Source organism: Cohnella sp. (assembly GCF_041641335.1).
Classification (GTDB): domain Bacteria; phylum Bacillota; class Bacilli; order Paenibacillales; family Paenibacillaceae; genus Cohnella.
Genome location: NZ_JBEPYQ010000003.1, coordinates 57,672 through 112,077, shown reverse-complemented (window position 1 = coordinate 112,077; position 54,406 = coordinate 57,672). Strand labels below are relative to the sequence as shown.

The 54,406-nt window shown below is 56.2% G+C and carries 63 protein-coding genes, 1 pseudogene and 2 riboswitches (2 of these 66 only partly in view); of the genes and pseudogenes, 25 read left to right on the top strand and 39 right to left on the bottom strand.

The features are described 5' to 3' along the window. Both ACESLM_RS01880 and ACESLM_RS01875 read left to right on the top strand, forming a co-directional pair. Window positions 1-1,532: the 3' portion of a sensor histidine kinase gene (locus ACESLM_RS01880; RefSeq protein ID WP_372629452.1), read on the top strand. It extends 778 nt beyond the left edge of the window; only the last 1,532 of its 2,310 coding nucleotides appear in the window; the start codon falls outside the window, past its left edge; it ends in the stop codon at window positions 1,530-1,532. Then, window positions 1,529-2,152, top strand: coding sequence for a response regulator (locus ACESLM_RS01875; RefSeq protein WP_372629450.1), 624 nt, complete (start codon window positions 1,529-1,531; stop codon window positions 2,150-2,152). The genes ACESLM_RS01880 and ACESLM_RS01875 overlap by 4 nt, the downstream gene beginning before the upstream one ends. Window positions 2,153-2,231: 79 nt before the next feature. Here the strand turns inward: ACESLM_RS01875 and ACESLM_RS01870 are convergent, their stop codons facing one another. From ACESLM_RS01870 to ACESLM_RS01860, 3 genes are read right to left on the bottom strand one after another with little or no spacing between them, the layout of a single operon-like run. Next, complete coding sequence (locus ACESLM_RS01870) at window positions 2,232-3,230, bottom strand: PAS domain-containing sensor histidine kinase (protein WP_372629482.1); 999 nt, start codon at window positions 3,228-3,230, stop codon at window positions 2,232-2,234. Window positions 3,231-3,273: 43 nt separating this feature from the next. After that, a complete protein-coding gene (locus ACESLM_RS01865; protein ID WP_372629449.1) occupies window positions 3,274-3,933 on the bottom strand; it encodes a response regulator in 660 nt (219 codons plus the stop codon). Between the two features lie 30 nt (window positions 3,934-3,963). Continuing rightward, the gene (locus ACESLM_RS01860) at window positions 3,964-4,392 is read right to left on the bottom strand and encodes a GAF domain-containing protein (RefSeq protein ID WP_372629447.1); all 429 of its coding nucleotides are present in this window, start codon (window positions 4,390-4,392) and stop codon (window positions 3,964-3,966) included. 301 nt (window positions 4,393-4,693) lie between these two features. Here ACESLM_RS01860 and ACESLM_RS01855 point away from each other — a divergent pair, with 301 nt between their 5' ends. Further along, entirely contained in the window at window positions 4,694-5,467 is a 774-nt protein-coding gene (locus ACESLM_RS01855) for a Crp/Fnr family transcriptional regulator (RefSeq protein ID WP_372629445.1), read from the top strand. A gap of 252 nt (window positions 5,468-5,719) precedes the next feature. On the opposite strand, the gene ACESLM_RS01850 is transcribed toward ACESLM_RS01855, so the two are convergent. Next, entirely contained in the window at window positions 5,720-6,436 is a 717-nt protein-coding gene (locus ACESLM_RS01850; RefSeq protein WP_372629443.1) for a 3-ketoacyl-ACP reductase, read from the bottom strand. Between the two features lie 129 nt (window positions 6,437-6,565). On the opposite strand from ACESLM_RS01850, the pseudogene ACESLM_RS01845 reads away from it, so the two are divergent. Beyond that, window positions 6,566-6,712 (top strand): annotated as a pseudogene (locus ACESLM_RS01845) (winged helix-turn-helix transcriptional regulator); the annotation flags it as partial. A gap of 126 nt (window positions 6,713-6,838) precedes the next feature. Further along, on the top strand, window positions 6,839-7,750 hold the full coding sequence (locus tag ACESLM_RS01840) for a helix-turn-helix transcriptional regulator (RefSeq protein ID WP_372629442.1): 912 nt from the start codon (window positions 6,839-6,841) through the stop codon (window positions 7,748-7,750). A 76-nt stretch (window positions 7,751-7,826) separates the two neighbouring features. Here the strand turns inward: ACESLM_RS01840 and ACESLM_RS01835 are convergent, their stop codons facing one another. After that, window positions 7,827-8,810 (bottom strand): helix-turn-helix transcriptional regulator, encoded by a 984-nt coding sequence (locus ACESLM_RS01835; protein WP_372629440.1) that lies wholly within the window; start codon window positions 8,808-8,810, stop codon window positions 7,827-7,829. Between the two features lie 115 nt (window positions 8,811-8,925). Here ACESLM_RS01835 and ACESLM_RS01830 point away from each other — a divergent pair, with 115 nt between their 5' ends. After that, window positions 8,926-9,405: a hypothetical protein gene (locus ACESLM_RS01830; RefSeq protein ID WP_372629438.1), complete on the top strand. Its 480-nt coding sequence runs from the start codon at window positions 8,926-8,928 to the stop codon at window positions 9,403-9,405. A gap of 22 nt (window positions 9,406-9,427) precedes the next feature. Next, window positions 9,428-9,904, top strand: a complete 477-nt coding sequence (locus tag ACESLM_RS01825; RefSeq protein ID WP_372629435.1) for a GyrI-like domain-containing protein — start codon at window positions 9,428-9,430, stop codon at window positions 9,902-9,904. A gap of 157 nt (window positions 9,905-10,061) precedes the next feature. Here ACESLM_RS01825 and ACESLM_RS01820 read toward each other — a convergent pair whose 3' ends face one another. After that, window positions 10,062-10,664, bottom strand: a complete 603-nt coding sequence (locus tag ACESLM_RS01820) for a TetR/AcrR family transcriptional regulator (protein ID WP_372629433.1) — start codon at window positions 10,662-10,664, stop codon at window positions 10,062-10,064. A 168-nt stretch (window positions 10,665-10,832) separates the two neighbouring features. On the opposite strand from ACESLM_RS01820, the gene ACESLM_RS01815 reads away from it, so the two are divergent. Beyond that, window positions 10,833-11,402, top strand: coding sequence for a hypothetical protein (locus ACESLM_RS01815; RefSeq protein ID WP_372629431.1), 570 nt, complete (start codon window positions 10,833-10,835; stop codon window positions 11,400-11,402). 14 nt (window positions 11,403-11,416) lie between these two features. Next, window positions 11,417-12,043 (top strand): GNAT family N-acetyltransferase, encoded by a 627-nt coding sequence (locus ACESLM_RS01810; RefSeq protein ID WP_372629430.1) that lies wholly within the window; start codon window positions 11,417-11,419, stop codon window positions 12,041-12,043. 128 nt (window positions 12,044-12,171) lie between these two features. Here ACESLM_RS01810 and ACESLM_RS01805 read toward each other — a convergent pair whose 3' ends face one another. Both ACESLM_RS01805 and ACESLM_RS01800 read right to left on the bottom strand, forming a co-directional pair. Further along, on the bottom strand, window positions 12,172-12,630 hold the full coding sequence (locus tag ACESLM_RS01805) for a hypothetical protein (RefSeq protein ID WP_372629428.1): 459 nt from the start codon (window positions 12,628-12,630) through the stop codon (window positions 12,172-12,174). Window positions 12,631-12,887: 257 nt separating this feature from the next. Beyond that, window positions 12,888-13,745, bottom strand: a complete 858-nt coding sequence (locus tag ACESLM_RS01800; RefSeq protein WP_372629426.1) for an SDR family oxidoreductase — start codon at window positions 13,743-13,745, stop codon at window positions 12,888-12,890. A gap of 217 nt (window positions 13,746-13,962) precedes the next feature. Here ACESLM_RS01800 and ACESLM_RS01795 point away from each other — a divergent pair, with 217 nt between their 5' ends. After that, window positions 13,963-14,364: a hypothetical protein gene (locus ACESLM_RS01795; RefSeq protein ID WP_372629424.1), complete on the top strand. Its 402-nt coding sequence runs from the start codon at window positions 13,963-13,965 to the stop codon at window positions 14,362-14,364. A 484-nt stretch (window positions 14,365-14,848) separates the two neighbouring features. Here ACESLM_RS01795 and ACESLM_RS01790 read toward each other — a convergent pair whose 3' ends face one another. From ACESLM_RS01790 to melA, 3 genes are all read right to left on the bottom strand, one after another. After that, on the bottom strand, window positions 14,849-15,406 hold the full coding sequence (locus ACESLM_RS01790) for a VUT family protein (protein WP_372629422.1): 558 nt from the start codon (window positions 15,404-15,406) through the stop codon (window positions 14,849-14,851). After that, window positions 15,403-15,894, bottom strand: coding sequence for a preQ(1) synthase (gene queF / locus ACESLM_RS01785; RefSeq protein ID WP_372629420.1), 492 nt, complete (start codon window positions 15,892-15,894; stop codon window positions 15,403-15,405). The genes ACESLM_RS01790 and queF overlap by 4 nt, the downstream gene beginning before the upstream one ends. 217 nt (window positions 15,895-16,111) lie before the next feature. Then, window positions 16,112-16,155, bottom strand: a riboswitch (PreQ1 riboswitch). A gap of 56 nt (window positions 16,156-16,211) precedes the next feature. Continuing rightward, window positions 16,212-17,519: an alpha-glucosidase/alpha-galactosidase gene (gene melA, locus ACESLM_RS01780; protein ID WP_372629418.1), complete on the bottom strand. Its 1,308-nt coding sequence runs from the start codon at window positions 17,517-17,519 to the stop codon at window positions 16,212-16,214. A 148-nt stretch (window positions 17,520-17,667) separates the two neighbouring features. On the opposite strand from melA, the gene ACESLM_RS01775 reads away from it, so the two are divergent. Further along, window positions 17,668-18,564 carry an AraC family transcriptional regulator gene (locus tag ACESLM_RS01775; protein ID WP_372629480.1) on the top strand — a complete coding sequence of 299 codons (897 nt, stop codon included), beginning with the start codon at window positions 17,668-17,670 and terminating at the stop codon, window positions 18,562-18,564. A gap of 10 nt (window positions 18,565-18,574) precedes the next feature. Here the strand turns inward: ACESLM_RS01775 and ACESLM_RS01770 are convergent, their stop codons facing one another. After that, window positions 18,575-18,859, bottom strand: coding sequence for a hypothetical protein (locus tag ACESLM_RS01770; protein WP_372629416.1), 285 nt, complete (start codon window positions 18,857-18,859; stop codon window positions 18,575-18,577). Between the two features lie 182 nt (window positions 18,860-19,041). Then, window positions 19,042-19,183, top strand: a riboswitch (cyclic di-AMP (ydaO/yuaA leader). Window positions 19,184-19,308: 125 nt separating this feature from the next. Between ACESLM_RS01770 and ACESLM_RS01765 the strand changes: the two genes are divergently transcribed. The 4 genes from ACESLM_RS01765 to ACESLM_RS01750 all read left to right on the top strand — a co-directional run bounded on the left by ACESLM_RS01765 (window position 19,309) and on the right by ACESLM_RS01750 (window position 23,686). Continuing rightward, window positions 19,309-19,971 carry an HAD family hydrolase gene (locus tag ACESLM_RS01765; RefSeq protein WP_372629414.1) on the top strand — a complete coding sequence of 221 codons (663 nt, stop codon included), beginning with the start codon at window positions 19,309-19,311 and terminating at the stop codon, window positions 19,969-19,971. 506 nt (window positions 19,972-20,477) lie between these two features. Next, window positions 20,478-21,653, top strand: coding sequence for a mannitol-1-phosphate 5-dehydrogenase (locus ACESLM_RS01760; RefSeq protein ID WP_372629412.1), 1,176 nt, complete (start codon window positions 20,478-20,480; stop codon window positions 21,651-21,653). Between the two features lie 117 nt (window positions 21,654-21,770). After that, entirely contained in the window at window positions 21,771-22,145 is a 375-nt protein-coding gene (locus tag ACESLM_RS01755; protein WP_372629410.1) for a BlaI/MecI/CopY family transcriptional regulator, read from the top strand. Window positions 22,146-22,147: 2 nt separating this feature from the next. Further along, on the top strand, window positions 22,148-23,686 hold the full coding sequence (locus ACESLM_RS01750; RefSeq protein ID WP_372629408.1) for a M56 family metallopeptidase: 1,539 nt from the start codon (window positions 22,148-22,150) through the stop codon (window positions 23,684-23,686). A 19-nt stretch (window positions 23,687-23,705) separates the two neighbouring features. On the opposite strand, the gene ACESLM_RS01745 is transcribed toward ACESLM_RS01750, so the two are convergent. From ACESLM_RS01745 to ACESLM_RS01730, 4 genes are all read right to left on the bottom strand, one after another. Beyond that, window positions 23,706-24,647: a DMT family transporter gene (locus ACESLM_RS01745; RefSeq protein WP_372629406.1), complete on the bottom strand. Its 942-nt coding sequence runs from the start codon at window positions 24,645-24,647 to the stop codon at window positions 23,706-23,708. 117 nt (window positions 24,648-24,764) lie between these two features. After that, entirely contained in the window at window positions 24,765-25,865 is a 1,101-nt protein-coding gene (locus ACESLM_RS01740; RefSeq protein WP_372629404.1) for a Gfo/Idh/MocA family protein, read from the bottom strand. 22 nt (window positions 25,866-25,887) lie between these two features. Beyond that, window positions 25,888-26,607, bottom strand: a complete 720-nt coding sequence (locus ACESLM_RS01735; protein WP_372629402.1) for a ThuA domain-containing protein — start codon at window positions 26,605-26,607, stop codon at window positions 25,888-25,890. Window positions 26,608-26,626: 19 nt separating this feature from the next. Then, complete coding sequence (locus tag ACESLM_RS01730) at window positions 26,627-27,664, bottom strand: LacI family DNA-binding transcriptional regulator (protein WP_372629401.1); 1,038 nt, start codon at window positions 27,662-27,664, stop codon at window positions 26,627-26,629. Window positions 27,665-27,838: 174 nt separating this feature from the next. On the opposite strand from ACESLM_RS01730, the gene ACESLM_RS01725 reads away from it, so the two are divergent. From ACESLM_RS01725 to ACESLM_RS01710, 4 genes are all read left to right on the top strand, one after another. Continuing rightward, window positions 27,839-29,173, top strand: a complete 1,335-nt coding sequence (locus tag ACESLM_RS01725; protein ID WP_372629399.1) for an LLM class flavin-dependent oxidoreductase — start codon at window positions 27,839-27,841, stop codon at window positions 29,171-29,173. A gap of 180 nt (window positions 29,174-29,353) precedes the next feature. Beyond that, window positions 29,354-29,767 (top strand): DUF5360 family protein, encoded by a 414-nt coding sequence (locus tag ACESLM_RS01720; protein WP_372629397.1) that lies wholly within the window; start codon window positions 29,354-29,356, stop codon window positions 29,765-29,767. Beyond that, on the top strand, window positions 29,764-30,342 hold the full coding sequence (locus tag ACESLM_RS01715) for a TetR/AcrR family transcriptional regulator (RefSeq protein ID WP_372629395.1): 579 nt from the start codon (window positions 29,764-29,766) through the stop codon (window positions 30,340-30,342). The genes ACESLM_RS01720 and ACESLM_RS01715 overlap by 4 nt, the downstream gene beginning before the upstream one ends. After that, window positions 30,339-30,671 carry a DMT family transporter gene (locus ACESLM_RS01710; RefSeq protein ID WP_372629393.1) on the top strand — a complete coding sequence of 111 codons (333 nt, stop codon included), beginning with the start codon at window positions 30,339-30,341 and terminating at the stop codon, window positions 30,669-30,671. The genes ACESLM_RS01715 and ACESLM_RS01710 overlap by 4 nt, the downstream gene beginning before the upstream one ends. A gap of 7 nt (window positions 30,672-30,678) precedes the next feature. Here the strand turns inward: ACESLM_RS01710 and ACESLM_RS01705 are convergent, their stop codons facing one another. The 4 genes from ACESLM_RS01705 to ACESLM_RS01690 form a co-directional block, all read right to left on the bottom strand. Beyond that, entirely contained in the window at window positions 30,679-31,713 is a 1,035-nt protein-coding gene (locus ACESLM_RS01705) for an LLM class flavin-dependent oxidoreductase (RefSeq protein ID WP_372629391.1), read from the bottom strand. Window positions 31,714-31,890: 177 nt separating this feature from the next. Beyond that, window positions 31,891-32,415, bottom strand: a complete 525-nt coding sequence (locus ACESLM_RS01700; RefSeq protein ID WP_372629389.1) for a hypothetical protein — start codon at window positions 32,413-32,415, stop codon at window positions 31,891-31,893. Window positions 32,416-32,500: 85 nt separating this feature from the next. Beyond that, a complete protein-coding gene (locus tag ACESLM_RS01695; protein ID WP_372629387.1) occupies window positions 32,501-33,550 on the bottom strand; it encodes an ABC transporter substrate-binding protein in 1,050 nt (349 codons plus the stop codon). Between the two features lie 99 nt (window positions 33,551-33,649). Beyond that, complete coding sequence (locus ACESLM_RS01690) at window positions 33,650-34,987, bottom strand: O-acetylhomoserine aminocarboxypropyltransferase/cysteine synthase family protein (RefSeq protein ID WP_372629386.1); 1,338 nt, start codon at window positions 34,985-34,987, stop codon at window positions 33,650-33,652. Window positions 34,988-35,269: 282 nt separating this feature from the next. On the opposite strand from ACESLM_RS01690, the gene ACESLM_RS01685 reads away from it, so the two are divergent. Continuing rightward, on the top strand, window positions 35,270-35,881 hold the full coding sequence (locus tag ACESLM_RS01685; RefSeq protein ID WP_372629384.1) for a TlpA family protein disulfide reductase: 612 nt from the start codon (window positions 35,270-35,272) through the stop codon (window positions 35,879-35,881). On the opposite strand, the gene ACESLM_RS01680 is transcribed toward ACESLM_RS01685, so the two are convergent. The 5 genes from ACESLM_RS01680 to clpP all read right to left on the bottom strand — a co-directional run bounded on the left by ACESLM_RS01680 (window position 35,846) and on the right by clpP (window position 39,215). Beyond that, a complete protein-coding gene (locus ACESLM_RS01680) occupies window positions 35,846-36,175 on the bottom strand; it encodes a hypothetical protein (protein WP_372629382.1) in 330 nt (109 codons plus the stop codon). The two genes, ACESLM_RS01685 and ACESLM_RS01680, sit on opposite strands and share 36 nt — an antisense overlap. A gap of 18 nt (window positions 36,176-36,193) precedes the next feature. Then, window positions 36,194-36,604 (bottom strand): FixH family protein, encoded by a 411-nt coding sequence (locus ACESLM_RS01675; protein ID WP_372629380.1) that lies wholly within the window; start codon window positions 36,602-36,604, stop codon window positions 36,194-36,196. A gap of 18 nt (window positions 36,605-36,622) precedes the next feature. Continuing rightward, on the bottom strand, window positions 36,623-37,423 hold the full coding sequence (locus ACESLM_RS01670; protein WP_372629377.1) for an ABC transporter ATP-binding protein: 801 nt from the start codon (window positions 37,421-37,423) through the stop codon (window positions 36,623-36,625). Continuing rightward, entirely contained in the window at window positions 37,417-38,421 is a 1,005-nt protein-coding gene (locus ACESLM_RS01665) for an ABC transporter permease (protein ID WP_372629375.1), read from the bottom strand. The genes ACESLM_RS01670 and ACESLM_RS01665 overlap by 7 nt, the downstream gene beginning before the upstream one ends. A 161-nt stretch (window positions 38,422-38,582) precedes the next feature. Next, complete coding sequence (gene clpP / locus ACESLM_RS01660; RefSeq protein ID WP_372629478.1) at window positions 38,583-39,215, bottom strand: ATP-dependent Clp endopeptidase proteolytic subunit ClpP; 633 nt, start codon at window positions 39,213-39,215, stop codon at window positions 38,583-38,585. A 206-nt stretch (window positions 39,216-39,421) separates the two neighbouring features. On the opposite strand from clpP, the gene ACESLM_RS01655 reads away from it, so the two are divergent. The 4 genes from ACESLM_RS01655 (at window position 39,422) to ACESLM_RS01640 (ending at window position 42,477) form a co-directional block, all read left to right on the top strand. Next, on the top strand, window positions 39,422-40,165 hold the full coding sequence (locus tag ACESLM_RS01655; protein WP_372629373.1) for an RNA polymerase sigma factor: 744 nt from the start codon (window positions 39,422-39,424) through the stop codon (window positions 40,163-40,165). Between the two features lie 57 nt (window positions 40,166-40,222). Further along, the gene (cysC, locus tag ACESLM_RS01650; RefSeq protein WP_372629371.1) at window positions 40,223-40,768 is read left to right on the top strand and encodes an adenylyl-sulfate kinase; all 546 of its coding nucleotides are present in this window, start codon (window positions 40,223-40,225) and stop codon (window positions 40,766-40,768) included. Next, complete coding sequence (locus ACESLM_RS01645; RefSeq protein ID WP_372629369.1) at window positions 40,765-41,517, top strand: sulfotransferase family protein; 753 nt, start codon at window positions 40,765-40,767, stop codon at window positions 41,515-41,517. The genes cysC and ACESLM_RS01645 overlap by 4 nt, the downstream gene beginning before the upstream one ends. A 90-nt stretch (window positions 41,518-41,607) precedes the next feature. Further along, window positions 41,608-42,477: a helix-turn-helix domain-containing protein gene (locus tag ACESLM_RS01640; RefSeq protein ID WP_372629367.1), complete on the top strand. Its 870-nt coding sequence runs from the start codon at window positions 41,608-41,610 to the stop codon at window positions 42,475-42,477. Window positions 42,478-42,494: 17 nt separating this feature from the next. Here ACESLM_RS01640 and ACESLM_RS01635 read toward each other — a convergent pair whose 3' ends face one another. The 4 genes from ACESLM_RS01635 to ACESLM_RS01620 form a co-directional block, all read right to left on the bottom strand. Beyond that, window positions 42,495-42,902, bottom strand: coding sequence for a phytanoyl-CoA dioxygenase family protein (locus ACESLM_RS01635; protein ID WP_372629365.1), 408 nt, complete (start codon window positions 42,900-42,902; stop codon window positions 42,495-42,497). A 219-nt stretch (window positions 42,903-43,121) separates the two neighbouring features. Then, window positions 43,122-43,667, bottom strand: coding sequence for a helix-turn-helix domain-containing protein (locus ACESLM_RS01630; protein ID WP_372629363.1), 546 nt, complete (start codon window positions 43,665-43,667; stop codon window positions 43,122-43,124). 48 nt (window positions 43,668-43,715) lie between these two features. Beyond that, window positions 43,716-44,558 (bottom strand): phytanoyl-CoA dioxygenase family protein, encoded by an 843-nt coding sequence (locus ACESLM_RS01625; RefSeq protein ID WP_372629361.1) that lies wholly within the window; start codon window positions 44,556-44,558, stop codon window positions 43,716-43,718. A gap of 122 nt (window positions 44,559-44,680) precedes the next feature. Further along, on the bottom strand, window positions 44,681-45,457 hold the full coding sequence (locus ACESLM_RS01620) for a phytanoyl-CoA dioxygenase family protein (protein ID WP_372629359.1): 777 nt from the start codon (window positions 45,455-45,457) through the stop codon (window positions 44,681-44,683). A gap of 144 nt (window positions 45,458-45,601) precedes the next feature. Between ACESLM_RS01620 and ACESLM_RS01615 the strand changes: the two genes are divergently transcribed. Further along, window positions 45,602-46,486 (top strand): helix-turn-helix domain-containing protein, encoded by an 885-nt coding sequence (locus tag ACESLM_RS01615; protein ID WP_372629357.1) that lies wholly within the window; start codon window positions 45,602-45,604, stop codon window positions 46,484-46,486. Between the two features lie 48 nt (window positions 46,487-46,534). On the opposite strand, the gene rnz is transcribed toward ACESLM_RS01615, so the two are convergent. The 10 genes from rnz to ACESLM_RS01565 all read right to left on the bottom strand — a co-directional run. After that, window positions 46,535-47,494: a ribonuclease Z gene (rnz, locus tag ACESLM_RS01610; protein ID WP_372629355.1), complete on the bottom strand. Its 960-nt coding sequence runs from the start codon at window positions 47,492-47,494 to the stop codon at window positions 46,535-46,537. A gap of 198 nt (window positions 47,495-47,692) precedes the next feature. Then, window positions 47,693-48,271, bottom strand: a complete 579-nt coding sequence (locus ACESLM_RS01605; protein WP_372629352.1) for a DoxX family membrane protein — start codon at window positions 48,269-48,271, stop codon at window positions 47,693-47,695. Window positions 48,272-48,507: 236 nt separating this feature from the next. Then, window positions 48,508-48,768, bottom strand: coding sequence for a hypothetical protein (locus ACESLM_RS01600; RefSeq protein ID WP_372629350.1), 261 nt, complete (start codon window positions 48,766-48,768; stop codon window positions 48,508-48,510). Between the two features lie 178 nt (window positions 48,769-48,946). Then, window positions 48,947-49,585: a ThuA domain-containing protein gene (locus ACESLM_RS01595; protein WP_372629348.1), complete on the bottom strand. Its 639-nt coding sequence runs from the start codon at window positions 49,583-49,585 to the stop codon at window positions 48,947-48,949. Window positions 49,586-49,629: 44 nt separating this feature from the next. After that, complete coding sequence (locus tag ACESLM_RS01590; RefSeq protein ID WP_372629346.1) at window positions 49,630-50,253, bottom strand: hypothetical protein; 624 nt, start codon at window positions 50,251-50,253, stop codon at window positions 49,630-49,632. Then, window positions 50,250-51,107, bottom strand: coding sequence for a hypothetical protein (locus tag ACESLM_RS01585; protein ID WP_372629344.1), 858 nt, complete (start codon window positions 51,105-51,107; stop codon window positions 50,250-50,252). Before ACESLM_RS01585 ends, ACESLM_RS01590 begins: the two co-directional genes overlap by 4 nt. A gap of 141 nt (window positions 51,108-51,248) precedes the next feature. Then, complete coding sequence (locus ACESLM_RS01580; RefSeq protein WP_372629342.1) at window positions 51,249-52,343, bottom strand: GerAB/ArcD/ProY family transporter; 1,095 nt, start codon at window positions 52,341-52,343, stop codon at window positions 51,249-51,251. 24 nt (window positions 52,344-52,367) lie between these two features. Continuing rightward, a complete protein-coding gene (locus ACESLM_RS01575) occupies window positions 52,368-52,622 on the bottom strand; it encodes a hypothetical protein (RefSeq protein WP_372629341.1) in 255 nt (84 codons plus the stop codon). 22 nt (window positions 52,623-52,644) lie between these two features. Continuing rightward, on the bottom strand, window positions 52,645-53,820 hold the full coding sequence (locus tag ACESLM_RS01570; RefSeq protein ID WP_372629339.1) for a Ger(x)C family spore germination protein: 1,176 nt from the start codon (window positions 53,818-53,820) through the stop codon (window positions 52,645-52,647). 43 nt (window positions 53,821-53,863) lie between these two features. Continuing rightward, window positions 53,864-54,406 carry the 3' portion of a spore germination protein gene (locus tag ACESLM_RS01565; RefSeq protein WP_372629476.1) on the bottom strand. Its footprint extends 927 nt past the window's final position, so only the last 543 of its 1,470 coding nucleotides appear in the window; the start codon falls outside the window, past its right edge — the gene reads right to left on this strand; the stop codon is at window positions 53,864-53,866.

Here is a 54,406-nt window from a genome sequence, read left to right as displayed (position 1 = left end):
TTTACTGGAAAAGATTCGACCGGATCGAGAAAAATCACGTGCTCGTCCTCGTGAGCGGAACGATCGCGGGGGTGCTTCCTTACCTGCTGCTGTACGCCTACCCCTTCCTTCTCAGGCAGGGCAATTACGTCCCTCTCGAATATACGTTCGTCAGCCTCGTTCCGGTATCCGGCATTCTGACTTATTTGCTGGTGCGGCGACAAATGCTCGACATGAAGTTTTACGTTCCCCGGCTGGCGGTACGCGGGCTGTACTACGGCGCGACACTCGGACTGTTCCTGACGGCGGCGGCTGCCGGCTCGGCGCTCCATGCCGCGGGCTTGTTCGCCCTGTTCGGACTGCTTACGTACGGTTACCGCCGGGTTCTCCTGCGGCTGCGGAAGAGGGAAACCCGCATTATCGAACGGCTCCAGCATCAGAAGCTGCGCCTCTCGCTTCAATTGGCGGAAAAGAACAACATTCGGGAGATTATCAAGCTGTTCGCCGAGCTTCTTCACGAGACGATCGAGGTTCAGGGGCTTGTCCTTGTCTATTACGACGACGAAGGCTTGCCGATCGCTCACGGCACCGGCATCTACGAAGGGAAATGGGCATTCGGCTCCGCGGAATCCCCGGACGGAGAGCCTCCGTTCGTCCGGACGATCGAGCTGGCCCACGGACCCGACGAACGGAGTCTGGGCCGTCTCTGTCTCGGACCGAAAACGAATATGACGATGTTCTCGTCCGAAGAGCAGCGGGTGATCGAGAAGTTTCGCGTCGAGGCGATTCAGATGCTGTTGAACGTTCGGCTGCTCTTCCGCCTGCAGAACGAATACGACATGAACAAGGAGCGGATGGACCGGAGCGAACGCCGTTTTCGCGACTTTCAGACCTACAGCCGAATGCTGCTCGAAGCCAGGGAAGAGGAGAAAATCAAAATATCTTATTTTCTTCACGACGATTTGCTGCAGAACCTGATCTTCCTGTCGCGCGATCTGGAAGAGCTGCACGATACCGGCCGGTACGATCCGGAGAGGACCGCCGCCTGGCTAAAATGCCTGTACGACTCGCAGCGCAGCATCCGGTCGATGAGCGACACGCTCTATCCGCATATTTTGGACAAGGGCGACTTTCAGGACGCGCTGCGCTGGCTGCTGCTCGACATGAACCAGTCGGACGAAGTGGCCGTTTCGCTGCAATACGATGCGCCGTCTCCGGAGCCTTTTCCCGCCTACGTCAAAACCAATCTGTTCCGCGCCGTCCGCGAGCTGGTCGTGAACGCGTTCAAGCATGCGGAGGCGTCGGAGCTGCAAGTAAGCGTATGGCTGCAACGGGACTTCGTCTGCTGCTCCGTATCCGACAACGGCAAGGGCTTTTCCGACGCGGCGGACCTGAGACGCTCCGGCTCCGCCCGGTCTCGCTTCGGTCTAATGTCGGTGTGCGACCGGATGGAACACCTCGGAGGATCGGCCAAGATCGACTCCGTGCCCGGACAGGGCACGTCCGTAACTCTTAAATTGCCTCTTCGCAAGGAAGGAGAGCCTATCCCATGACCGATAACATTCGCGTCTGCTTGCTGGACGATCACCCCCTCGTGTTGGAAGGGCTGGAAAACCGTCTGAACGCCGAGCCGGGCATCGAAGTGCAGCGCTCGTTCACCGATCCTCGCGAGTTCCTCGCCGAGATCGAACTGGACTGTCCCGACGTCGTGCTGCTGGACATCTCCCTGCCTCAGACCGACGGCTTCAGCTTGGCCCGGCAATTAAAGACGAAGTACGGCAACGCGCTCAAAATCATTTTGCTGTCCGGCTACACCTATGAATCGTTCTACTACAAAGCATACAAGCTCGGCGTTCACGCCTATCTGTCCAAGCAGTCCTCCTATTCCGTCATCATCAACGCGATCAAGCAAAGTATGCTCGGGCACATTCTCATCCCCGAGAAAATCGGCGCCGCTCCGTCCCCCGACGCTCTGACCGCCGCGGAGAGGGAAGTGCTGCAATTGCTGGCCAAGGAGAAGACGAATAAAGAAATCGCGTTGGAGCTCGCGCTTAGCCAGCGTACCGTCGAATATCACCTGGCGTCCATCAATCAGAAGCTCGGCGTCAAAACCCGCATCGGCGCTGTGGTGAAAGGGTTCGAGCTGGGACTGCTGAATTTCCTGGATTCGTAGAAGGCGCCATTCTCATGCACGGAACGACGGCCGGCAGCGGCTCGGACAGCAAAAAGCTCGCCGCGAGGGCGAGTCTAGTTCATTCGTTTTGTCGTTGGGGGATGATCAGAGAGACTCCCGTGCCTTCGCCGGGGACGGAACGAATCCGAAGCTCACCGCCGATCGCACGCGCGCGCTCCTCCATGCTGAACAGTCCGACGCCTTCCCTGCTGCCGTCCCGGACGAAGCCTTTGCCTTTATCCTGGATGACGATCTGCACATGGGAGCCGTTGTCCCGGACGTCGACCGACGCTTCGGATACGTCGGCATACCGGCCGACGTTCGTCAACGCCTCCTGGATGACGCGATAGATGGTCGTCTCCTCTTGAATGTTGAGCCTTTTCTTCAGGTTGGAGGAGAAGGCGACCTGTATGCCGTAATGCTTGGAGTACATATCCAAATACGTGCGAAGAGCGGGAATGACGCCGAGATCGTCCAGCACCGAAGGCCGCAGCTCCCAAGCTAAGCCGCGAACGTCCGCCATCAGATTGGCGATCTGCTCCCTGACCTTGTTCAGGTGGTCGTGAGCTCCGCTGGAGAGGATCGCGTCGACGGAAATCAGCAGCGAGAACAGGCTTTGGCCGATTCCGTCGTGCAGGTCGCGCGAGAACCGCCGCCTCTCCTCCTCCTGAATGCGCATCATCTGCGAGAGCAGCAGCTGCAGCTCCTCCTCGGCCTGCTTGCGCGCGGTCACTTCATGTCGGATGGATAAATACTGATACGGCTTGCCGTCTTCGTTCAGGAAAGGCACGATCGTCGTGTCGACCCAGTAGTAGCTTCCGTTTTTGGCGCGATTTTTAATCTCGCCTCTCCATACGTTGCCCGACCCGATCGTCCGCCACAGCTCCTTCATGAAGGCCTTGCCGTGATGGCCCGAGTTGATGATCCGGTGATCCTGCCCCATCAATTCTTCTCTCGAATAGCCGGAAATGTCGCAGAACCTGTCGTTGACGTAATGGATTTTTCCCGTGCGGTCGGTTACCGCCACGATCGACGCCTCGTCCAGCGCGTACTTGAGATCGGACAACTGCTTGAGCATGTCCTCATGCGAGCCGCTCTCCGCCGATCCGTAGTTACCGTAATTATGCGTCAAAATTCAGCAGCCCCTTCTTCATCGCGAATTTGACCAGATCGGGTCTCGTTTTGAGATTGAGCTTTTCCATCAAATTGCTTTTGTGGGATTCGACCGTTTTGACGCTGATGATCAACTGCTCGGCAATATCCTTGTTCGTGTAGCCCTGAGCGACTTTAGCGAGAATCTCGCGTTCCCTCTCGGACAGAGATTCGTACGTTCCCGCGTCGCCTCCGCCGTTTTTCAGTTTATCCAAGTATTCGCTCATCAGCCGCTTAGTCGCCGTCGGGTGCAAATACGCGTTGCCCTGGGCGACATGGCGGATGGCGCTGATCATCTCTTCGTGCGGGGCGCTCTTGAGCAAGTAGCCGGAAGCTCCCAGATGAATCGCCCGGAACAAATATTCCTCGTCATCATGCATCGTCAAAATCAAGACGGCCGTATTCGGAAGCTGCTTCTTCAGTTCGGCGGTCGTGCTCAGCCCGTCCTTGCCGTGCGGCATGCTGAGGTCCATCAGCACGACATGGGGACGGCACTGCTTCGCCTTGGCGATCGCCTCTTCCCCTTCGGCCGCTTCCCCGACCACTTCCATGTCCTCCTTGGCGCTCAGCAGCATCGCCAAACCGGATCGAACGACGGCGTGATCGTCGACCAGCAATATTCGGATCATTATCCGGCCTCCTTCCTTCTTATGCTGCTATCATATCAAATCCCCGATCCATTCGGCTATCTCCGCGGCGGCTTTCGTTACCGTCTCGCGTTCCGGCGGACCGTAAGCGCGCTTCGTTCGGTTTCCCGCGAGCAGGATGCCGACGATTTCCGGTCCGGCCATTACCGGAGCCGCATACGCGGATTGCAGCCGCTCGGTCAGCAAGATGGAATCGGCGCGCTTCCAGGCTTCCCCGCTGTCCCAGACGAGCCCGCGCCCCACCTTGATCACTTCGCCTTCGATCCCCTGCCCGTACCCTACGCTTATATAGGAATACCGATCGTTCAAATTGCCGGACGCCCATTTCCAGCGCGTACTTCGCTCTCTCCGATCGATGACGGCAAGCGCCGCCAAATCGCTTTCGACCGCTCCCCTAACCCCGTCGAGCACTCCCTGAATCTGTGTATCCCTCGTTTGCATAAGGCATTCCCCCGTTCAGATCCTGGTCCTTCTTCTATTGTAGCTAGACCGGCCCCGATTGTAAGTCAGGGAATCCCCTGAAAGGCCTAGGGAGAATCCCCCATCTTTGCGCGGAGAATGGCCGCACAGCCGCATTACGGGCCATCAGGGCTCTGGATTTCACTGTTTTCCCCGTTCAAAATGTGATATTCCTCACAGAAAAATAGGGGAATTCCCCTTCGCATTTCAGCGTATTCCCGGATAACATTCATTTCCTGCTCAGGGTACGATAGAGATAACAGAACGAGGGGAGATGGCAGCGATGGGCAGCGGCAACGGGCTGGCAGTAGCGATGACAAATGAACGGACAACGGGGGTTCGGGCGTGTCCCGGACATATGGGGATCGCGAACTTCTGCGAACCTAAGCAGTTCGAACGACTGGAAAGCCTTATGGTTCCCATGCGGATCCCCGCTGGCGGTTTCCTGTTCTGGGAAGGCGACGAAGCGGAGCATGCGTACTTTGTTCGCAGCGGAAGAGTAAAATTGCGCAAGTCGACCGAGGACGGCAAGGAATACATCCTGTCGATTCTGCAGGCGGGCGACATGATCTGCGAGTTCGCGGCAGGGCAGATGGGCCTTCAATACGCCTTCACCGCGGAAGTGACGGAGAACGCCGAGATCGGCGTCATTCATCGGCTCGACCTGGAGGCGGCCATGCGCCAAGACGGAGAGCTGGCGTTCGGGTTTATGGGCTGGATGGCTTACAACCATCGGGTCACGCAATCGAAATTCCGCGATCTGCTGCTCTTCGGCAAACCGGGCGCCCTGGCTTCGACCTTGATTCGTCTAAGCAATTCGTTCGGCGTGGTCGAGCCTTACGGAATCCGCATCGACATGAAGCTGACCCACTCGGAGCTGGCCGATTTTATCGGAGCGACGCGCGAGAGCGTCAACCGGATGCTGAACGAGTTTAAGGAAAAGGACATTCTAGATTTCCGCTACGGCAAAATCATCATCCGCAGCCTCAGCGCTTTGCAGCAAATATGCCGCTGCAACACCTGCCCGACCTGCCCGGAGGAAATCTGCCGCATCTAGCTCCCTTTTAGGGCCATCCTATTCCGGAAGGCGAGGACACCGTTTCCGCACAGCAAGCGAGGCTTACTGCGGAGCAGAAGGATACTAAGGCACAAACATTGGCGGATGCCGACGAAAATAAATGAATTGGAGTTTCAGATCAAACCTTTTCTTGGAAGAAACGACTGCATCGTATTTGAGTCTCCCGACCACAGCTCAGACGCAAAAAAAATCGCCTAACGCGTGAAAACGTTAAACGATCTTGACGCAAGATTACGGGTTTGTCGACCAAAGTCCGGCATGCTTCAACACGACGCGCGGATGGAGCTTGAGTTGGGCAACGATCAAGTCCGCCAAATCCTCTGGCTGCATCACTTTTTCCGGATTACCATCCGTCAGCTTCAGCTCAACCGCCATGTCCGTCGCAACCGTGCTTGGCGTCAGCGTCGTCACCCGAATGTTTTTCTTGCGCACTTCAAGCATAAGCGACTCGCTTAAGCCGATTACAGCCGCTTTGGAAGCCGAATAAGCGCTTGTAATGGGAGCCCCTCTCTGACCGGCCGTTGACGAGATATTAATGATGTCGCCTGTGTTGCGCTCAATCATTTCCGGCAATACCGCACGTGTCGTGTAGTACACGCCTTTGACGTTGACATCGATAATGTTTGTCCACTCTTCGGGCGTTAAGTCCAGGAAGCCGCCGAATTTGGATATGCCGGCATTGTTGACCAAGATATCGATGGAGCCGAGCTCGCCACGAATGGATTCAACCGCTGCGGTGATCGAGTCTAAATCCGATACATCGGCAGCAGCAAGAGCTACCTTCACAGTGTACGGTTTAAGCTCTTCCGCTACCCGTTGTAAATTTTCAAGCGTACGTCCAACAAGACCTACGTGAATGCCTTCTCGAGCTAACGCGATTGCCGTCTCTCGTCCGATCCCACGCCCTGCTCCCGTAATTAACGCCACTTTCCCTGCAATAGTTTGCATTTTTTTCTCTCCTTTGGATGCTCGGTACTTTGAGTTTGATACAATGAGTTTGATACAATGTTCTGGTGGAACAATCAATAAGGTTCCATTAGAGGATTATCTTCATTCTACCTGCGGCAGAGGAGTTACGGCAAATGGAAGATCATTATCCTGTGGCACCTCGGCGTAGAAGGTCCCCTTCGCTTTAGCGAGCTTCAGAAGCTATTCCTCAAAATATCGCACAAGATGCTGACGAGCCAATTGCGTGAATTAATAGAAGATGAGATCGTTCAACGGCCAACGCCTTCCTCTAACAGCCGCCACAAAAATTTGCTGATGCAACACGACGATTTTACGAAAACCTAGAGCGAATGGGATCTTAGTGTCACCGTTCAGAAATCATGTAGAAAAAAGAGGGCAATGATGGACAAAGTGGAGAGACTCATTTCGATTATCATGATATTGCTGAAAAAAGAGGTTGTTTCTACAAAGGAATTCTCACAACTATTCCATGTTTCCAAAAGAACGATCCTTCGCGATATGGAAACATTGAGCTTATCAAACATCCCGATCTACTCTATCAATGGGGTCAAAGGCGGCTACGGCATCATGGATGAATACAAGGTTGATAAACGCCTTTTAAGCAGCTCCGATTTACAAAATATATTAACTGCGCTCGGTGGATTGGAACAAATCTTCCTTACTGAAGAAGTTGAAATAACGATAAAAAAAATAGAGGCAATGGTTAGTCCATTGTCTCTTAATCGTTCCATTCAACTGACGTTTTATGATTGGGAGGGTCGGTCCGAGATTCTTGAAACCTTAAAGACATGTCAAGAGTCCATTTTTAAGAAAAGGCTGGTTTCGTTTGATTATATAGATAAAGACGGGGCTATAACGAATAGATTGGTCGAGCCCTATGGGCTGCATTTTAGCGAATCGAGTTGGTACTTGAAAGGATTCTGTTTACATCGACAGGGGTATCGAACATTCAAGTTATCCCGGATCGATCATATTACTATGGATGAACGCGCGTTTCACCCTAGAGACGATTGGCCAGAGCAAGGTCGCGTTGCAAGTTATCTACCGCAATTCGTCACGATTAAGGCATGGATATCGCCTAGCATAAAAGATCAAATCATCGAAAGGTATGGTCGAAGAAGTATTGAAGACCATCATTCTGGATCTTTATTAGCAACCATGTATGTCCCTCAGGATAGTAGGGGGTTTCAATTTTTGGCAAGCTTCGGCACCCATCTAAAAGTTGTAGAGCCCAAAACCTATGTTGAGGACTTTCGAAATTATATACATCAAATGATAGAGAACTATCCCTGATACAGGTCTCGACTTGGCTGTTTTTACACCAAATGAAAATGCACTGATGGCCTTTGAACTTATCAGCGGTCTGTTCCTAGGTGTATTTTGTTAAGGCGCCAGCACTTCCCCTTAACCGCTCTTCCAAAATCAAACGCAGCTCATCAGGAATCCGTTCAAACTGGACCCCTTTCCCCAAAAACAAAAGCCAATCTGCATAATACTCTAGCGCTCCAACATCGGTCACATCCAGTTGAGCATGGAAAATCCCACTCGACTGGAACATTCCTGTAAAGGACAAAATAATCCCCGGGGGGTGTAAGCGCTTAAAGCGCTGAATCCCAGTCGTATCAAGCTTTACAACCAGATTGGACTCACGTGCACCAAGCCGTTTTTTGCTTAAAATCTCTTGCTCAGACCGCTTCATCTTCTTCTCGGAAATTGCCGAATCCCGCAGCATCTCAACAGGCAAATAACGAAACTCATCCGTATCCAAGTCATAAACCTCGACCAGCCAACGAGAGTTTGAGTTAAAAATATGAATCAAAAAAACGTCCATCAATTGCGGCCAGCCAGGACTCGGCTCATAAGTCAAGCGAAAGTGCTTATCCCGCACAGCAAGGGAAATCAACTGGTTCAACTCCGCAGGCGCCGCATCATCGAGTTCCAACAAATTGGGATTAGCAGGATTTGTATTTTCAAAAAGCAAGATACGATTCAGCTCGATCAACTCGTCGTGCTGGGTTTGCGACGCAATGCCGATGAGTTTTTCCGTGATGGAGCGGCGATTTTGCAAATAAGGCAGCTGCGAATTTTTCGAAGCGATAAAGCTGATAAATATCGCTTTGAGCTCTTCCGGCGTGAAACGGACGGCGGACAGATACTGATTTTGCAGGACATTGTAGCCGCCGCCGCGCCCAAGCTCGGTCGTCAGCGGAAAACCCATCGCCTGAATCTCGTTAATGTCGCGGATCGCCGTCGCGCGAGAAATCTTGAACTCCCGCTGAATCTCTGCAATCGTAAAATGCGCGCGGTTATTGATGAAGCGCATGATCAGGTTCACTCGTTCTGTTTTTTTCATGATTTTTATTGTATCAGAAATGTGGCATCAGCACTCGGTAAAAGGTATCGTTTTTTGATACATTTAGCGAATAGTATCAATCTTGTAAGAATAAAACCACTAAGGAGAGATCCAATTGTCTAACTACTCCATCCAAACCATCTCAGAAAACTACAAAATGACTGCTTTCGGTGTTACACTTGAAGACTACAACGACTGGGCAGGCAATGCAGCAAAAACGGCGGCAAAAAAAGCGGAAATCACGGAAAACGGCAAGCTTGCCGAGCTTCTCTCGCTCACTGAAGGGCAAGAATATCAAATCAACTACGTCATGGAAGGCAAGGCTTGGCGTGGCTTCGGTGTGATGGGTGCATATGATGTGGAAGGCGCGGTCGTCCTCGACTTCCTCGCCGGGGACTACCTCGTGGTGCCTGGCACAGGCGCTGACAAAGACCGCCTTGCCGACGAAATCACAGGTAAAGTGTTCGGTGGCCTTTTGCAAGAAATCACAGACTACAAATATGTTGGTCCTGGTAACTCAACATACGTCAAAGCAGCTGAAGATGGTACATTCTACGGCGAAATGTGGCTTCGTGCAAAAAAGGTAGCAGGCTAATCCCAGTCAAAGGAGCACCCCCATGGCAAATTACACAGTTGAACATAAAAAATCATTTACATTGACCGCTTATGGTTTTTCCATTCAATCCAATTTCCAAGATGCGCCAGCTTTGCAAAAGGAAAAAGCAAAGTTTTGGGGGGAACTCAAGGCTGACGGGCGTTATGATAAGCTCAAAGCGGCGGCAAAAGATGACCGCGAATGGTCGGTCAACGAAGTTTATCAAGGCAGACCGTGGAATTATTTCGCGGTAGAAGCCAGCAAATCGGTGCCTGACGCAACTCGCATCATCGAGTTTCCAGAGAGCGAGTACATAGTGCTCGCAGGAACCGGCGACAAGGAAACATTGTTCGATCAGTTGACTTATCGTGCTTTTGGCGAAGTTTTGACACAAATCACTGACTATGCTTATATCGGCGGTCCCAATGCGACTTATCGCAAAGAAAACGGTGACGGCACTTTCTACGGCGAATTTTGGGTTCCTGTGGTTAAAAAATAAGGACGTTCTTGGAATTTCTCTCACTGAAATTTCGCCTCATTTGTGATAAGGCTCACCACACTGTCCGTAACGGCAATTTTGGGGGCCATCCTTTTGCGGGATGGCCCATTCTTTGATTTGAAGTAGCGTGAATCAAATCCGATCCTGCCTCCTCCCCCTACTCCAGCTTGCTTGTCCGTCTGACTAACCCATAGAAGAACAAATCCATCCATTGATCCATCTTTATCGCTGTTCCTTCTTCGTTCGACGTTGCCCAGTACCGACTTAACTCATTCTTATACATCGTGAAGTACATGATCGTCATCTCATCTGTTTGATCCGGATGAATAAAACCCTCTTTCTTTCCGAGCTCGACAAATTTCATAAAAAAGGGCATGACCTTTTTCTCGTTATACCCCTCCATCCATTTCGCCAATCCATCAGACTCAGAAGATGGAGCTTTCATAAACTCACCCGCTAAGATTTTTAAATTTTTTGCCTCCAACAACATGATTTCCTTGGTCTTCTCGGGAAAAGCGAGTCTCGAATCCAAAATGTGCTCATACTGCTCTAATTGCTTGTCCATCCAATTCATCAGCATATCGGCATAAAGCTGTTCTTTGGTTCCAAAATAGTTATAGATGGTAGCCGGTGAAACCTTCGCCTTCTGCGCGATCTCATTTACGCTGACTCTCTGAAAGCCGAATTGAACAAATAATTTGAATGAAACGTTATATATATTCTCCATTTTTTTCTGTTTCCGTCGTTCGTAGCCGTTCATCTTCTCCACCTCATATGTAGTGTAACTAAAGTTTTAGAGTGACGCAATAAATTCAGTATAAATCTATTGAAGCCTCGAATCTGCACGGTTATAATTGTTTTGTATCCATTAACTCCATTTAGTACAAAACTTTTTTATGGCAAAAAAACATGATGGGAGTGTAATAACATGAAACCGACTCGGATTCCTTCATTTTTACATGATGTTTTTGGCGAACAACAACGTCTTGTGTCTATTGCATCCGTAGTACTTTTCGGCGCGCTGCTGACTGCCGCATTATATTTGTTATTTCCTGAAATGACGGCCGATTTGCCGGCTTGGCGCAGCATCCTGGCATTGGTACTCATGTTCGATATATTCTCCGGTTGCATCGCTAATTTTACGGCTTCGACCAGCAACTTTTATGCTGCAAGAAAAACGAATCGTATCCTATTCATCGCGATTCATGTTCATATCGTGCTTGTTGCCCTTTTATTAAATACGGATATTGGGTATTCGATAGGGGTATGGGCGTATACGATCGCGGGATCGTTCATCGTGAATGCTTTTATCGGGAGACACTCGCAACTGTTTGTTGCTGGCTTGCTCTTGTCGGCAGGCGTGGGCTGTATGCCCATGCTGCCTGACCAGCAGCCCTATATGTTGACCGCCTGCTTATTGTTTATGCTTAAAGTATTATTTAGCTTCTCCGTTGATCATTACGGTAAAGCAATCAACAACGACGGTGAAGAAGCATGAGCCCCTCGTACCGAGTGTCCAAGCTGACAAAGTCCGATAAGCCTTTATTCGTATCCCTTATGAGCAGCGCATTTGCCCAAGATCCCTTGTTCCTGCATTTATTTGGCGATTCGGAGCGTGACAGCAAAGCAAGAAGCCACGCAACCGCTTTTGTTTCCTTTATGTTTGAAAAAAGCTTTTTGCTCCATGAAGAGGTGTGGGGTTATTTTGAAAATGAACGCTTGCTTGGCGCTTATGTCGTTGAAAAACCGCATGCAAACATGCTTCGGACGCTGAAAGGAGTATTGCTGCCAGGGAGATTGATTCTTTTGTTATTTCAAACTTCCGGAAAAACCTTAAATCTTCTAAAATCGTACATAAGCGTCACAAGATCCGCCGCCCCCCCGTTTCCGCATCATTATCTCATTATGATTGGAGTAAAACCGGAAGAGCAGGGCAAAGAAATCGGCAAAGCGCTGCTGAAACACCTTTTGGATGCGGTGAATAAGGCCAAAAAATCACAAGGAGTCGCGCTGGATACGGAAAATGAAAGGAATATAAATTGGTATCGAAATTTGGGATTTACTTTAAGCAAAGAAACACAAATCGGCCAACTGCCGGTATACTGTATGTTTTATCAAAAGCAGCAATTGCTGCGTTAAAAAAACTCGCCAGTACTTCCCGCCATACTCACTTCAAACTTTTCGCCGTCACTTATGGTACGGTTCTCCGCGCTGTCTGTAACGGCAAGTTTTATTTCATTCATCACAATTCTTTTTGATGCCCCATTTCAATCAACGACTTTTGATTCACTAAGTTCTTTTACCTCTATCGCCTTTTTACTAAACTGATACGCTACAGTGACATTTTCTATAATCTCCGTATCCTGGTATGCAAGGGAGCCCTCAAACTCTACAGTATCATTGTCTTTCCACACGATGTTGTTTGCATAACTATAATTCTCATGATCGGTACGAATCCATGTATCTAATTGTTTTTGCGCGCCATATTGTACTCTTGCTGATTCAACTAACTCTGGACTTGTCATTCCCTTTTCAACATCCATGATTTGAACGAATTCACTTTTATTAGAGCTTGTTACTATCGCAACTAACTTCTTATTTGGTGAAGGAATCATTTTTGTAATATACATGGATGGTGTAGAAAAACTGAAATACGGTTCAAGCACATTGTCTTTTATCCTCCAAAGGACATTTTGACTTCCATAATCTGAATAATTGTTAAACAACGTAAATATTATACTCCCGTTGCAAAATGCTGAAATAAGTAATCCTAGCACATAAGAGTTAATGAGCTCCTTATATGCTAGGATTAGGCACTTAATAATGCAACTTACCCGACCTAAAGAAAGGTCGGGTTGAGGAATAAAGTTGCGACAGTCTAGACTTGAATCGTGTCCTAGTCTGCCGCTCCGTTGATTGAAGCAATAAAGCTCCTAAAATTGCACGAATAAACCGGATACAGCATTCACTGCGCGTCTCGAGTCTATAGAGGCAAGGACTCTTTTAAGAAGTCTCTTAGTGTGAGCGCTCGTCGCCCGATCAGGTCAGCTAAAGCGGTACTCGTCTGCGTGAAGTCCCCGTTACGGCTGGCACGGAATAAACCCAAGGTGATTACAATGCGCATTTCCGGAAAACCTTGGGCGGTCAGATACGCCCGGTACTCCTCATCCGTTACGACCTTTCGGTAGATAGGCCGGCCGACGATATCCGATACCATCGCTGCAACCCCCTCCATGTCAATCGCTTCAGAGGCCGTTAGATTCGGAGATGAACCATCCCAGTTCTTCTCGGTTAAGATCGCTGCAGTAGCTTCGGCCAAATCCGCGTGCGTTGTCCAGGCAATCGGACCGTCCTCGGGAACAATCAACTCGCCCGTGCTAACGGCATCGCCTAATAATCCAACCAATGAGGAGGCGTAAAAACCGTTGCGAAGAGACGTGTGGCGCACACCCGACTCTTTAAGCAAATCTTCCGTCGCTGCATGGTGAATCATAAGCGGAAAATACGACGTCGAAGAAGATCCCATGTGACTCGTGTATAGAACTCGTCCGGCGCCGGATTTCTTTGCTGTGTCAATCGCGGTTTGGTGCTGACGGATCCCCGCATCTCCCAAAATACCGGTTGAAACAAGAAGAACCTGTGACGCGCCTTCAAAAGCATCCAGCAAGCTCTCCGCGTTAGCGAAATCGCCATGACGAACACGTACGCCGCGCTCCACTAAATCCTGCGCCTGGCTCACATCCCGAACACTGACACCAATCTGCTCAGCCGGGATGCGCTTAAGTAGCTGCTCGACCACGCCCCTGCCTAACTTCCCATTCGCTCCAGTAACGAGAATCATGTTACTCTCACCCTTTCTTCTTTTGTAAAAAGTTTGCTAACTATACGGATTTGTGTAACCATATATCGCATAAGTAAAAGATAAGGGACTAGCGCCCGGTCAACAATCAGCAAAAGGCCGGTTTCGTTGCGTTCACGACATTGCGAATCGAGCAGCCGTTAACCGCGCAACCTTCTATGCCCATTTTGAAGACAAATTCGATTTTCTCGCTTACTGGATGACGGAGAAGTTTCAACTCATTCTCAAAAAAAGACTGCCGGATGATTCTGCCTTCAGTCCGGACAATCTGTATGTCCTTGTTCAAACCATCTTTCAATTTCTAATACGATTTCGACAGTACCTCACGCCGGGAGACAAGCAGTTTGAGCCGCTGCTAGAGAACGCCATGCAAAAGGAACTGTATCGTCTCCTGCTCAAATGGCTAGAGTCGGGACCTAGACAGAGCTGCCCGCAAGAAAAGCCGGAAGCTACGGCTCTTGTGGTCAGTTGGGGCATATTCGGATCGGCCATGCAGTGGAGCCGGAATCCTCAAAACTGCTCGGTGGAATGGATGGTAGAAGAAATTATTGAGGTTGTAAAAGTCAATCTGGCCCCTTTTGGGGGACCCGATCAAGCTTAAAATCGGTTCAATCAGTGACCTCCCCAAAACCTGCCCGTATGAACTTTTGGCCTTTCTGAACAGAAATTTTCTTGACCATAGTTTGAATGAGGGCCTTTTGCGTTTCCAAGGATGAGCTGTGGAGCAAACGGAAGAAATCAGCGAGCACGCGTCGGACGTGTTGCAGTGGGATGGGTTAAATTCGTTTATTCCAACAATAGATTCGCACGTATTAAAACAACTAAGGGGCTGTCCAATAAGTCCCCAAAATAAAAAGGTTGGGCGAGAAAACGCAAAGTTTTCCGCCCAGCCTTTTTGTATACCCGCTTTTGCAGGAATTGATTGCTCGTTGATTTGTCTCTCAGCTACAAGAATATTAACCTCTATTCTGCAGAAGCCTGATGGTCAGCTCGAAAACTATTCAGAGACCTCAGAAGAGGAAATTTGCCAGGTAATCCAATCGCTCCAAAAGCCCGTAACCGATATTGATGTGCCCGCATCAGGGTTAGGCCGTCCTTGTCCGAGACTGCGGCAGTAGCTGAATGACGATCGCGCCCAGCAGCTGCATGCCGACTTTGACGGCGATCTGTCCGGCGATGGCGTAACCGACCAAGCTCCACGGCAGGAATCCGGCTCCGAGCGGGGACAGGCCGACGATGACGAAGACGACGCTGTCGACCGCCCCCCCGACGATGCCGCTGTACAGCACCCGCAGCGACATCGGCAGCTTCAATCGGGAGTAAATTTCGGTATCCGTCGTTTCCGAGAACAGGAAGGTGAGGGCCGAAGCGCCCACGATCCACAGCGTATCGTCCAGCAGGAACGAAGTGAGCGCGGAGATCGCCATCGCCGTCACGATGACGATGTACGTGTTGCGGCGTCCGATCGCGTTCTGCACGAGATCGCGGAAAATAAACGTCGCCCCGATCAGAAACGACCCCGCGGGAATAATCAGATAACCCAGCCGAACGGGAGCGTAAGCGGCGGTTACGACGTTGGCGGCGACGATGGCCAGCAGATACAGCGCGATCAGCGATATTTTTACCCCGTAGCCTCTCTTCATCGGTTATCCACCTTCTCCGGGTATAGGTCGTGGTTCAACAGGCGATGCTCGGCCATCCGCTCATACTTGCCGCCCGACTGCCCCCAGTTGCAATAAGGATCGATCGAAATGCCTCCGCGCGGCGTAAACTTGCCCCACACTTCGATATAGCGCGGATTCATCAGGTCGATCAGATCGTTCATGATGATGTTCATGCAATCCTCGTGGAAATCGCCGTGATTCCGAAAACTGAACAAATACAGCTTCAGCGACTTGCTCTCCACCATTTTCTGGTCGGGAATGTACGAGATGTACAACGTCGCGAAATCGGGCTGGCCCGTGATCGGGCACAGGCTGGTAAATTCGGGACAGTTGAACTTGACGAAATAGTCCCTGCCCGGGTGCTTGTTATCGAACGACTCCAGAATGCCCGGATCGTACTCGAACGCATACTTGGTTCCTTGATTGCCGAGCAGCGTAAGGTCTTGCATTTCTTCCGGCTTGCGCATAAAAAAATCCCCTTCCTTGTGTGAAGAAAGAGAATTCGCTGGTTAACTGTTCCGCTAAATAAACATGAAAAAAACGGCGCTCCATCAACGGCCGAAGGCTATCCCGCATCGCGGTCGCAGGGCGCTCCGGACGAGGATCGGCCGATTCGGGGCGATCAGATCATCCGGAACGCTCCGCTCGAGGGACAGCCTTGCTAGGCCGGCAATCTGGCGTTCGTTTTCCTTAGTTTTTTATAGAGGGAGTTCGCGAACCTCTCCCGGCCCGCCGTTACGGGGCGTTCCGGATTTTCTTCTTCGGTTATGAAGTTACCTACGTACTATACCACAGAGAACTTCGGCAGCCAATCCCCATGCGCTTCGATCAGGTCGTCGCACAAGGAAACGATGTCGTCCAGCGACAGCTCCGCGGAAGTGTGCGGGTCCAGCATAGCCGCATGGTAAATGTGCTCTCTCTTGCCCGTAATCGCGGCTTCGATCGTCAGCAGCTGCGTGTTGATGTTCGTCCGGTTAAGCGCGGCGAGCTGCGGCGGCAGGTTGCCGACGTACGTCGGGTTGATGCCGGAGCGGTCGACGAGGCACGGAACTTCGACGCAAGCTTCGCGCGGCAGGTTGGCGATCAGGCCGCCGGTGTTCATGACGTTGCCGCCGATCTTGAACGGCGCGTTCGTCTCGATCGCCTCGAAAATGTAGGAGGCGTATTCGTGGGAGCGCTCGTGTTGGAGGTTCGCGTCGCCGACGAGCTCCTCGCGCATTTTCTCCCAGTTTTTGATCTGCTCGACGCAGCGGCGCGGATACTCGTCCAACGGAATGTTGAAGCGTTCGATCAGTTCCGGGTAATTGCGCTTGATGAAGTACGGGTGATACTCGGCGTTGTGCTCGGACGATTCCGTGATATAGTAGCCGAACTTCAGCATCAGCTCCAGACGGACCATGTCGTGGTGCTTTTCCTTCTGTTTCTCTGCCGCGCGGCGCTTGATCTCCGGGTACAGGTCGACGCCGTCCTTGGACACTTCCAGCAGCCAGGCCATGTGGTTGATGCCGGCGATCTTCGACTTGACGCCCGTCGCGTCCATGCCCAGGTTGTCGAACAGGTCGCGCACGCACACTTGAACGCTGTGGCACAGACCGACCGTGTTGACGCCGCCGTACGTGTTCATCACGTTCGTCAGCACGGCCATCGGGTTCGTATAGTTCAGGAATAGAGCGTCCGGACAAACCTCGCGGATGTCCTTGGCGAAGTCGAGCATGACCGGGATCGTGCGCAAGTTGCGGAAAATGCCCCCGATGCCGACCGTGTCGGCGATCGTCTGGCGCAGTCCGTATTTTTTCGGAACCTCGAAATCCGTGATCGTACAAGGGTCGTAACCGCCTACCTGAATCGCATTAACGACGTATTTCGCTCCGCGAAGCGCCTCTTTGCGGTCGCTGTAGGACTTAATGACGCAGCTGCTTCCGGATGTCTTTTTGATGTTATTGAGAATGTTTTCGGAATCCTTCAGACGAACCGGATCGATGTCGAACAGAGCGATCTCGAAGCCTTGCAGCGCAGGCGTGTGCATAACGTCCCCGAGCACGTTTTTGGCGAAAACCGTACTTCCCGCGCCGATAAAAGTAATTTTGGACAAGTTCATAACCTCCGGCTGATTAAAATGATTGGCTACTCTCAATGTAAAGCAAGCGCACTCATAAGAGTATGGAGGCATCGCGCATTTATATGGACATTTGTCGTTTGTTTGCTATAGTGGGAGAAAAGGAAACAGGCAGGTGGACGCGATGAATCCGGATCACGACGAGTACGTCCTCGGCATGAACCCCTCCCCCTCCGGCGGCGAGTTGGCCGTTCTCTTCAGCGGGGAAGGCCAGCCGGTCCCACTGCACAAAATGGGACCCGCCGTTCACGACTACTATTTGATCCACACCGTTCTGTCCGGGCACGGGGATTTTACAATCGGCGGAATCGGATACCGCTGCGGCGCGGGGGACTCTTTCGCCATCTTTCCGGGGGAGCTGTTCTCGTACCAGGCCGACGAGCACGCGCCTTGGCGGTACGCCTGGTTCGCCTTCAACGGCCCCGGCGCGGCCGCGGCCATGGACGCAATCGGCGTTACTCCCGAATCCCCCGTCGTCTCCGGCAGCCTGAATCCGCATCTCCGCAACGCCTATGAGCAGCTCCGCCGCTGCTTCGAGGCTTCGCTCGGCGCGGAACTGTCCAACCTGGAAGCCGAAGGCTGGCTTCGCCTCCTGCTGCACCAGCTCGGTGCCGCCCGCGCCAAGAAGCGGTTCTCTGTCTCCGCAGGCGGCGCAGCGACGACGGATTCGGATCACGTCGTGAAGCAGGCTTTGCAGTATTTGACGCTGCAATATGCCCAACCAATCTCCGTCTCGGGCATGTCGGCAATGCTCGGCTACCATCGCACCCACCTGTGCAAGCTGTTCAAACAGTCGACCGGCATGTCGCCGATGCAGTATCTGCTGCAGATGCGCATGCAGCGGGCCGAGCTGCTGCTTGCCTCGGACATGACGATCGAGCAGGTCGCTTCGTCCGTCGGTTACGGCGATGCGCTTTATTTCTCCAAGAAGTTCCGCTTGTGGAGCGGCCTCTCTCCTTCGGAATACCGCAGGGTGCTTCGTAAGGTTCCGGTCGGAGCGGGCGAGGAGAGGAGGGGTTAGCTCAATGTTGTCAGCGTACTATGCTCGGCTTGGACAGCACCGAGGCACTTTTTTGGCCTTGGCCGCGCGGCTTGGACAGCACCGAGGCACTTTTTTGGCCTTGGCCGCGCGGCTTGGACAGCGCCGAGGCACTTTTTTGGCCTTGGCCGCGCGGCTTGGGCAGCGCCGAGGCACTTTTTTGGCCTTGGCCGCGCGGCTTGGACAGCGCCGAGGCACTTTTTTGGCCTTGGCCGCGCGGCTTGGACAGCGCCGAGGCACTTTTTTGGCCTTGGCCTCGCAGTCTCGGTCCCGTCAAGGCTCAACCTATTCGCCAGGACCGGGGGCGACAAATTTTAACCTGACAACATTGCCCTCCTCCCCCCGGGGTTAGCTCGTTCAAACCATTAACGCGGCATATTAATGTAATATAAAGTTACATTAAACCCCTTATTCAAATATAATGTAATATAACTTGACATTAAATTGACTTTGAGTTACAGTTATAACACGCTTAGTTTTCGGCGCTCGTCGTCGAAAAGCGGGGGAACCACTTTTGGGGCGAATCGTTCGCATATGAACGTAGGGAGACCATCTTCCCGAGTCCGTCAGCTAACCTCGTCTGCGGAAGATGGGTCTATATTTTGCTTCTTCAGTTTCTTTCGGAAGCCGGGCCCTGAGAAAGGGGCCCTTTTTGCCGTTTTCTCTTTCCGGATGGACCATCCGGAACATTCTATCGGGCGCGGAAAGCGCGAAAGGAGACTGTTCATGATCAAAGCCATTATTTTCGACTTCGACGGAACAATCATCGATACGGAGACCGCCTGGTACCGGGCGTTCCGCGAAGCGTACCGCTCCCACGGCGTCGAGCTGACGCTGGAGCAATATTCGCAATGCATCGGCACGAGCTTGCACGCTTTTAATCCCTATGAATATCTCATGACCGACCTTGGCCTGCCGATCGACAAGGCGGCTTTCCGCCGGTCCGTTCACGACAAGCACGCCGAACTAATGGAGCAGGAAACGGTGCGTCCGGGAGTTCTCGGCTATCTGGAGTCGGCCAGAGCGCTCGGAATTAAAATCGGCCTCGCTTCGAGCTCCTCCGAGCATTGGGTTCGCACTCATCTGGATCGCCTGAAGCTGACCGACTATTTCGAGTGCATTCGCACTTCCGATCACGTTAGCAAAGTGAAGCCCAATCCCGAGCTGTACTTGCAAGCGATGAGCATCCTCGGTGTTCGCGGCGAAGAGACGATCTCGGTGGAAGATTCCCCCAACGGAGCCAAAGCTGCGATCGCCGCAGGAACGGTGTGCGTCGTCGTTCCGAATGTGCTGACCGAAACGCTGGGCTTCCCGAAATCTCCTTACCGGGCCAGCTCGCTTGCGGAGCTGGACTTCCGCCATCTAGCCGGCCGTTCGGAAGCGTCTTGAGATCGACGACGCCAGTCGGGGGTGTGGCATGCGCGAGGGTTCGAGCCCGCTATCGCTAAGTCGAGGCTTGATACCGCGCGGGGGTGAGGCTTGCTGCTTTGAGGCACTTTTTTGGCCTTCGTCGCGTTGCGCGGAGTTGAGGTTCGCTGCTTCAGGGCATTCTTTTGGCCTTCGTCGCGACTCGCGGGGTTGAGGTTCGCTGATCCGAGGCACTTTTTTTGGCCTCGTCGCGTTGCGCGGGATTGAAGCTCGCTGCCTCAGGTCGCTGTATTTGCCCTCGTCGCGCTGCACGAGGTTGAGGTTCGCTGCGGTCGCGCCGCACGGGGCTGAAAACTGCAACGAACACGAAGCAGCACCACCATCGCCCCTTCTGCGCCATTAATTTTCTGATTAATCAGAAAATTAATGGCGATAGCTCCCAACGAAAATCCAAGCGGTCTTTTCTAACGAACGATCGAGCATACACGGAAGAGCAACATTCATCACGCGAAGAGGAGGAACGGATTATGAAAGCCGTACAGTTCGGAGCAGGAAATATCGGAAGAGGATTTATCGGACTGATGCTGTCCCGTTCGGGCTATGAAGTGTGCTTCGCCGCCCGCAACGCCGGCCAGGTCAAAGCCCTGCAGCTAAAGGAGCAGTACACCGTCACCTACGCCGGAGAGCCGGAGCGCAGCACTCTTGTAAGCGACGTGACCGCCGTCAGCCTCAAAGACCGGGATGCCGTCATCAGACGGGTCGCGGAAGCGGATGTGATTACGACGGCGGTCGGGGCGTCCGCGCTTCCCGAGATCGCGGAGCCGATTGCCCGGGGAATCGAAGCGCGCCTGGCAGAGAGGCCCCGCCCCTTGCTTGTGATCGCATGCGAGAACGCGATGAACGGAAGCGCCTTGCTGCGCAAATGGATCATGCGCCATCTGGCGCCGGAATGGAAGCCGCTCGCGGACAGCATGCTCGTCTGCCCGAACGCGGCCGTAGACCGCATCGTCCCTCCGCAGCAGCACGCCGACCCGCTCGCCGTCAAAGTCGAGCCCTACTGCGAATGGATTATCGAGCGCGTCCCTTCGCTCGATCTCTTCCCCGTCATCGAAGGCGCCCAATACGTCGACTCGCTCGAGCCGTACGTCGAGAGAAAGCTGTTTACCGTCAATACAGGGCATTCCGTCGCCGCTTATTACGGATACCGGCAAGGCTACCGGACAATCCAGGAATCGATGCGCGACCCGGAGCTGCGGCGAAGCGTCGAGCGGACGCTGGAGGAGACGTCCCGGCTGCTCGTCTCCAAACACGGCTTCAGCCAGGCTGAACACAGCCAATACGTACGCGGCACGCTGCGCAGATTCGAGAACGCCGCCATCGTCGACAAGATCGCCCGCGTCGGACGTTCTCCGCTTCGCAAGCTTTCCAGCAACGAAAGGCTGGTGCGTCCGGCGCTGCAAGCCTTCGACAACGGTATTCCGGTTCCGCATCTCGCATCCGCCATGGCCTCTGCGCTGCTGTACGACGATGACGGGGATCTCGAGGCGGTCATTCTGCAAACTTCCATTCGCCAGAGAGGCGTCGGACACGTCATCCGCAAGCATATGGGAATCCCCGAAGATCACGCCCTCCACCAGGATATCCTACTCCGCTACCATCGCTTCAAAGCGGCATCCCCGGCCCGCTCCGCCCCTACGCCGTAAATTTTCCGACGCGGACAGCTTGACACAAATCGATTACAACTGTAATCTACCCTTGTAGACTACAGTTGTAATCTTTGGCGTATTCATCGCCGGCGATGAACGAACGGAGGAACCGACATGCCCGAATCCCCACCCATTTCGGACGCGGAATGGGATATTATGCGAATCGCATGGCAAACGTCGCCATTAACGGCCGCCGACATCATTTCCCGCTTAAGCGGGACGAAATCGTGGAAGCCGAAGACGGTGAAGACGCTCATCGGCAGACTTGTTCAGAAGGGAGCTCTCGGCTTCCGCAAGGACGGGCGGGAGTACGCTTACTTCCCGCTCGTCAACGAAGAGGAATGCGTTCGCGAAGCAAGCCGCTCCTTCCTCGACCGAATTTACGGAGGCGCGCTTAAACCGATGATGGTGCACTTCCTGGAATCCGGCAAGCTCTCTCCCGACGATATCAAGGAGTTGAAAGACCTGCTCCGGGAAAAGGAGAAATGACGATGGAGCTTGCGATCCGAATATTCGGGCAAGCGCTCGTCGGCTCGGCGGAAGCCGCCGTCCTCGCGCTGTTGCTCGCGGCGGCGCTGCGACTGTGGCGCAGGACGCTGTCCCCAGGCTGGAAGTACGCCCTGTGGTTCCTGCTGCTCGCGAAGCTGCTGATCCCGCTGCTGCCCGGAGACGTAGGAAACCAACTGAGATGGCTGCCCGTGCCCGATACGCTGGAAACGCGCTTGCCGGTCTTCGACGCGATTCAATCTCGCGCCGAAAACCTCTCGGCCGCCGCAGCAGCGGAAGCTTCAGAGGGGACAAGCGGCGTAGCCGTATTCGAAGGAGAAGAGGCAGCTTCACAACCCGCGAGCTCCAATAGGGCTCCGGACAACCTTCTTCTTCGAATCGCTGCGGCCGTGTGGCTATCCGGCATCGCTCTGGCGCTGCTGTTTCCGCTCGCCGGACATCTTGCCATGTCCCGGGCGCTACGGCGAGAGCCCGGCCTGACCGTCCCCCGCGAGCTGGAAAAAATGTTCGCGCGAATCCGCGCGGACAGCGGCATCCGCCCCGGCGTTCAGCTTCGCTTGACCCGTCTCGTGTCCGGACCGGCACTGTTCGGCATTTTCTCCCCGGTCGTGCTGATTCCGCGGGATTTGGCCGGACGTCTGGCCGAAGCCGAATGGGAATGCATCTTCAGACATGAGCTGGCCCATTACCGGAGAAAGGATATTTGGGTCAACTTGCTGGCGTATTCGCTCGTCTCCGCGCATTGGTTTAATCCGCTGGCGTGGTACGGGCTGAGGAGAATGCGCATCGATCAGGAAAGCGCCTGCGACGCGAACGTGCTGAATGCCATTGCCTCCAAGGAAACCTATGCGTCCTGCATGATCAAGCTGCTGGAAATCGGAGCCGCGCGGAAAGTCGCGTTATCGGGAGTCGGTTTCTTCGGAAGCAAAAAACTGATCGCAAGGAGAATCGTGATGATCCGAGACTACAAACCAGCTCGAAAGAAAGCCTTATATACCGGGGCCGCCGTCTTCATTCTGGCCGGAGCTTTACTGCTGCCGTCCGCTCTCGCGGCGGACAAGGGCGAGCCGCAGCCCGCTCAAGCCGTTGAAACGAACCACGATAGCGCAAAGGAAATTCAATTGCGGCTCACGATGCCGGAAGACGCGAAAATCAGCTCGCGCTACGGCTACCGCATCCATCCGACCACATCCGAAAAATCGCTGCACGACGGCATCGATATCGCCGGCAAAGCCGGATCGGATATTTTCGCGGCCGGCGCGGGCACAGTCGTGCAGTCCGAATACGACTCTGCCAAAGGCTTGACGGTGAAGATCGAGCACGGCGAAGCGTGGGTCACCGAATACCGGCACCTGGACAAGCTCGCGGTCGAAGCCGGAGACGAAGTGAAGTCCGGCGATTTGATCGGACAGATGGGCAGCACCGGGGAATCCACCGGTCCCCATCTACATTACTCGACGCTTAAAGAAGGAGAATACGTCGATCCCTTATCCGTAACCGTAATCGGAACCGAAGCGAAATGACAAAGAAGGAGTTGCCCCGTCAAGGGACAACTCCTTCTCTCGTTTCCATGCGGGTCAGAACGGGGGCGGGTTCGCGCCTCTTCTCCATGCTGATCCAGACGAGCCCCGCCGCCATGCAGACGGCTCCGACGATCTGCCAGCCCGAGATCGACTCGTCGAAGAAGAGCAGCCCGGCAATGACGGCCGCCGCGGGCACGACGTAGCGGAAGAAGTTGGCGCGAGCCGCGCCGATCTTGAACATGCTGGCGTTCCAGACAACGAACGCGACGACCGTGCAGACGATCACGTTATAAGCGATCGCCGCGTAATGTCCCGCTCCCAGACCGCTCCAATCCACCTTGCCCCAGCCGCCCAGCGTAAACGGGATCATGAACAAGCTGCCGAACAGAATAAACCAGGCGCTTACGCGCAAGGAAGAGTAACGCTTCATCAGCGACATGCAGCTCAAGTTAAACAGCGCGCCGACCACGCTGACTCCGAACGCAAGCAAATTGCCGATCATATGGTCGGAAGACAAGTCGAAGCCTTCCTTGCCGCCCAGAATGATGAAGGTAACGCCGACGATCGCGGCCGCCCCTCCGACCGCCAAACGTCGGGTAAAGCTCTCCTTCACGAACAAAGGCGCGAACAAGGCGGCGAAGATCGGCCACGGAGCCACGTTCAGCAAGGACGCGTTCGCCAGCGTCGTGTATTTGATCGAATACATAACCGCGATCTCCAAGCCGGTCACCCCGACCAGCCCGATCCCCGCAAGCTGAAGCACGGCTTTCCACGGCAGGCCGATGCTGCCTTCCTTCCATTTCAACAGCAGAAAAAAACACGGAACGGCCAATCCGAACCGCAAAAAGGCAAAAAGCGCCGGATCGAACGTCTCCATCGCGCTCCGTGAAACGCCGAAATTCGCTCCCCATATCACGGATACCGCAACGAGCCCGGCATAATACTTCCATTTCCTGTCCATCTGGTGATGTCTCGTCTCCGTTCTCACGCCAAGGCGACATGATGCGCAAGCGAGGCGGCCGAATTCGCCGCCTCTCTCATTCCGCATCGATTGTACCACATCCGCGGCCCGAACGGATCAGTCCAATTCGAAATCGGCCAATCCGAGCGACAGCGGAGCCGGAGTATCGCACGAGCTCTTCATGATGTAGTGCGCGCCTTGCTCGGACGCGTCGTGGAACCCGTGCATCGCCTCCAGCACGTGGAAGGCCAGCTCGCCGCTCGCGCGGTGCTTGCGTCCCGACTGGATCGCGCGGGCCATATCCGCGGCGCCTACGCCCCGCGCGTTCACGGCTTTGCCGTGCGTAAGCGGGATGTCCGACCATTCCTTCGAGCCCGCGCGCCAGATGCTGACCGTACCCCCGAAATCGTTCGGGTCCGGCACGAGCAGCGTACCGCCGCTTCCGTAAACCTCGATGCGCGGCAGCGTGGAGCCGCCCTTCGTATCGAAGCTCGTCAGCAGCGTGCCGATCGGCCCCGAAGCGAAGTCCATAATGCCGGCGACATGCGTCGGCACTTCGACCTGCACCTTCTGCCCGAACTTCGGCTGGCTCGTAATCGTTCTCTCCGGGTACGAGATGCGGGCCGAACCGGTCACCCGCGAGATCGGTCCCAGCATCGCGATCAAGGCGGTCAAATAGTACGGTCCCATGTCGAACATCGGTCCGCCGCCCTTTTGATAATAAAATTCAGGCGCGGGATGCCAGCTCTCGTGGCCGCCGCTCGTCATAAACGCGGTCGCGCCGATCGGAGTGCCGATCCACCCGTCCCGGATCAGCTTGATCGCGGTCTGAATGCCGCCCCCGAGGAACGTATCCGGCGCGCTGCCCACGAGCAGCCCCTTGCGCCGGGCCAGCTCCAGCACCTGTTGCCCTTCCTCGCGGGTTGCCGCCAGCGGCTTCTCCACGTAGACGTGCTTGCCCGCCTCCAGCGCCTGCAAGCAGACCGAAGCATGCGCGAGCGGAATCGTCAGATTGATGACCATCTGAATGTCGGGATCGGCCAGCAATTCCTCGACCGAACAGCCGCGGACGCCGAATTCCGCAGCCCTCGCCTTGGCCCTCTCCACGTCCAGGTCGGCGCAAGCGACGACTTCCATCGACTCGAACCTCTTGCCGTTCTGAAAATAAATGCCGCTGATGTTCCCGGTGCCGATAATGCCGACTTTGATTTTCTCCACGAGGTTTCCTCTTTTCCCGGAATTAAAGTTGGTTGTCCTGCATGCCCGTGTATGCCTGAGCCGATTCGTCCGCCGGGGCGAGGGCTTTGCCCTCCGCGCACCAATTGAAGCCCCGGCGCATCAGCTCCTTGACGACCGGAATTCCCATGATGTTCGCCTGATGTCCGAGCGAATTGTAATACACGCGCCCGTGTCCCCAGCGCTTCGTCCAGACGACCGGCATATCGACGGCTTTGTTAGGCGAATGCGGCCCCGGCGCCACCGGAAAACGCGTCGTCGCAAGCACTTCGTTCGCCGGATCGACGTGAAGATAATACTGCTCCGTCGACACCGTGAAATCTTCGATGCCTTCGACCAGCGGACTGGAGCCCGCCTTGATCTCCACCGTGTACTCCGTGCCGTCGTTGCCCGGGTGCGCGATCCACTGTCCCCCGGTCATGAACTGCCAGTCCGTGTTTTCGCGGAACGCGTCGCACATCCCGCCATGGCAGCCGGCCAATCCGACTCCGCTCTGCACGGCGGCGGAAACGTTGTTCACCCCTTCCTGGGAGATGCGCCCCATCGTCCATACCGGCACGATCAGATCCAGCCCCTTCAGCTTCTCCCCGTCAGCGAAAGCTTCCAGCGTGTCCGACACCTCCACCTCGAAGCCTTCCTCCACCAGCTGGCCGCGGAAAATCTCCGCCACTTCCTTCGGCTGATGCCCGTCCCAGCCTCCCCATACGATCAATGCCTTCTTCATCCGTCTTCCTCCCGTTGAATTAGTTGCCGCTCGATTTGCGGATGACGAGCTCGGTCGGCAGCTTCTCGCGAATGAGCGCCGCCGGAGCGTCGGACTTATCCTTGTCCGCAAGCTGCGTCAGCAGGCGGTCCGTCGCCAGTCTGCCCATTTCGTAAAAAGGAACCCTCACCGTCGTCAGCGGAGGCTCCGTAAAGCTGGCCGCGTCGGAATCGTCGTAGGCGACGATCTTCAGATCGTCCGGCAGGCTGCAGCCCAGCTCTCTAAGTCCCTGCATCAACCCGATGGCCATCCGGTCGTTGCCGACGAAGATCGCGTCGAGCCGGCCGAGATCGCGATGCACCCGACTTGCCGCCCTCCGGCCGCTCGTCCGGCTGTAATTGCCCTCGTAGACGAGCCTGTCGTCCTCGGCGATGCCGGCCTCCAGCAGCGCTCTCCGGTATCCCGCCATTCTGTCGCGGCTGTTCGAATACTGCGGAGCGCCGTTGAGAAAACCGATTCTCCTGTATCCTTTGCCTATAAGATGCTTGACCGCGTCGTAGCTCCCCTGTTCGTGGTCCGCGGCTACGATGTTCAGCAGCGGATGGTCGAATCTCTGGTCCATGACGCAGAACGGTAGCCGCTCGTCCGCCAGCCGATGGACGGCTTGCTTCTCCTCTTCGGCGGCGCTGGAGCCGAGGATGATGCAGGCGTCCACGCGCTGCGTCCGATACAGAGAGACGTAGTCGTATACGGAGGTCGGATCTCTGAACAGCAGCAGCAGCCCGTATCCGCGCGAGTGAACGGCTTCCCCGATGCCTCCAAGCAGCTCGGAAAAGTAGTACGTCGAGAACAAATGAACTTTCGGCACATGGGGCAGCACGACGCCGAGGTTGCCGCTTCGCCCTCTCGCGAAGCTCGACGCCACCGCGTTCAACTCGTAGTTCAACTGCTTGGCCGCCTGAAGCACCCGCTCCCGGGTCGACTCCTTCATCGGCCCGATTCCGTTGAGCACACGGGACACGGTCGCCTCGGACACTCCGGCCAGCTTAGCGACTTCTTTGCGGTTCGTCAAAGTCATCTTCCTGTCTGAAAACGATTAATGTACGCGTGTACATTATGGCACGGCAAAACGAGAGCGTCAAGTGAAATTCGCAGCGCGCTACCGGGCCATTGACCGTACCTTCCTAAAATGTTACATTTTATTCATACTATTCTCATTTAAATACTTGTAATTGAACGGAGTGGAGAGAGGATGACCCAAAGAAGACAAATCAAGCTAGCCGCCTATCTGGTCGGCACGGGTATGCACGTCGCTTCGTGGCGTCTGCCGCAGGCGCCTGTCGACGCCAGCCACGATATTGATTATTACCGCGACCTCGTTCGGACCGCGGAGCGCGGCAAGTTCGACATCGCCTTCCTGGCGGACAGCCTCGCGATCAACGAGCAGTCCCACCCGAACATCTTGAACCGCTTCGAGCCGATCACGCTCATCTCCGCGCTGGCCGGCTCCTCCTCGAAGATCGGGCTCGTCGCCACGGCTTCCACCTCTTACATCGAGCCTTATAATCTGGCGCGCCTGTTCATGTCGACGGATCACATCAGCAAAGGGAGAGTCGGCTGGAACATCGTCACGACAAGGGACTTGTCGGGCAATACCGCCCGCAACTTCAATGCCGAGGAGCATCTGGACCACTCGTTCCGCTACGAGCGAGCCGAGGAGTTTCTGGAAGTCGTCCGGGGATTGTGGGACTCGTGGGAGGACGACGCCTTCGTCCAGGACAAGGAGAGCGGACGCTTCTTCGACCGCGATAAGCTGCACCGCATCCAACATCAGGGCCGTTTCTTCTCGGTGGAGGGGCCGCTCAACATCGGCCGTTCCCCGCAAGGCCATCCTGTGCTCGTGCAGGCCGGCAATTCGGAATCCGGACAGAATTTCTCCTCCAAGGTCGGAGAAGTCATCTTCTCTATCAAGTACAATATCGAGGATGCGCAAAGCTTCTACCGTTCCTATAAAGCCAAAGTCGCCGAGGCGGGCCGGAATCCCGACGACGTGTACGTGCTGCAGGGCATCTCCCCGATTATCGGGCGGACCGAGGAGGAAGCGCGCGAGAAGCAGAAGCGGCTCGAATCCCTGATTACGGAGGAGACGGGGATCGGTTTTCTCTCGGACTACTTCAAGAGCGTCGACTTCACCGGATATACGCTCGACCACCGCGCGAACGAGCTCGGACTCGGACAGCTCGACGAGGGCAAGTCCGACTACAAGAAGCACCAGCTTGTCATCGCCCGGGAGAATCCGACGCTGCGTCAAGTCTATTCACTGCTCACCGGCTCCTTCAGCGGGGACGGCTTCGTCGGCACGCCGGAGAAAATCGCCGACACGCTGGAGCGTTGGTTCACGGAAGGCGCCGCGGACGGCTTCATGCTGATGTCGCCCGTCCTGCCGGACGGCCTGGAGGACTTCGTTGATCGCGTCGTCCCCCTGCTTCAACGCCGCGGGCTGTTCCGCGAGGAATACGAGGGCAGCACGCTTCGGGAGCACATCGGCTTGCCGGTGCCGCCGAACCGTTTCGCCAGATCGGAATAACGCCTCTTCGCCGCCTTCGGGCCTAAGGGAAAACGTCCCGGGGTCCGGAGGCTTTTCCCTGCCTCCGCCCTGCGACGACCGCTCCGTTGACCTTGGTTCATCTTCGATTTATACTTTGGAAAACAAATAAGTCATTATGTTTTCCATGTTTTCTTCATCTTGAGACAATGGAGGCCGGACATGAGCCGTACGCTCAAAACGATGATGTGGCTGACCGACATCGGTTTTATCCTTTACTGGTTCGTCATCTGGATGGAGCTCATTCCTCCGGAATATCGGTACAAAGACTACGACAACGAGATTCTAGCCGCATGGAACGTCTCCTTCGCGCCGCTGGACCTGCTCATCTCCGCAACCGGCCTGATGAGCCTGGGATACTTGCGCGCCCAGAACCCGGCGTGGCGTCCGCTGTGCATCGTCTCTCTCGTCCTGACTTTCTGCTCCGGACTGCAGGCGATCGCCTTCTGGGCGATCCGGTCCGACTTCGATTGGATGTGGTGGACGCCTAATCTTTATTTGCTGCTCTATCCGTTGTTTTTCTTGCCCGCGTTGATTCGGGCCTCACAGTCCGGCTCGCAAGGGAGAACGCCATGAGAGACAGAATCCGCCAAGCGGCCATACAAGAAGTTCGACAGAGAGGCTTAAAGTTCTCGGTCAGGGAACTCGCGAACCGCCTGGGAATCAGCACGAAGACGCTGTATCAGCATTACGCGTCCAAAGAGCTGCTGATTGCAGAACTCGCCGATCTGTCCATTGCCGCCATGAAGGAACGCGAGGCTCAGGTACTGAACGACGCGGCAATGCCGCTGGTCCGCAAGCTCTACGAGACGCTAATCGTCGTGCCCCAAGCTTTCGCTTTCAGCGATACCCGACTTCTGAACGAGCTTAAGAACGCCTATCCCGTGCAATGGCGCGTGATCGACGAGTATAGGAACGAGGGCTGGGACAATATCCGCCAGCTTATCCGGCAAGGCATCGAAGAAGGCGCGCTGCGCCCCTTCGACGTCGATCTGTTCATTAACGCGTACGTAGGCGCGATCTATCGATTAATGGACCGCGAAGCCGCCGACGCCCGGCAGGGCGATCTTCCGCTGGGCGAGACGCTCGCGAGGACGGTCGAACTGCTGATCTACGGCATCGCGAACGGCAGAGAGGAGAATCTCCAATGACCAAAGCCTACCTATTCCTTGCCCTCGCCATCGCCAGCGAGCTGTTCGGCACTTCGATGCTCAAGGCGTCCGAAGGCTTCTCCAAGCTCTACCCCAGCATCGCTACGATCGCGGCGTTCTCGCTGGCGTTCTACTCGCTGTCGCTCAGCCTGCAGCAAATTCCGCTGGGCGTCGCTTACGCGATCTGGTCCGGCGTCGGCACCGCCCTGACCGCCGTCATCGGCATCGTCGTCTGGAAGGAGACGGCCAGCCTGACGACGGCGCTCGGCATCGTCCTCATCGTCGCGGGCGTCGTCGTCTTAAACTTGAAGGGCTCCGGCGCGCATTGACATTGACTCACGGGATTTGAACGGTCTCCCCCGCAACCGGCGACTCGGCGAACGCCTCCTTCAGCAGCTCGTAGGAACGCAGCCGTTTCGCCGCGTCGCGAATCGTAGAGATGACGATAAATTCCTTCACGCCGTATTTGGCCGCCGCCTCCAGCAGCCGCGCGCGCACGGTCTCCTTGGAGCCGTGGACGACGTAAGCCTGACGCGCGTCAATCGTATACTCTTCTTCCGCCTGCCTGCCGTATTCCTCCGCATGCTCCACCGTCGCCACCGTGATCGTTCGCCCGCTCTTCAAGTGAATCTTGACGATTCGGCATTGCTCCGCGATGCTGCCGGCTTCCTCATCGGTGTCGGCGACGATGACGGGAACGGCCAGCAGAGCTTCCGGAGCCCTCCCCTCTGCCGAACGGAACCCGGAGCGATAAGCCTCGAATGCCCGTACCGCTTCCTCTTCGTCGTTGTTGATGAACAGCGCGTACACGTAAGGCAGTCCCAGCTCCGCGGCGGTCGCCGCACTGGATGCGCTCGCCCCGAGAAGCAGCACTTCCGCGGGCACCCGAGGCACGGGGCTGGCCTTGAGCCCGGCAAACGGATGCTCCGGAGGCAGCCGGTCCCGCGTATAAGCAAGCACTTCCGCGATCTTCTCGGCAAGCGTCGCCTGATCGACCTTGCCCGCCTGCAGAGCGCGGATCGAGTGCGGCAGTCCGCCCGGCGCGCGGCCGATGCCCAGATCGACCCGTCCGGGGTTCAGCGACGCCAGCACGTTAAAGTTTTCCGCCACCTTGTACGGGCTGTAGTGCTGCAGCATGACGCCGCCGGAACCGACGCGGATGCGCTCCGTCTTGGCCAGCAGATGCGCGATCAGCACTTCGGGCGAAGAGCCCGCCACCAGGTCGGAATCGTGATGCTCCGATACCCAGAATCTGTAGTACCCCCACGCTTCCGCCCTCCTCGCCAGCTCTACCGTATGCTCGAACGCCTCCGTCGGATCTTCTCCTTTATTAATCAAAGTTTGGTCCAGTATGCTCAGTCGAATTCCCATGAAATTCAGCCTCCTCTAGGGCGTGTATGCATACTCCGAGGATCGCAGATTTTGCCGAATTTTCGTTCCATGCAAGGAACTTTTGTGAAGGCGTACCGGGGTACGTCAAGCAAAAGTGACGAAGCAGGGGGCGAAAAGGCGGTGATAGATGCCTCTGAGCGGGTTTGCATACACGCCCTAAGTCGTAAAATGCAGCAAATATTCGTCCAGTTCGATGCGAAGCGCGCTATTGAATACGTTCTTCGCGATCATCTGCCCGCCGAACGCGGTCAGGGCGACGATCTGCTCCGGCGTGTAATACTGGCCCAAGTGGGAGAACAGCGCGTTCGGCACGGCGTTCGGCTTGCTCGCCAAATACCTTCCGTATTGCTCCAGCGCCAATTCCTCGTCGTCCAGCAGAAGCTCGTCGGGGTTCTCTCCCCGATCGGTGAGCGACTTGCGGAAGTACGTCGAGTTCAGCAAGCTGTCCCCTTCCAGGGAAATCGCGTAGCAGAACACGATAAACGCCCTATGGCTAATAAATTGAAGCAATGCCTCGCGCAGTCTGTGCCACTCCTCGTATGCATGGTACGAAGGCAGATGGTGCAGCAGCGTCTTCTTCGCGTTCGTCACCGTACCGTTGATCCGGTATTGGCGTTCGTATTCGGCGCGCGCTTCGGGCGAAGCGTTCTCGTACGCAATCGGTTTAATGACCGCAATCATCATCGTCCCTCCGTTCATATGGAAACGACTGAAGGGCCGGGACCCGTTCAGGGTCCGGCGCTTCAGTCCGTATTGCCGAAATGTATTAATTGCCGTTATAGTCCGGAATCGCTTCGAAGAACAAGCGGTCCAGCAGTTCCTTCTCGTCCGTGGAAGCGTCGAGAATGCCTTGCGCCTTCTGTTCTCTGATGAAGAACTCCGCGTTCTTCTTGGCGTTGATCACGCCCGGCTTCCAATGGTAGGACTTGAGCAGCTTCTCGTTCGTCGCCGCATCGGCCGGCACGTACTTCTTGTCCGTCTCGATCTGAGCCGTCTCGGCCGCGTTGTTGCCGACCCATTCCGCCGATTTCAACAGCGCGCGCGTGATCGCGGCCGCCTTGTCCGGATCTTTCTTCGTGACGGCTCCGCTTACGACGGAGTAGCAGCAATAGCCGGATTTGAACGGCTCGTCATGCCCATTGCTGAGCAGCCGGACGAAGTTGCCCGTGTCGAGCGCTTGCTGCGCGGCAGGGTCCCATACGATGAACGCGTCGATATCGCCCTTGTCGGCGGCCGTCGACAGCTGCTGGGAAGGATACGCCCTCCAGTCGACGTCGGTCGGCTCGATTCCATTTTGCTTCAGCGCGATCGACAGCGTAATTTGCGGTCCGCCGCCGATAACGTCTACGCCGATCTTCTTGCCCTTCAAGTCTTGCAAGGTCGAGATTCCTTTGCCTTTAGGCGCGACCAACTGGATGCATCCCGCGTGAAGGCCGCCCGTCACCTTGACGTCCAGCCCTTGCTCGATCGGCTTGAACCAGGCGAAGTTGCCGACCGTTCCGTCTACTTTGCCGGAAGAGATGCCGGACTTCAGCGTCTCGAAGTCCATCTGCACCAATTCGACGTCGAGCCCCTCTTCCTTGAAAAAGCCTTTCTCGATCGCCGTATAGATCGGCGCTTCGCACGTACCCCCGGCATAGGCGAACGTCACCTTCTTCAAGGACTTGTCTCCAGAACCCGCATTCGACGAAGACGGGGATGCCGCCGCCGGACTCGACTCATTGTCGTTTTTGCCGCATCCGTTCAAGACGGCGATCGCCATCGTGACCGCGACAGCGGACAATATCCACTTGCTCTTGGCCAAATTGTTCTTCATTCCTGTTCTCCATCCTCCCGAATGAATGATTCCTATCTTCCCGCTGCGACTCTCCAGTCGCCTCTTGCGCTCCCTCCTTCCGAACCGCGGGCCTTCCATTTAGACGCCGCTGGGCTCGGCTGCCGCGACAGCCCGGCGAATCGCCTGCTCTAGATCGTCGATCAGATCCTGGGCATCCTCGATGCCGATGGACAGACGGATCAGATCCGGCCTCACCCCGGCCGCGAGCTGCGCCTCCGGCGTAAGCTGCGCATGCGTCGTGCTGCCCGGATGGATCACGAGCGACTTGGCGTCCGCCACGTTCGCCAGATGGGAGAACAGCTCCAGTCCGTCGATGAACCGGTTCGCCGTCTCCGGGTCGCCCTTCAGACCGAACGAGAAAATGGAGCCCGGCCCTTTCGGAAAATATTTTGCCGCCAGCGCCCGATACGGGTTGCCCTCCAGCGTCGGATAATTCACCCAGGCCACGTCGGGATGCCGGCTCAAATAATCGACGACTCGCAGCGTATTGGCCAGATGCTTCTCCACCCTGAGCGAGAGCGTCTCCAGCCCTTGCAGGAGCAGGAAGCTGTTGAACGGACTGATTGAAGCGCCGATGTCCCGCAAATACTGCACCCGAACCTTGGTGATGAAGGCCAGTTCCGCGAACTTCTCCACGTAGACGAGGCCGTTGTAGCTCTTGTCCGGCTCGGTAAATCCGGGGAACTTGCCGTTCGTCCAATCGAATCGGCCCGCGTCGACGATCAGCCCGCCGATCGAGTTGCCGTGCCCGCCGATGAACTTCGTCGCGGAATGCACGACGATGTCCGCCCCGTATTCGATCGGTCGAATCAGGTATGGAGTGCCGAACGTGTTGTCAACAATGAGAGGGATGCCGTTCTCGTGCGCAATGTCGGCTATACGTTCGATATCCGGAATGTTCAGCCCGGGGTTGCCGATCGATTCAAGGAACAGCGCCTTCGTCCTTTCCGTGATGGCGCGCCTGAAGTTGTCCGGATCGTCCGAATCGACGAACCTCGTTGTGATGCCCAGCTTCGGCAGAGTGACGTCGAACAGATTGTACGTGCCGCCGTACAGCGCGCTCGCCGAGACGATCTCGTCTCCGGAGCCCGCCAAATTGAAGATCGCGTAAGTCACCGCGGCTGACCCCGACGCCACCGCCAGCGCCCCGACGCCGCCTTCGAGCGCGGCGATCCGCTGCTCCAGTGCGTCGCTCGTCGGATTGCCGACGCGGGTGTAGGTGTGGCCGAATTCCTCGAAGTTGATGACCGAGCGCGCATGCTCCGTATTCTTGAACACGTACGAGGCCGTCTGATAGATCGGCACCGCCCGCGCTCCGGTAACCGGATCGGGCTGCTGGCCGGCATGCACCTGCAGCGTATCGAAACGCCATTTCTTCGAACCGTTGCCTTCTTTGGATGCCTGTTGCTCGCTCATCTTCGTTCCTCCCGTATTGAATCAAAAAAGAGACCGCGCTTCCCGAGGGAAAGCCAGTCTCCAGCGGTCTGGTCAACTTCTTCAGGCTAATTCCATTAATTCATGGTAACATTACCGGAATTATAAGATTATGATAACTCCGAATGTTTGCCGTTGTCAATCCTCATTCCAAATTTTTATTTTACTCTCAACTATTGACAAATCGGAAATCAACTAGTTAATTTAATTAAAACCAATTGGAATTGTTTGAATTAACCTTGAAGAAGAAAGCAGGAATCGCGAATGAGCAAATGGCGCAATTGGATAATCGTGACGGCGGCCGCCTTGTTATGCGGAATCATTCTGTTCCAGCAATCGTTCTCCGATCGCGGACAACCGGAGCGGCAGGCGTCCGGGCTGTCCGGCAACGGCAGCAACGAAGGCGAAGCAGCGGCTCTTCCCGAGAAGGCGGAGATCGGCTATCTCGCCCCCTCCTTCTCGCTGACCGGATTGGACGGCGGCACCTACTCTCTCGATGCGTTGAGAGGCAAGCCCGTCGTGCTGAATTTCTGGGCTTCGTGGTGCGGACCTTGCCGGGACGAAGCTCCCTTGTTCACGAAGCTGCACAAGCAGTATGGAGAGCGGCTGAGCATCCTCGCCGTCAATCTGACCGCGACCGACAGCGTGGAAGCGGCGCGCGAGTTCGCGGAGAGCTACGGATTCACGTTCCCGGTTCCGCTCGATTCGGACGGTACGGTCGCAGCCAAGTACGAGATCCGGCCGATTCCGACGACGATCTTCGTCGATTCCCGGGGAGTCATCACCGACGGCGTTCTCGGCGCGCTGAATTGGGAACTGCTGCACGAACGAGTCCTCCCTCTACTGGAATCGTCTGCGACCGATTCGGAAGGTTAAATATCCCGCGAATAGCGCAATAGAGCCGACAACCGCCGCCGCGCCCGCGGCGATGCCGAGGCCAGACAAGGACAGGCTTCCCGGCCCTTCTCCGCTCCCGGCCGAGCCTCCATCCGATACCGATGCGAGCTTGATCGGCTTGCCATCGTCCTCGGGCATCGCATGGCAAGCCGGAAACCCGCTTGCGAAGGAAGCCGTCGTCTCCTCCACGGCGCCCTCCGCCGCAGCGGTTCCGGCTCCCCAGACAATCCCGGCCAGCAGCAGCGCCGCTCCGATTGCGAACAACTTTCTCATCGCTCTCCCTCCTCTCTTCTACGAATGCACGCTGAACTCGAACGTTTTCATATCATGCAAGCCCTCCGCCGTCGTGACGTGCGCCAGCAAATAATAATCGCCCGCCTGGGAGAACTCCCCCCTGACGTAGTACTTGCCGTCTTCCTCCGACTTGGCGGATAGCTGAGCGTGCTGCTGCTCTCCCTTCGGCCAAATCTCGAAGACGACCGAGGCGCCCTTCACCGGCTCGGAACCTTGCTTCACGTCCAGACTCAGCGTGGAGCTGCCGCTGCCGGTCAGCTTCGCCGGCTCCGTGGAGAACCGGAGCTCCAGCGTCCCGATGTCCGAACCGGCCGCCGGCAAGCGGTCGCCCCCGCTCGCACACCCGCCCAGCGCAAGCGCAGCAAGCAGCAGCGCCGCTCCTCCCAGCCAAGGTTTGCGTCTTCTCATCGTTCGCCTCCCTCCTTCCTAGACGATATACTCCGGCTGGCCGATCTCCGGCACGAGCTGAAGCGACTCCAGAATGCGCGAGCGATATTCGAAGAACGAAGGGCTGTAGCGCACTCTGGGCCGCGGCAGATCGATGCGGATCGTCTCCTTGATCCGGGCCGGCCGCGGCGTCATGATGACGACGCGATCGCTCAGGTAGACCGCCTCGTCGATATCGTGGGTGACGAACACCATCGTCGTGCCCCTCTCCCGCCAGATGCGCAGCAGCTCATCCTGCAGATTCATCCGCGTGAAGGCGTCGAGCGCGCCGAGCGGCTCGTCGAGCAGCAGCACCTTCGGATGGTTGACGAGCGCCCGCGCCAATGCGGCCCTCTGCGCCATCCCCCCGGACAACTGATGCGGATACGCCTTCTCGAACCCTTTTAACCCGACCAGCTCGATGAATTTGTCCACCTCGCCCTTCCGTTCCTTCAGCACCCCTTGCGCTTCGAGTCCCGTCGCCACGTTCTTCCAGATCGTCTTCCAAGGAAACAGCGTCGGGTCCTGGAAGACGAGCCCCCGGCTCGGATGCGCGTCGTCGATCGGCTCCCCGTCCAGCTTCAACTGCCCGCCAGTCGGCTTGTCGATGCCCGCGATCAACCTCAGCAGAGTCGACTTGCCGCAGCCGCTCGGCCCGATCAGCGAGACGAACTCTCCTTCCCGGATGTCCAGATCGACTTTACTCAGCGCGATCACCGCCTGGTCCCCGTCCGTCCGGTCCTCGAACACGCGCGATACGCCGTTGATGGCGATCCGTCCGCCTTCCGCCGTTTTTACCATTTGATCAACCCCTTCTGCCAGATCAGCACCCGGTCGCGAATTTTGAACAGAATCGTAATGATCGTCGAGAACAGCACCGCCATAATGAAGAGCGCCGCGTACACCTTGTAATACTCCGCCCAGGCCTGAGCCCAGGTGATATAGAAGCCGAGACCGGCTTTCACCCCGATCATTTCGGCGACGATCAGGGTCACGAACGAAGTTCCGAGCCCCATGAACAATCCGATGAAGATGAGCGGGAACGCAGCGGGAAACGCCACGCGAAGCACGAGATACCGTTCGCTCGCCCCGAGCGTCCGCGCAACCTCGAAGAACGACTTGTTCACGCCGGCGATGCCGGACCAGGTCATGACCGTTACCGGAAACCACGTCCCGAGCGCGATCAGGAAAATGCTGGCCGTAAAGCTGCTCGGAAATACGATGAGCACGACGGGAATCCACGCGGTGGCCGGAATCGGGCCGATAAAACGGAGGAACGGGTTGATCCAGTACTGAAAATGCTTGTACCAGCCCATCAGCACGCCCGTCGCAAGACCGAAGACCGCCCCGATCAAGTAGCCGATGAAGAGCAGCCGCACGGAATACAGAATGCAGACGAGAAGCTTCTCGCGGTCGCCGATTACCGCATCCAGTATTTTGACCTGGGACGGAAAATAAGGAAGCGGAAGCGCGCCCGACTTCAGCGTCAGCAATTCCCATACGACGAGCAGGCCGATAATGAGCGTGATAATGTTGGAGAAATAGAGCAAGGACGCGAGCAGCTTCCGGCGGTAGAGCCCGGCGATCGCCCATGCCGAGAACAGCCCCAAGGCGATGAAGAGGATGACCGTGTACTCGCTCTCCGACGCGACGATCTGCACGTCTGGGACGAACGCGTGCACGAGCAGCGAAATAATGAGCGCCGCGGCCGGCAGCGCCAGCTTCGCGATGTCGGCGGGCGAAAGTTTGATCGACGCTTTGGCGTCCGCAGACACCCCGATTCGTTCCGCAACTTCCAAGTCGTTCAGCCTCCTGGTCCGAGGAATACAAAAGACCCCTCTCCATGGCAGGAGCAGGGGTCTCCGGTAAATCCGGTGGACATCCATGTTTGATTTTTCCAATAAACCAACTATATAGGTCGGTTTTATTGGTTAAACATTAACATGGATGGGCGAAGCTGTCAACCGGGAAGATCGGCGGTCGAGATGATACGGTCGATGATGCCGTATTCCAGCGCCTCTTCGGCGGACATGTAATGATCCCGCTCCACATCCCTCTCGATCCGCTCGAGCGGCTGGCCGGTATGATCCGCGAAAATCCGGTTCAGCTTATCCCTCGTCCGCAAAATCCTTTTGGCGGTGATCGCGATGTCGCTGGCCTGTCCCTGCGCTCCTCCGCTGGGCTGATGAATCATGACCTCGCTGTTCGGCAGCGCGAACCGTTTGCCCTGGGCGCCCGACAGCAGCAGGAAGGCTCCCGCGGACGCGGCCATTCCCATGCAGATCGTATGGACCTCCGGCTTGATGAACCGCATCGTATCGTACATGGCGAACGCCGACGAGATTGAGCCTCCCGGCGAGTTGATGTACATGCTGATCTCTTTGTCCGGGTCCTCCGCCGCCAGGAACAGCAGCTGGGCGACGACGCTGTTGGCCACCTGATCGTCGATCGCCGAGCCCAAGAAGATGATGCGGTCCTTCAGCAGGCGGGAATAGATGTCGTACGATCTCTCCCCCCGGTTCGTCTGCTCTACGACGTACGGCACATAATTCGTCATTGTTCGTTCCTCCGTTTTCCTGTTCGTATTGGGAATCGCAATTCACCCCGTAGACGAACGGACGCTTCGGAAAGATACGGGAGGTCCGGCGAATTCGTCTTTGCTCCGCGGCGAAAATCGAATACACTGTAAGGAAAAAAGAAAGTTCTATTTTTTCGGCGCTAGCGCGTATCCTTTGGCGCGCTTCGTTCGTTTACGGTAGCAAGACGAATTCCGCCTAGGCATACAGAGGAGGGAATGCCATGTACGCAAACCACACCGAAAGCGCGCGCGAGACGGAGGCGTCGACGGCAGTACGGAACGTCGCCGTTCTCCACGCCGCGCTGCGAAAATATTGCCTGTCCCTGACCGAGTCCGTCTGGGAGGCGGAGGATCTGGCCCAAGACGCCTGGCTCAAGGCGCTCGGCGGTCCACGCTTCGATACGCATCCGAATCCGGAAGCCTACTTGCTGCGGATCGCGAAGAACGCGTGGATCGACCGGGCCCGCCGCGGCGTCAAGCTGTCGCGCATCCTGAAAACCGTGCGTCCGCCCGAAGGGGAAGCGGCCTGCGGCGCCATGGAAATGGAGGCGGCCTTCCGCGCGCTGGCCGAGCATCTGCCGCCTCTGCAGAGAGCGGCATTCCTGCTTCGGGACGTGCTCGGCTATTCGAGCGCGGAGACGGCAGACCTGTTGCGCGTGACGGAAGGAGCGGCGAAAGCCGCCCTGCATCGGGCAAGAAGGAATCTTCCGCGGGTACAGGAGGATCTGGAGAACGGAGAAGTCGGGACTGCGGCCGATCAGCCCGGACTGGCCGCCTATGCGCGGACGATCGCGGCCGCATACGAAGCCGGCGACGTCGAGACGATGCTGGCGTCGTTCGCCGCGATCGACTCCGAGCCGGTCCCCGCGATCGGCCTGCTGCATTCGCGGCGGCTTCGGTCGGCCGTGTCTCGCCGGGCGGAAGCCCCGCGAGGGAACGCTCCTTGGCTCTCTCTCGCCGCGTAAATTAAGAAGCCTGTTTGTCCATACGCTTCGGCGCTCATCCGCATATGCTACAACGAGGTGAGCGCCATGCCGTTAGGAAACGGAACAATCGTCTGGTTCGTCGGATTGTCCGGATCGGGCAAATCGACGATCAGCAGAATCGTGGAGCGGCAGCTCCGGGAGCGCAACATCGCGCACGCCGTGCTGGACGGTGACGAGCTGCGGCAAGCTTTAAGCCCCGATCTGGGGTTCACTTACCAAGACAGGATGCAGCACATCCGACGAACGATATACATGACCAGGCTCCTGTCCCGCAACGGAGTCGTCGTTCTTGCCCCCCTGATCACCCCCTATCGGGAAATGAGAGAGGAATGCCGTAGAGAGCTGCCCTCCTATGAAGAAGTCTACGTGAAATGCCCGCTCGATCGATGCATCGAGAGAGACGTGAAAGGCTTGTATCGCAAGGCGATCGCCGGACAAATCCCCCGGTTCACGGGGATCAGCGACAGGTTTGACGAGCCGGACCATCCCTCCCTGGTCATCGAGACGGACAAGGAGACGCCGGAGGAGAGCGCAAGCCGAGTCGTCCGGCTGCTCCGTGACCGCGGGGTGCCGCTGACATGACAGCCGATTCTTCCAAGCCGTCCCCCTTGCTCTTTTTTATCCACATTCCGAAAACAGCCGGCTCGAGCATCCACCAAATATTACATCGGGAATACGGAGAGCGGCTGAGCCAAATCACCGAGCGGGAACTTCCGGAATGGGAAACGATGTTGTCGCGGCCGGATCACGGCCTGGATTGCGTATTCGGCCATTATTGGTTCGGCCTTCACGTCCATTCCGCCCGCCCTTATGAATATGCGACGCTGATGCGGCACCCCGTAGAGGCCATCTTGTCCTACTACTATTTCATCGCGCGTCAACCTGCCCACTGGCTTTATCCTTTCGCGCTGCAGCTGTCGATGAAGGATTTTTTCAAGCTGCCCGACGGAATCATGGACATGTTCTTTCGCAATTACCAATCCGTCTATATGCTGGGCGGCCCTCCCGTCTCGTGGAAAAATACGCTGAAGGTAGTGAATGCGCATTATCCGATCGTCGGAGTTTCCGAGCTGTACCACGAATCGGTGTATTTGTTGAAAAACAGATACGGCTGGAAATCCGCGGAGGTGTTCCGGGTGAACGCAACGCCGAACCGCCCGTCGATCGCCGAAATCGATCCCGAAGCGATCCTCCTGATCGAAAGCTTGGTCGAGCACGACCTGAAGCTGTACGGTTATGTCAGAGAACGTCTGGAAAAGGAAATTCAACGCTTGCCCCGCTGGCAGAAGAAGCAGCTTGAACGCTTCAAGGAGGAGGGGCGCCTGGATTAGCCGCCCCTCCTTAAATCAAGCGGGACTTGCAGGGCCGGCTCTTCCTCTTTATGATGAGGGGAAACGACAACGAATGTTACAGGAGGAGTCATGACGATCCGGTCGCTTGACGAGCTTATGCCTACCGTTAATTTCGCCAGCAGGGCGACGACGTCCGCCGATTCGATGTGGGGCAGGCGCGTCATTCCCGACAACCAGCTCTTCTACGTCGTATCCGGCTATGCGGAGCTGTCCGTCGGAGGAAAAACGTACGAGGTTAGAAACGGGGAGTGCGTGCATTACGGCCCGGAATGTCCTCACGAGCTGTTCGCGGCGGAACGGACGGACTACTACAGCATTCATTTCCATTGGCGGCACGAATCGACGGCTCCGGTCCATCCGGGGCTGTCGATCCGTTATGCCGGTCGGGAGGCACCGGACGGACAGCCGGTCCATCCGGCGCCCGTCATTCCGCCGTACGGCCCCGCGGCGCTTCCGACGCATTTTACCGTGTCGGGGCTGGAACCGATCATGACGAGGATCGTCAAGGAGTACGAGCTGGAGCAGCCGGGATACGGAGCCGCCCTGAGGGGGCTCATGACCCAGGCTTTGACGCATGTCTTCAGGCAGCTGCTGAACGTCCGCGCCGCGTCTACCGCCGGCAGCAAGATCGAGCCCGCCATCGCGGCGATGCAGGAGCAGCCGGGCAGAAACTGGACGGTGGCCGAGCTGGCGGCGACGTGCGGCTACCATCCGATTCATTTCTCCAAGCTGTTCAAGGAAGAGATCGGCCTGCTCCCGAAGCAGTACGTCATCGGCGAGCGGATCAAGCAGGCCAAGCGAGCGCTGCTTCAAGGCGAGAAAATCGAGTCGCTGGCCGAGCGCCTCGGATTCACGAGCATCCACTATTTCAGCCACCAGTTCAAGAAGCTGACCGGGCTGACTCCGACCGAGTTCCGGATGCAGGGCAAGGACGCTTAGGAGGGAAGAACGCCTCCCTACTCTTTCTTCTGAACGACCGGCATCATCATGCCGTCCTCCATGCCCATCATGCGGACGCTGTCTCCTTCCTCCTCGCCCTCGGACAAGAACACTTCCGTGCCGAAGGCAGGCTCCGCGTAGGGCAAGTGCGTGCGGCCGCGGGCCAGAATGTGCCGGTAGTTGCCCGTTTCGCCCTCGTAGCCGTCGTGGTCCCAAGGAATCCAGGAACGGGCGTTGCAGTAGTGGCATACGTAAGAGCGGCGGAACCGATCTGCCGTCCGGTTCGGGTACGAACGGTGCAGCAGGTGCGAGTGGAAAAACAGTACGTCGCCGGGACTCAGCGGCACCGGAATCGGAGGCGGGTACTTCGCCACGACGCGCGACAGCGTATTCGCCTCGTCGTCGAGATGGCTGACGTTCTCCACGCCGTGCAGATCCTTGAACGCGTCAACGGCGTGGACGCTGCCCGAATATTGCGATAATGAACGTAATCGTCCACGCTGACCAAATGCCGGTTGTCGTGCTCGCGCGACTTCGGCGTATAAGGAATCCCCATTTTCCCAAACCCTCCATGATCGTCGTTGCCTTTATTGTGCAATATGGCGAACGGACCCTCAATGGACGGAACCTCGATTTCGGGGTGTTTATTTGATCTGTTCGTTCACGAGAACATGCCGATTGGCGGATACGGAAGCAACCGTATCGGGAGCCGGCAGCGCATGCCGGGCCAGAGAATTCTCGCAGCGCTCGATATAGGACGAGGCCGTCATCCCCCGCAGACGCTTGTACATTTTGGAGAAATGGTGCTCGTCCCGAAAGCCGACCCGGTACGCGATCTGCTTGACGGTCCACCGGCCGCTCAGCATCAGCAGCTCCGCTCGCCGCAATCTCCGCTCGAGCAACGCCCGCTTCGGCGACATGCCGACGGAAGCGACGAACATCCGCGTGAAATGCTCGTGGGACCACCCCGACTGCCGGGCGATCGCTTCGATCGTAATCGGCTCTTCGAGATGCTCCTCCATATACGTCAGCGCCTGCGATATCGGCAGCGGCAGCGGCCGGGCGAGCTCCTCCAGCGCGTTGTCCGCGGAAGCGCACAGCTCCTCCAGCGCCGACGACAGGAGCACGGCGAGCCTCCGCCCCTTTCTCTCTATTTTCTCTATCGTAAGGAATGCAGCTTGTTCCCGCAACGGCAAACCCCCTCCGTCCCGAGCGGGAGGAGGGGCTCCTGGCTGCAATCAGCTCGCGCCGACGGTCGAATAGACGACCGGGAAGTGCTGCCCTTGCAAAATATCGCCTTTGTTCACGCCGACATAAGACAGCATGACATGGTCGCTCGACGGCACGTACCTCGTATGACCCGGCATGTAGTGGACGGCGATCGCCCGCCGCTTCTTCTCGGACCGGTTGTTGGGGCTGCCGTGCCAGGTCAGGCTGTGGTGGTAGCCGACCTGCCCTTTCTTGATCTCGAACGGCACCGCCTTGACCTCCGCGCCTTCCGGCAGCAGCTCCGGGCGGCGATGGTACGGCATGAACTCCTTGTCGCTTGCCAAATATTTCTGCTGATCGCCCCACTTGTGGCTGCCTGGCACCATCCACATGCAGCCGTTCTCGACGACCGCGTCGTCAAGGGCGACCCAGGCGCTGACGAGATCGGCCGGCTGGATGATCGGCCAGAGCGGATGATCCTGATGCCAGGCGGTCGGTCCGCCCGTCACCGGAGGCTTATATTGGATCTGGTCGTGCCAGATGCGCACCGTATCGGTGTTGCACAGCTGGGCGATCTCCTCGACGATCGTTTTGTTCGCGGCATGCTGGAAGAACGCGTCGCTGGCCATCCAGATGTTGACGATCTGAATGACTTTCTCGTTCACGATCATTTTCATTCCGTCGTAGGGAGTCGCTCCCTCTTCTCCGTCGGCCAGCATGTTGTGGGCCAGAACGGGCTTCTTCACCGATTTCCCCGCCATGACCAGCCCCAGCTCTTCGCGAAGCGCTTCCACCTCGTCGTCGTTTAAGACGACTCCGCCTTTCAGAAAACCGTTGCGTTCGAATTCGGCCAATTGGCTATCGTTCAACATCGGACTCAACTCCCCAGCTCTATTTGGATTTGTGATCCATGGCTTCATCATAAGAGTTTCGGGTTCCGGTGTATTTCCGATAAACCAAGTTTCATTTGCGTTTTTCTTGTCTCTTCGGTCGGCTAGCCTACAATTCGATAGTCGGGCTTCACCTTGTCGAAGTTGGGATTTTCCCCGCTGATCATCAAGCCCATGCCCCAATCGAAGTGCACGTTCTCGGTCGGAAAATCGGCCGGATCGCGGTACTGGAACAGCACGTTCCTTCTCGTCCGCTCGCTCCGGTTGGCCGCCGAGCCGTGAATCGTCAAGTAGTTGAAGAACAGCACGTCTCCGGCTTCGGCCTGGCACAGCGTACCGTCCGAGATCGGATAAGTCTTGTGATCGAGGTAGTGTCTGCCGACATGGGGCAGCGGGCCTTGCTTGTGCGATCCCGGGACGACCCTGAGGCAGCCGTTCTCTTCGTCCGCGTCGTCCAGATGGATGCTGGCGGCCAGCATCGTATGCTTCTCGTGAGGAAAATAAGGCTGATCCTGGTGCATCGGGAAAGCCGCGCCGTTCTCCGGCGGCTTCACAAGCATCTTGGAGTGGTGCAGCTGCACGTTCGGACCGATCAGCTTCGTCAAAACCGACGCCATGTTCGGATGGATCGCCGCGCGCATGAACGCCGCATCGTGGTAATGAACGTCGTGGAAGCCTTTCAGCACGAGCTTCTTCAGCTGCTCCGGAGGCAAGAAGTCGCCCTGCCAGGCCGCGTTCTCGTCCCGGTTGGCCTCGGCCGCCCTTTGAATAATGCCGTCCACCGCTTTGCGCATCTGCGCGACCTCTTCCGAATTGAAGACGCCCTTGACCAGCAAATACCCGTTATCTTTGTAAAATTCCGCATCCTCCGCATGTATCATGCCGATTCCTCCCTATGCAACGATAAGCTTGAAATGTTTTGCGTTTCGGCTTTATTGTATAGCTAGCGGACAGAAACGGTCTTTGACTGCAGGCGACTGTTTTTTGCACAATAAGGACATAAAGATCGGAACGGGGGGAGAAAAATGGATCTCGGCAACGAGACGCAGGCACTGTTGAACGAGCTGGCGGCGAACGTGCGGACGGGGAACGGGACGGATTTGAAAATTCATTACTGGGGAGTCAACCCCCGCCATTTCAGCAATTCGACGCATAGGCATTCCTTTTTCGAAATTTGCTACGTCCTGGAAGGAGAAGGGGAATATTCGGAGAGGGGAGTCGATTATTCCTTGCGGGCGGGAACCCATTTCTGCTCCAGGCCCGGCATCGATCATCAGATCCGTTCGCGGGACGGCATGTATTTGCTGTACGTCGCGTTCGAAGCGGACGAGCGCGGCTCGCGGGACGAGGCGATCGAACCGTTCCACGCCCTGGCCGGATACGGGGAAGCGTGCGTTCACGACGACGAAGGAAATCTGCCGTCTTCGCTGTTATGGAAAAGCTTGCTGCTGTGCGAAGAAGGCAGAGGCCGTCTGTCTCCGGATGCCTTGCGGGCAGCCGCCGGCGCTCTGCTGCTGAGCTTCCCCAGCCTCTTCGGCAGCGAGGCCTCCACACCGGCACGCTCGTCGGGAAGCTCGGACGTCCTGCTGCGCCAGGCCAAGCTGTACATCCGGGACAATCTGTCCCGCGATCTGAGCCTGCGGGAGATTGCCGGCAACCTGAACGTCTCGGAGCGCCATCTCTCCCGCCTGTTCTCGGGGGGCATCTGGGAAAACTTCACGAACTACGTTCGCAGCGAGCGCGTTCGAAGGGCGGCCGAGCTGCTCGCCGGAAGCGATCTTGCGATCAAGGAAATCGCCGAGGCGACGGGCTTCTCGTCGGTCCACTACTTTACGCGCGTATTTATTCGCGAGAGGGGGCTGGCTCCGGGCCAGTTCCGGCGCAAACACGCCGGTGCTTCGCCGAATTAGCCGCAGAGGTTGGGGCGATTCGCCGCGGCAGCCAGCGCCCGGCTGGGGCTATGCGCCGGAGGAGTGGCTGCGTTCTCCTCTCGGAGGGGCGAGCACCGGATACGGCACCAGCTCCAGCGCCGCATCCGATCGGGGAAACACGCTTCGAGCCTGCTCCTCCAGCAAGATGAGGTCTTCTCTTCCGTATCGCGAGCTGAAATGGGTCATCAGCAGCCGGGAGACGCCCGCGGCTTTGGCGATTTCGGCCGCCTGCACCGAGGTGGAGTGGCCGTACATGTCGGCCTTCTCCGCCAGATCGGCGCCGAACGTCGCCTCGTAGACAAGGGCGTCGGCTCCTCTTGCCAGACGTATCGCCCCCTCGCAAGGCCGGGTGTCTCCCATCACGGCGACGATGCGGCCCGGAATCGGGTCGTGCAGCACATCGACGGCGCGAATGATCGTACCGTCCTCCAGCTCGATGTCTTCCCCGGCCTTCAGCCTGCCGTACGCCGGTCCCGGAGGAACTCCCGCCGCCGCGAGAACGTCGATGCGAAGAGCGCCGGAGCGCGGTTTCTCCGCGACCCGATACCCGAAGCAGGCGATTCGGTGATCCAGCATAGCGCATTCGACGGTATATCCTTCGCCGTTCAACAGCGGGCCTTCCTTCTCGATCTCGTGCACGTTAAGCGAATAATCGAGATGGGTGCCGGACAGGTTCATCGCGGCATCGATAAATTCACGCAAGCCCGGAGGACCGTATACGTCAAGCGGCTCGGAGCCTCCCAGCGACGATCTGCTGCTCAGCAAGCCGGGTACGCCGAACAGATGGTCGCCGTGCAGATGCGTAATAAACAGCTTCGTCAGCCGGCTCAGCTTCAGCGGAGCTTTGAGCAGCTGATGCTGCGTCCCTTCCCCGCAGTCGAACATCCAGAACGTCCCCTTGGCCCGGGTCAGGTTCAGCAAGACGGACGTCACGTTCCTCTCCGCGATCGGCATGCCGGCGCTCGTTCCCATAAACCAGATTTCCACGCGCTCGCCTCCTTCCTCAGTCAGCATTGACGGGTTGTTCCCCGTTTAACCGGCGTTTATTGGGATTGTCCCATATGATTTTGAGTTTTCTCATCATTCTAATAGTTCGAAAAAGTGGAGAGCGGAGCTTATAAATTCTGTATCGCCCACTTAAAAAGAGGCTGCGCGCTGCGCAGCCTCTTCCCTATTGCTTCTATGTTATCCGGATATGCTCGAATCCGACGACTTCTTGCGGTTCCACGGCGTACCGAGCAGCGGCAGCGCCCATCTGTCCAGCCCGTACCAGCCCGCTACTTTCCAGCCGAGCACGATCCACGTGGCGAGAATGAACAGCAGCGGATTAGTGCTAAGCGTGCCCGCGAACAGGAAGCTCGCGTTCATGAATGCTCCGAAGAATGCCGCAATCCCCGTAAGCAGACCGAGAATCAGTCCCAGACCGACCAGCACTTCACCGAACGCGACCACGTACGAGAACAGCTTGGCGTTGGGCAGCACGGCGTTTTCCAGGAACGAAGCGTACCAACCGGTCACGTCTTTGCCCTCTTCCGCCTTCCCGATCGCTCCCTTCACGAACCCGGTCAACCCTGCCCCGGCTTCGCTTCCGACCCACTTCTCGTTGGTCACCTTTTTCCATCCGGCGATCAGCCACGCGTAACCCAAGTAAAGGCGGATAACCAGCCACAGCAGTCCCGACCTCGTGTTGTTGAACAGAAAGTTCGATACCGGATTATCGGGGATGATGATGTTTTTGCCCTTCAATTCTTCTTTGATCGTCACAGTCTTCATCTCCTCTTAGGCTTATGTTCCAAACCTTACCACAGATGATTTGCGTAAACTGTAAACAACTTCTCATTTGGGCAACTCAGCCTAATCATACACATTTTTTTAGGAACAAACCACAATTTCCCTCGAATCAGTGCCAATCGGGGCTTTAGCTCGCCGCCGCCCTGACCGAAGCCCAAAACATGCGTACACACAAACGGCCGCCCGTATCGGCGGCCGTTGCTCCCTGCTTAACCCTCTGCGGTATCCCCTTCCGAATCCGCGTTCGTCACGTAAACGATGATCCGTCTCGCCAGTTGAATGCCCTCTTGCTCCCCATCGGCGGAGGAACTCCCCGCGCTCATAACGGGAGACTCCGTCGAGGGAGAAGGCGTCATGTCCGCCCTCCATGCGACGAACGCCGACCAGATTCCGATCAAAATCAGCAAGGCCGCTCCCGTCAACAAAGCTTTAAATACGCCGTCCCGACCCGCTGTCCGATAACCCTTCATTCGAACCTCTCCTTTGCATACGTGAAATCTTAACCCCAGTGTATCCGAAAAAGGGAGCGTCTTTTAGTGACGGCGGACACGTGCCGCGTCATGCATGACTCGTGTGACAGAGCGGGACGGGACTTTCGGCGGGTTCAGCGTCTGCGGTTGTTCGGTTCCCGGGTCCGTCGGCTCCGGGCTACATCGCCTTGGCGGCCCACAGGCCGGCGTTCAGAATCAGCTTGCGATAGCTCTCCATCCGGAACGCGGACACCCGATGGCCGGGCATCAGATAGACGACTCTGCCAAGTCCGTAGTCGTGCGTCCAGGCCGCGGGCCAGTATGCGCCGTCATGCTCGTACTCGGCCAGAATCGTCGTGCGGATATGCGGATTGAATTCGAAACGGTAAGGCTCGTCCTCTACAATGAACGGCTCGACGCGGTCCATGATCCGGTGGTTCGGTTCGCGAATGCGGATCGGGAGCGCGGTAAATTCGGGATGGCTCATGAACTTGCCGCCCAGCAGCGTCGCCAGCTCCTGATTTCTCTGCAAGGAAATGCCGTTGTGAATGGCCAGCAAGCCGCCGCCTCTCGCCACGTACGACAGCAGAGCCGCGGTGCGCTCGGCCGGCAGCTTCTCCTCCAGAAACTCCGTATACGAGATGAACAGCCGGTAAGGAGCCAAATATTCCTCCTTCAGCATCCCGTAATCCCCGGTGCATCTGACGTCTATCCGTTCCCGGAAAATGCTCCGAAGCTCCTCGTCCACTCCTGCGAACGGATGATAGATCGCGTCCGAATAATTGCCCAGCGCCAAAGCCTGTATTTCGTTTCCCATGAACATCGCTCCTCTTGTATACCTATTAAGGAAGCCAGGCTCCCTTACATCCGCACATCGATCACCGAGCCTTCTCCGCCGTCGAGCCCCCCGCCCCCGCTCCCCGGATTGCCCGCGATTTCCCTTCCGGCTTGCCGCGCCAGCGCCACAATCGACAGCCAGGCAAACAGCACGCACAAGGCCAGCAAAATCACGAAAGGAAGCATCTCCTGCAAAGACTGGTTGAGTTGAAAAGGAAGCTGGAACAGCATCCCGGCTCCGGAGGCGAAGGCGAAATGCCGGCGGTTCCTCGCGGATCGGGCCAGCCGCTCCTTGTTCCTCTCCAGCGCATCCAGACGGATTCCCTCGCACAAGCCGTACAGCATCGCCAATTCGATCGCAAGTCCCGCCGCGGTCAGCGCAAGCGCGTTAAGCGAGGGCTCTATGCCGCCCGTCAGCGAGAAACCCGATCGCGTCAGTCCCAGCAGCGCAAGAACGGACAGAATGAGCTGCACGGCCGCCGCGTTCCAAGCGAGCTTGTACATGCGATTCCTAGAAACAAGCTTCGCTAAGCCCGCCATCAGCAATCCGTACCCGACGACGTCGGGCAGCAGATCGAACCCGTTAATCGTGACGTCGATCAGCGCCAGCGCCAGCCCCCAAGCGATCCGGGAAAAAGCTATCTTCATTCCGCCCTCCCCCTCATCTCTCGGACGTAGGCCCGCATTTGCGCGTCGGTCGGATACGGCGTATAGTTCGCGAACACGATATAGTCGTACTTGTTGCCGTCCGGCTCTACGAAATGCTCTCTTAATTGCACGTTGTAGACGGACAAGACGTCTGCCGCTTCCTTCAGTTGAAAACGGTAATCGAGCGACAGCATCTGACCAGTGTCCATCTCCAGAGGAACAGTCGCACTGCTCGGCTGCTGCGGCATTCCGTGCGTATCGTTCGCCTTGAACTCGTACCGGAACGCCCCTCCAAGCTTCTCCAGCCACGCGGAAGAGACGCCGGAGAGCGTCGCCGGCCGGACCGCCGTCACGACGGCCGTTCCGCTGTTATCGCTTGAGCCCCTCCCGGAACTGAAACGAACCGGCGGCTCCTTGGTCTTGTCCGGCGGCCAGGCCGGGCGGTACGCGATAATTTCTCCCACGTCCTCCTCCCGCACGCTTCCGTCGCTATATTGTACCGTCAACGCGTTTAACCGGAGAGGCTCGCCCTCTGGACGTTCCTGCATCCTGTTCTCGTCGAAATATCCGCGCAAGGCGTAGATCGTCTGACGGCGCAGCTCCTGATGCACCTGCACAGGGTAGAACCTCAGCGCCTCCAGCCCTTCGGCCGTCGCGGACACCGGCTTGCGCTTGTCGTCCTTGTTGGCGACGTACAGCAGGTCGAAGGCGACCGAAGGCGTATACGTCGTCTCGATATAATGTCGGAGAAATCCCGGCTCAGGCAGCCGGTAGTGCCGGTAATAACCGTAATTAGCCAGCCAACTGGCCACAATCAGCGCCGCGGCGATCAGGTAAACGGCTCTGGCTTTCATCGGTTTCTCCTTCCCGAATCTTCCCTCTATGTCATCCGCTATACATATAACGCGACAATCGGTTCAGAGTTCCTCTGGAAGTGAGAAAAACCTTGAAAGGCATGAAGCCAGCAACGTCGATCGGGATGGAACCGTTCTCTACTACTTTGCACGGTAACGAATGAATGCGACAACCGTTACTAACAGCAAAGGGGCGCTATAGGCGAAGGTAACCCATAACGGATGCACAATCGATACGATTTCAACCCATTGCATATCAGATTTGAAGCCGACCAACGTGTTCAGAAAAGCGATCAGCGCAATCGGCATGACGATCGTTCGGTAATCCTTCAGCTTGAGCAGATGCGCCACAAACAGGCACAGCACATATAGCGTTATTGTCGCTTTCATATAAGAGCCGGCAATAAGAGACATCCCGATCACGGATTCGATTCTGGTTATAATTTCCTGAACGTCGACTGTACGAGCAAGCTCGTACAACGAATATTTTTTGATACCGGCAAGAGGTCCGAACAGCATAATGGTGCAGACGGTAGAGATGCACAGAGTCAAAATATTCATCAGCAGAGACAGGAGCATATTCCGATTCAGTCCGCTGCCGGATGGTTTGCGAACAAATTGAAGGAGCATCGTGAACAAAAAGACTTCGGCGTAAGGAAAGCCGTACGAGAAAAAAGCGCCGTTCAGCACCGGTTTTAAGCCTTGCGGCATGACCGGAACAAGAAATTCGGGATTGTAATTTTCCATAGCCAGCAACAGAACGGCGGAGACAAATATAACGATAAAAATCACAATAATCGTAAACATTCTGGCCATAACCTCGAGCCCTGCTCGAACGGTCAAAGCTGCAACCGTATAGATTAGAGAAGTGAAAGCGTAGGAAGGCGTTTCCCGCAGCATGGAGCTCTTCATGAACAAGGCGATATCCAGAACGATCGCGGTAAGCATATGCAGCATACAGGAAAGAGGAAGAATGGATATGATGATAGTAGGCCAGGATCCGATCAGTTTGCGGCTGTATTCCACATAGCTCGCATTAGGAAACCGAGCGTGCAAATACAGCATGCAGCCCAGCAACATCATGCCTATTGACCCGGAAATAAGCAGCGACAACCAAGCTCCGCTCTCCGCTTTGCCGATCAGCGGGGCGGGAATATTGATGATCGACGATCCGGTCATAAAGGTGAAGAATAGCACGCTTATTTGCTGAGGGTTAATCGTTTCCAGTTTGTCCATTCCTGTTACCTCCGCTGCATGAAGTCATGGTTCGGGCACAGTCAGCATTTGATCAAGCCTCCTGGCCAAGTCCGTGAATACGAGATCGGCCAACTCGTAAAGCCCGGGGAAATCAATCGGAGACTCGAAAATGTAAGGAATAGCGAAGTACAGCGAGGCAAGCATGAGAACGATGTAAACGGCTTTCTCTGCCCTATTCGACACGCTTCTCAAATGCGACCTGTCGTAAAGCGAAATTGAACCGTATGCAAGGAGCAGTACGATGATGCGTTCTAGCACATGCATCCCTCCCGGGGATTTACTAAGGGCGTTCACCCGATACAGCCGGTTTTCCAATCGTTGTGCCTGTTGTCAACATTTTTACATGAACTTGTATATCAAATGGGATTTCGGCAAACTGGCTGTCCCATTGCTCCTTCATGGCGTTCCATTGCTTGGGATGCCATCTTGCAATCGCGTTTCCAACCTCAATGATATCCGTTCTATTTTTCTGAAGAACCCGGAGAGTTATCCTCATTTCCTTTTTTATTTGTTCTTCTACTTTGCGAACAAAAGCCGCTTCATCCTTTCTTGTCTTGATCTCCGTACACTTCAACTCCCCGATCGCACCCTCAACCGTGGTTTTAACCTGTACGCGCACCTTGTCTTCCGCCAGCGTGGGCTTCAATCTAGTGCTTAAATTAAGCACTTCGAACGTTTCCGTATCTTTCGATTTCCTTTGACAAGGGATCTCGATAATTCCGGATTTATACTCGTTTCGCATGATGATAAGCCCCTCCACTTTTTTGGAGGGCAGAATGCCTATCATTTTTCCTTTCTTAAGAAGGGCTAGACCGGCAGAGTTTAATTCATCCTTTTCATCTTTGTCCTTATAGACGTAGGTGATTGCCGAATCGTTCGCTGGACTGTTCAATTGCAAAGCCAGTTTGAGCAAAGTGGTATCCAGCGACTTGGCGGCGTTTTTGTAGGTAACCTGTTTGGTTAACAAAAGCTGTTGGCCGATCGTTTGCTCGATAGCCGGCTTTACTTCCAATATTTTATCCGCGCGCCCTTTGGCAATCATGATGGATATCGTATGTCTCGGTTCATGGTCCCGGTAAAAAAAGTCGATCAGCTTGCCGATATCGGTCGATCTTGCCAGCTTCTCTCCGACCACAATAATACGCATATGGCTCCAGCTGGCTTTTCTCCCCAAATGAATCGGGATATCGCGGATTGCTTCGAATATGGAATCGTCCTCCGTCTTGATTAGCAAGTTTGAAGTCTCGCTTGCCGAGCCTCCGCCGCCCCCGCCGCCCTTTTGACCGGCGACCGGCCGGTACATTTGCGTCGTGAGCTGGAGCTGCTTGTTTTTTCCCTGGTCGATCGCAATGGCCATCACGAACCCGGATTGATCGAGCTCTCTCTTGTTCCAGCAGCCGGGAAGAATGAGCAGTAAGGCAGGCAAAATCGCGAGAAGCATCCTTTTTTTCATCATGGTTACTCATTCTTTCCTGATTCGTATTGGCTGCAAGCTGACGCTAGCTTTTAGGCGTATGCTTGCGCGGAAGCTGCAGCAGCGTTTTTAATGGAGCCCTTACGACTACATCCCGGAACTCGCTTAGCCGGAAAGGGGCGGCAGGGGCCAGATAAGGTTGTCCGAGCGAACGAAGCTTGCATAGATGAAGCAAAATGAGCAGAAAGACGATCATAATGCCAAATCCCCCCATAACCGAAGCGGATACCATAAGCGGAAATCTTAATATCCGCAGCGCGATCGCTATGTTGTATTGAGGAATTGTAAAGGAGGCGATTCCTGTCAAGGCTACGATAATAACCATGATCGGCGAAGCAATGCCGGCGTTAATCGCCGCTTCGCCGACGACGAGCGCCCCTACGATGCTGACGGCGGAGCCGACAGGCTTCGGCAGCCGAACGCCGGCTTCCCGGAGCAGCTCGAAGAAAAACTCCATAATAAGCGCTTCGAAGAAAGCCGGCAGCGGTATGCCTTCCCTCGTATCGATGATCGTTAGCAGCAACACGGTCGGGATCAGCTCGGGATGGAAGGTCGACAAGGCGATATA

Excerpts from the sequence above, each read along its gene's own strand:
- queF (WP_372629420.1), bottom strand. The coding sequence starts at position 15,894 with ATGCGCAAGCCGGAAGAAATGCAAGACCTTACGCTGCTCGGCAATCAA.
- ACESLM_RS01670 (WP_372629377.1), bottom strand. The coding sequence starts at position 37,423 with ATGGTAAAAACGGCGGAAGGCGGACGGATCGCCATCAACGGCGTATCG.
- ACESLM_RS01595 (WP_372629348.1), bottom strand. The coding sequence starts at position 49,585 with ATGGGAAACGAAATACAGGCTTTGGCGCTGGGCAATTATTCGGACGCG.
- ACESLM_RS01585 (WP_372629344.1), bottom strand. The coding sequence starts at position 51,107 with ATGAAAGCCAGAGCCGTTTACCTGATCGCCGCGGCGCTGATTGTGGCC.
- ACESLM_RS01625 (WP_372629361.1), bottom strand. The coding sequence starts at position 44,558 with ATGTTGAACGATAGCCAATTGGCCGAATTCGAACGCAACGGTTTTCTG.
- ACESLM_RS01715 (WP_372629395.1), top strand. The coding sequence starts at position 29,764 with ATGAGAGACAGAATCCGCCAAGCGGCCATACAAGAAGTTCGACAGAGA.
- ACESLM_RS01870 (WP_372629482.1), bottom strand. The coding sequence starts at position 3,230 with ATGCTCAAGCAGTTGTCCGATCTCAAGTACGCGCTGGACGAGGCGTCG.
- ACESLM_RS01865 (WP_372629449.1), bottom strand. The coding sequence starts at position 3,933 with ATGATCCGAATATTGCTGGTCGACGATCACGCCGTCGTTCGATCCGGT.
- ACESLM_RS01645 (WP_372629369.1), top strand. The coding sequence starts at position 40,765 with ATGACAGCCGATTCTTCCAAGCCGTCCCCCTTGCTCTTTTTTATCCAC.
- ACESLM_RS01615 (WP_372629357.1), top strand. The coding sequence starts at position 45,602 with ATGGATCTCGGCAACGAGACGCAGGCACTGTTGAACGAGCTGGCGGCG.
- ACESLM_RS01655 (WP_372629373.1), top strand. The coding sequence starts at position 39,422 with ATGTACGCAAACCACACCGAAAGCGCGCGCGAGACGGAGGCGTCGACG.
- ACESLM_RS01735 (WP_372629402.1), bottom strand. The coding sequence starts at position 26,607 with ATGAAGAAGGCATTGATCGTATGGGGAGGCTGGGACGGGCATCAGCCG.
- ACESLM_RS01775 (WP_372629480.1), top strand. The coding sequence starts at position 17,668 with ATGAATCCGGATCACGACGAGTACGTCCTCGGCATGAACCCCTCCCCC.
- ACESLM_RS01765 (WP_372629414.1), top strand. The coding sequence starts at position 19,309 with ATGATCAAAGCCATTATTTTCGACTTCGACGGAACAATCATCGATACG.
- ACESLM_RS01875 (WP_372629450.1), top strand. The coding sequence starts at position 1,529 with ATGACCGATAACATTCGCGTCTGCTTGCTGGACGATCACCCCCTCGTG.
- ACESLM_RS01685 (WP_372629384.1), top strand. The coding sequence starts at position 35,270 with ATGAGCAAATGGCGCAATTGGATAATCGTGACGGCGGCCGCCTTGTTA.
- ACESLM_RS01710 (WP_372629393.1), top strand. The coding sequence starts at position 30,339 with ATGACCAAAGCCTACCTATTCCTTGCCCTCGCCATCGCCAGCGAGCTG.
- ACESLM_RS01690 (WP_372629386.1), bottom strand. The coding sequence starts at position 34,987 with ATGAGCGAGCAACAGGCATCCAAAGAAGGCAACGGTTCGAAGAAATGG.
- ACESLM_RS01795 (WP_372629424.1), top strand. The coding sequence starts at position 13,963 with ATGACGGAGAAGTTTCAACTCATTCTCAAAAAAAGACTGCCGGATGAT.
- ACESLM_RS01640 (WP_372629367.1), top strand. The coding sequence starts at position 41,608 with ATGACGATCCGGTCGCTTGACGAGCTTATGCCTACCGTTAATTTCGCC.
- ACESLM_RS01820 (WP_372629433.1), bottom strand. The coding sequence starts at position 10,664 with ATGAACGGCTACGAACGACGGAAACAGAAAAAAATGGAGAATATATAT.
- ACESLM_RS01580 (WP_372629342.1), bottom strand. The coding sequence starts at position 52,343 with ATGGACAAACTGGAAACGATTAACCCTCAGCAAATAAGCGTGCTATTC.
- ACESLM_RS01790 (WP_372629422.1), bottom strand. The coding sequence starts at position 15,406 with ATGAAGAGAGGCTACGGGGTAAAAATATCGCTGATCGCGCTGTATCTG.
- ACESLM_RS01855 (WP_372629445.1), top strand. The coding sequence starts at position 4,694 with ATGGGCAGCGGCAACGGGCTGGCAGTAGCGATGACAAATGAACGGACA.
- ACESLM_RS01745 (WP_372629406.1), bottom strand. The coding sequence starts at position 24,647 with ATGGACAGGAAATGGAAGTATTATGCCGGGCTCGTTGCGGTATCCGTG.
- ACESLM_RS01840 (WP_372629442.1), top strand. The coding sequence starts at position 6,839 with ATGGACAAAGTGGAGAGACTCATTTCGATTATCATGATATTGCTGAAA.
- ACESLM_RS01835 (WP_372629440.1), bottom strand. The coding sequence starts at position 8,810 with ATGAAAAAAACAGAACGAGTGAACCTGATCATGCGCTTCATCAATAAC.
- ACESLM_RS01590 (WP_372629346.1), bottom strand. The coding sequence starts at position 50,253 with ATGAAGATAGCTTTTTCCCGGATCGCTTGGGGGCTGGCGCTGGCGCTG.
- ACESLM_RS01815 (WP_372629431.1), top strand. The coding sequence starts at position 10,833 with ATGAAACCGACTCGGATTCCTTCATTTTTACATGATGTTTTTGGCGAA.
- ACESLM_RS01695 (WP_372629387.1), bottom strand. The coding sequence starts at position 33,550 with ATGAAGAACAATTTGGCCAAGAGCAAGTGGATATTGTCCGCTGTCGCG.
- ACESLM_RS01705 (WP_372629391.1), bottom strand. The coding sequence starts at position 31,713 with ATGGGAATTCGACTGAGCATACTGGACCAAACTTTGATTAATAAAGGA.
- ACESLM_RS01850 (WP_372629443.1), bottom strand. The coding sequence starts at position 6,436 with ATGCAAACTATTGCAGGGAAAGTGGCGTTAATTACGGGAGCAGGGCGT.
- ACESLM_RS01700 (WP_372629389.1), bottom strand. The coding sequence starts at position 32,415 with ATGATTGCGGTCATTAAACCGATTGCGTACGAGAACGCTTCGCCCGAA.
- ACESLM_RS01760 (WP_372629412.1), top strand. The coding sequence starts at position 20,478 with ATGAAAGCCGTACAGTTCGGAGCAGGAAATATCGGAAGAGGATTTATC.
- ACESLM_RS01680 (WP_372629382.1), bottom strand. The coding sequence starts at position 36,175 with ATGAGAAAGTTGTTCGCAATCGGAGCGGCGCTGCTGCTGGCCGGGATT.
- ACESLM_RS01570 (WP_372629339.1), bottom strand. The coding sequence starts at position 53,820 with ATGATGAAAAAAAGGATGCTTCTCGCGATTTTGCCTGCCTTACTGCTC.
- ACESLM_RS01755 (WP_372629410.1), top strand. The coding sequence starts at position 21,771 with ATGCCCGAATCCCCACCCATTTCGGACGCGGAATGGGATATTATGCGA.
- ACESLM_RS01860 (WP_372629447.1), bottom strand. The coding sequence starts at position 4,392 with ATGCAAACGAGGGATACACAGATTCAGGGAGTGCTCGACGGGGTTAGG.
- ACESLM_RS01600 (WP_372629350.1), bottom strand. The coding sequence starts at position 48,768 with ATGAAGGGTTATCGGACAGCGGGTCGGGACGGCGTATTTAAAGCTTTG.
- ACESLM_RS01720 (WP_372629397.1), top strand. The coding sequence starts at position 29,354 with ATGAGCCGTACGCTCAAAACGATGATGTGGCTGACCGACATCGGTTTT.
- ACESLM_RS01750 (WP_372629408.1), top strand. The coding sequence starts at position 22,148 with ATGGAGCTTGCGATCCGAATATTCGGGCAAGCGCTCGTCGGCTCGGCG.
- ACESLM_RS01825 (WP_372629435.1), top strand. The coding sequence starts at position 9,428 with ATGGCAAATTACACAGTTGAACATAAAAAATCATTTACATTGACCGCT.
- ACESLM_RS01620 (WP_372629359.1), bottom strand. The coding sequence starts at position 45,457 with ATGATACATGCGGAGGATGCGGAATTTTACAAAGATAACGGGTATTTG.
- ACESLM_RS01675 (WP_372629380.1), bottom strand. The coding sequence starts at position 36,604 with ATGAGAAGACGCAAACCTTGGCTGGGAGGAGCGGCGCTGCTGCTTGCT.
- ACESLM_RS01725 (WP_372629399.1), top strand. The coding sequence starts at position 27,839 with ATGACCCAAAGAAGACAAATCAAGCTAGCCGCCTATCTGGTCGGCACG.
- ACESLM_RS01800 (WP_372629426.1), bottom strand. The coding sequence starts at position 13,745 with ATGATTCTCGTTACTGGAGCGAATGGGAAGTTAGGCAGGGGCGTGGTC.
- ACESLM_RS01730 (WP_372629401.1), bottom strand. The coding sequence starts at position 27,664 with ATGACTTTGACGAACCGCAAAGAAGTCGCTAAGCTGGCCGGAGTGTCC.